We start from the raw sequence: 57,671 nt of genomic DNA on the forward strand, positions 1-57,671 counted from the left end.
CTTCGCTTGTGTCGCCCAGACCCATCATGCGCAATGGAATGCAGCAATCGAAGCCTTTGAATCATCCGATCGCGCCAATCCGCCGCCGCCGCATGCCGTGTTGTTCATTGGCAGTTCGTCCATTGAGCATTGGAAATCTGTCGTGGCGGATTTTCCGGAAGTCAACGTCATCAACCGCGGCTTCGGCGGTTCGGAGCTGGGCGATTCCACCTATTTCGCCGATCGCATCATCAAGCCTTACCAGCCGCGCGCGATCGTGTTGTATGCCGGCGACAACGATTTGTATGACGGCCACACGCCGCAGCAGGTGCGTGATGATTTCGCCGCGTTCGTGAACAAGGTGCGTTCGTTCGATCCTGGTGTAGCGATTGCTTTCGTGGCGATCAAGCCAAGTATGGCGCGCAAGGCGCTCTTGCCGAAGATCAAACAAGCGAATGGGTTAGTGCATGACTACGCGGCGACGCAGAAGAACGTCACATATATCGATGTGTTCACACCGATGCTGGCAGCGGATGGGCAGCCGCAGCCGAAGTGGTTTATCGAAGATGGGCTGCATATGAACCGCACGGGGTATGAGCTGTGGATCAGTCTGCTCAGGCCGTGGGTGGATGCGCACGGGCGGTGATGTTTGCATGACGGCTTATGCGTAGGTTGGGGTGCAAACCCCAACATCGTGGTCTATACACGCATGGCAATGTTGGGGTTTGCACCCCAACCTACGTGGCATCTTCACCGCATCAGGTATCCGCGTCCGTCGCAAACCCTTCGCGAGTTCCGCGATTGAACACGCGATCGCTATGCAGCACGTCAGCCGCCGCATGCGCAGTCTGCTGCTTCAGCTTGGCGTAGATCGGCGTGAAGTCCGGCCGCGTCGCCTCGAACAGCTGCTCGAAGCTGTCGATCACGAAATAGGTCTGCTGGTAGGTATCGATGCGGTACCGCGTATTCATCACGCGCTCCAGGCCGAAGCCGATGCGATTCGGCGCGGGTGAATCCAGGCAGTAGATCGATTCGCCCTTGGAGCTGACGATGCCCGCGCCATAAATGCGCATACCTTCGTCGGTGTTGATCAGACCGAATTCCACCGTGTACCAGTACAGGCGCGTCAGGTTCATCAGCGCCTCGGGGCCGATGCCGAACGCCTTCATGCCGCCGCGGCCATAGGCCTGCATGTAGTCGGCGAAGACCGGGTTGAGCAGCAGTGGCACGTGGCCGAACAGGTCGTGGAACAGGTCCGGCTCGCTCAGGTAGTCGAGCTGTTCGGGCTTGCGGATCCACCAGGACACCGGAAAACGGCGATTGGCGAGATGGTCGAAAAACACCTCATCCGGTAGCAGCCCTTCCACGGCGACCAGTTCCCAGCCGGTCGCCTTGCTCAGCACCTGGTTGAGATCGGCGAACTTGGGAATGCCACCGTCACCCAGACCGAAGCGCTCCACGCCCTCCATGAATTCGCGGCAAGCCCGGCCCGGCAGCAACTCGCGCTGGCGCTTGTACAGCGTGTCCCATACCTCATGGTCGGTACGGCTGTAGTTCGACCAGGGCTGTTCCACCACGCCGGTGGCGTAGACGGGGACATAACCGCGGTCAGTCTGCTGGTGTTCGACGCGGCGCGGGGGGCTGGAGGTATCCATCGACGGCTCCGGAAAGAACTTGCGGGTCAAGCAATAGGATACGTCCCATATCACGCATGTTGTTTGTTTTGTTGTGCAAAAAAGCGGCATGAGCGCAATAATCATCCGCCATGGGCTCATTGACCGGAGATATCGTGCATGGTTACCCTGGATCGCACCGACTTGCGTGTGCTGGCCGTGCTGCAGGCCGAAGGGCGCATCACCAATGCCGAGCTGGCCGAGCGAGTGAACCTGTCGCCCTCCGCCTGCCTGCGTCGCCTGCAGCGGCTGGAGGGGGAGGGCGTGCTGACCGGCTACAGCGCGCAGGTGGATCCGGAGGCGGTGGGCTTGGGCTTGCAGGCGTTTGTGCGCGTGCAGCTCACCCGCCACGAAAGCGACGTGATCGAGCGTTTCGTGGAGCGGGTGAACGGTTGGGACGAGGTAGTGGCCTGCTACGCACTCACCGGTGACATGGATTACCTGATGCACATCTACGTCGCCGACCTGCAGCACTTCTCCCGTTTCCTGCTCGACCGCCTGCTCAATGCCTCCGGCGTGGCGGATGTGAACTCAAGCTTCGTGCTGCGGACGGTGAAGCGAGCAGGGGCCTTGCCGCTGACGCAGCTGGAACGCTGATTCAGCTGTTTTCGCTCGCCAGTTGCAGCGGCATGGAGTCGTCACGACGCCGAATACGCAATGCCAGGAATGCGGCCACCACACCCGTGGCACCTGCGATCACGAACGGCGTGAGATAGCTGCCCAATTGCACACGCAACACGCCCGCCATGAATGCGGCCGTTGCTGCGCCGACCTGATGCCCTGCCACTACCCAGCCAAACACCACCGGCGCATCGCGTTCGCCGAACGCATCGGTGGTAAGGCGCAAGGTGGGCGGCACGGTGGCGATCCAATCCAGGCCGTAAAACACGCCGAACAAAGACAGGCTATACAGCGAGAAATCGGAATAGGGCAGATACATCAGCGACAAGCCGCGCAGCCCGTAGTAGACGAACAGCAGCTTGCGCGGATCGAAACGATCGGTCAGCCAGCCGGATAAGGTGGTGCCGATCAGATCGCACACACCCATCATCGCCAGCACGCCGGCTGCACGGACTTCAGGAATACCGTGATCGCCGCACATCGCGATGAAGTGCGTGCCGATCAGGCCGTTGGTGGTGAAGCCGCATACGAAGAAGGTCGCAAACAACGGCCAGAACACGCCGTGCTTGCTGGCGCGATGCAGGGTACCCAACGTCAGTGCGAACAGGTTGCCTGACGACGCACCCGCATCGACCGTTTCATTCGGCGCCGCGCCGTACCGGGTAAGACCGATATCGGCAGGGCGCTCCGGCATCAGCCACAGCACCAACGGCAGCAATAGCGCGCAAACCGCGGCGATGGTCAGCACCACCGGTTTCCAGCCCGCGTACTCGGCAATGGCGGCAAGGCCTGGCAGAAAGATCAGCGTGCCGGTAGCGGTGCTGGCAGTCAGCAAACCCATCATCAGGCCGCGATGCGTACTGAACCAGCGACCCACCACGGTCGCCCCCAGCACCACTGCCACGCAGCCGGTACCGGCGCCGGACAGCACACCCCAGGTCAGCAGCAGATGCCAGGGTCTCGTCATCAGCGCACTGGAAGCTGCCGCCACGGCCATCACGGTCAGCGCAATAAGCAGCACGCGCTTGATGCCGAAGCGCTGCATCAGCGCCGCGGCGAACGGGCCCATCAGACCGTAAAGCAAAATGCCGACGGCGGCTGCGGACGAAATATCGTCCCGGCTCCAGCCGAGCGCACGGCCCAGCGGCAGCATCAGCACACCGGGCGTGGCGCGCATGCCGGCCGACGCCAGCAGGGCCAGGAACACCACGGCAACCACCACGAAAGCATACTTTTGGCCGAATGGCCGACGGCGCTGTATAGTCATGTTACCGATCGGTACGGGGTGGAAGCGCAGAGTACGTACCGATCGGTAACATTGTCAACCCGCTCGTTTATGGCCATGCGTTCTAAATCTTCCCCCGACTCCATCCCCGAAGCCCCGCGTCGTGCGGCAGACCGCATCCGCGACACCGCCTTCGACCTGTTCTACCGCGAGGGTATCCGCGCCGTCGGCGTGGAGGAAATCGTCAGCCAGGCCGGCGTGACCAAGCCCAGCCTGTATCGCGCGTTCGAGTCGAAGGACGAACTGATCGCCGCCTACCTGCGCGATTACGACCAGCGTTTCTGCGAGCGCTTCGAGGCGCCCGGGGCGGATCATCCCGATGATCCCAAGGCGCACTTGCTGGCATACGTCGATCGGCTATCAAGGCGTGCCAGTCGCGATGGCTATCGCGGCTGCGGCCTCACCAATGCGGTGATCGAATACCCTGATCACGACCACCCTGCGCACCAGGTGGCGGTGGAGAGCAAGCAAAACCTGCGCGAACGGTTGCGCGAGATGTGCCGTGCCATGGGTGCGCGCGATCCGGACGAGTTGGCTGACGGTCTGCTGTTGCTGATCGAGGGCAGTTACGTTTCCGGCCAGACCTTCGGCGACGGTGGACCGGCACGCATGCTTGGTGTGATGGCGCGGCGATTGATCGACGCCTCGATGTAGGCGCGTTACGTCAACTTTCTTTGCGGACAAGGCAGGATGCTGCACTGCCGATAGGACGTCGTTAACGCTAAACTAACCGCACTGATGAGCATCGAAGCCGTTTCCACCCCCGACCGTGACCTGCTGCGCCCCTGGCGTTACTTGTGGCGCGTGCCGCTGCTGCTGGTGCACATAGTGCTTGGCATCATGTTGTGCGGGTTCATCCTCACCTGGCATCGCAACGGTGTGATGAAGAACGGGCGCGAGCCGTTCACCCATCGCATGATCCGTGCCTGGTCCACCGGGCTGATGCGCATCTTCGGCCTGCGCTCGGTGCGCGTCGGACAACCGCTGCGCGATCCGGTGCTGTTCGTCGCCAACCACACCTCGTGGATCGATATCGAGCTGTTGCACAGCCAGCGCGCAGCCTGCTTCGTGGCCAAGGCGGAAATCGCCAGCTGGCCGCTGGTCGGCTGGCTGGCGGCGAGTGGCGGCACCATCTTCCATCGGCGCGGCAGCAACCATTCGCTGGCGGCGGTGATGCAGGTGATGGTGGAACGGCTGCGCGCCGGCCGCTCCGTGGCGGTGTTCCCCGAAGGCGGCACCGGCCACAACGGCGTGCTGAAAGTGTTCCATGCACGCATCTTCCAGGCCGCACTCGATGCCGAGGTGCCGGTACAGCCCGTGGCGCTGCGCTTTGTGCGTGACGGCAAGCGGCAGATCGACGCCGGTTTTCGCGACCACGAAAACTTCCTGCAGAACTTCCTGCGCATGCTCGGCGGCGCGCCGATGGATGCGGAAGTGCATTTCCTCGAGCCGGTGCCGGCCAGTCCCGAAGGCCGCCGCCGCATGGCGGACTTGTCGCGCGAACGCATCGCTGCCGCGCTCGAGGACCGTCAGTGATCCTACCGCAAGGACGCGACTTCCAGCCGTCTTGGCCGCTGACCAGCGGGCATATTCAAACCATGCTCTCTTCCAGCGGCGTGCGCCGCACGCTGCTGCCACGCCGCGCTTATCGCGTGCTGGATGGTGCGCAGGAGGTCATGGTGGATGGCGGCGACGGCATTCGCCTCACCGGTTCGTTCACGGCGCAAAACGCGCAAGCCCAGTCGCGCGGCCTGGCCGTGCTGTTCCACGGTTGGGAAGGCAGCGTCGATTCCACCTACGTGCTGCAAACGGGTAGCCGCTTGCTCGACGACGGCTGGGACATCTTCCGCCTCAACTTCCGCGACCATGGTGAAAGCCACGGGCTCAACGAAGCGCTGTTTCATTCCTGCCGGATCGATGAAGTGGTGCATGCGTTGGGCGACATCGCGCGCCGCTGGCCTGCGCGCGTGATGGCGCTGGCAGGATTTTCGCTCGGCGGCAATTTCGCGCTGCGCGTGGCCATGCAGGCGCCGCGGCATGGCATTCCACTCGACTATGCGCTGGCGGTGTGCCCGATCATCGATCCCAGCGAAGGTTTGTTCTCGCTGGAAGAATCCGCGCCGTGGTTCTACCAGGCGTACTTCATGAACAAATGGCGGCGTTCGCTGCGCGCAAAGCAGAAGGCATTTCCGGAAGTTCAATATTTCGAACTGCAGGAATTGAAGCAAAACCTGCGCGGCCTCACCGAATCGCTGGTATTGCGTCACACCGATTTCGGTTCGCTGGAAGCCTATTTGGACGGCTATTCGGTAGCAGGCCGCACGCTGCAGCAGATGCAGATTCCGGCCACCATTCTTACCGCGCACGATGATCCGGTGATTCCCGTCGCCGCGTTCGAGAAGCTTGAGCTGCCCGGCAACGTCGAACTCGATATCGCGACCTATGGCGGCCACTGCGGTTTCATTCGCGGCTGGAATATGACCAGCTTCTGCGACGATTACATCGCCGCACGTTTCAACGCGATCGCCGAAGGGCAATCCCCGCATCCTTAAGTTCGGTGTGACTTTCCGCACGGATGACTTCCTGCAGGCGGAGGTTGCTGGCAGGTGCGCGTAAGCTCCCGCCCGCACCTTCGCCTAAACGTCGCCGGGAGTCGTCATGAAACGTCACACCGCCGTTCTGCCTGCCTTGTTGTCACTGACCTTGTCCGCAGCTTGCTTCGCCGCAAATCCGCCGCAGGATGGTGAGCTGGTGAAAGCTGGCAGGCATCCCGGTTGTGAAGGTATGGATGTAAAAGCCTGCGTCGAACAAGCCATCGCCGCCATGGGCGGCCGGCAGCGGCTCGAAGGCATCCACAGCATCCGTTACGACGCTATCGGACATACCGTGTTGGCGGAACAATCGTACAGGCAGCAGCCGTTTATCACGTCCTACGAACGTGACAAGGTCACCGTCGATTTCGACAAGCAGCGATCCGTGAGTGATGAGCAGCTCACCTGGCCGGAAGCCGATCCACATACCGAGACTGTCGAAGCCACGCTGATTGCAACAGCGCAGGGCGCCGTGCTTCATGGCAAGCATGGCGATTCACCCGCTTCGTTGGCGGATCAGGATACGGCCCGCGATACCCTGGCACTGGGTCCAGAACGCCTGTTGCTCAATGCGGCGGCCGCCGGCGATCTGCATTACGCCGCCTCAGAATGGCTGCGCGCCACGCCACATAGTGTGGTGGAATTCAGCTGGCAAGGCACGCCGATACGCGTGCTCCTCAATGCGCACAACCATTTGCCGGACGCATGGGAGCGCACAAGCCATTTCAACGACTTCTGGTTCGCCTGGGGCGATGTCCAGCAGCGCATCTATTTCGACAACTGGCATCTCGTGCAGGGCGTGCTCTTTCCGACCAACCGCATCGATCAACGCAACGGCGTGTGGTTCGCCTCCATGCAACTGCTCAATCCGGTGTTCAACGTCGACGTCGACGATAAGGTATTCGCGATGGATTCCGCCGTTGCCGCCAAGAGCGTGCAAGCCAAAGGCTGGAATCGCGTGTTCAGCGACAAACAGCGCGTGGAACTTGCGCCGGGTATCGAGCTTTACCAGGGTGCGTGGAACACCACCTTCATCAAGCAGGATGATGGCGTGCTGGTACTGGAAGCGCCGATCTCTCCCGCCTACGTCAAAGGTGTCTTTGCCAAGCTGCGTAGCGAATATCCAGGCGTACCGATCAAGGGTGTGCTCAGTACTTCCGATTCATGGCCGCACATTGCCGGTGTCAGAGAGGCCGTCGCCGAGGATCTGCCGGTCTACGCGCTCGACCTCAACCGGCCGCTGCTGGATCGGTTAGTCAGCGCCCCGCATCGCTTGCAGCCTGATGATTTGCAGATGCATCCCAGGTCGGCACATTGGATCACGGTGGGTGATCGTCTCGTGTTGGGCGAGGGTGCCAATCAGGTCGTGCTGTATCCGTTGCGCGGCGCATCGACTGAACGCCAGTACATGGTGTATTTCCCGCAGCACAAACTGCTGTACGCGAGCGACACGTTGGCGCTGAACCCCGACAACACGCTCTACGATCCGGATCTGATGTACGAAGTGGCACAAGCCGTTGCGCGCGAACATCTTCAGGTCGATACGGTGTATGCCATGCATGAGGGGCCTACGCCATGGACGCAGATACAGCAGCAACTCGCCCAAGCCATGTCGACGGCCAAGCCGACGGGTTAATCCGCCGGCACGCAGCGGCTCTGTGCCCATGCGCGCAACGCATCCACCTGTTCGCGCATCAGCACCGATAGCGGCTTTGTCGTCTGCAAGGCATGCAGCAGCGTCGCCTGATCGAGCGCACCGCCGTTGCCGCTGGCGTCGTAAAGCGCGCTGACGATGGACTGCTCGATTTCCGCGCCTGAAAAGCCTTCGCTGGCCTGCACCAATGCGTTCAAGTCGAACTCATTCGTATCCAGCTTGCGCCGCTTCAGATGCATGGCGAAGATCGCTGCGCGCACTTCGGGCTTGGGCAGGTCGACGAAGAAAATTTCATCGAAGCGACCCTTGCGCAGCAATTCCGCCGGCAATTCGTGTACGGCGTTGGCTGTCGCCACCACGAACACCTTGGCCTTGCGCTCCGCCATCCAGGTAAGCAAATAACCGAGTACACGCCGCGAAACGCCGCCATCTTCACCGCCGCTGGCAAGACCTTTCTCGATTTCATCGATCCACAGCACGCAAGGCGCCAGTGTTTCGCAGCTTGCCAGCGCTTCGCGCAGATTCTTTTCGGTTTCGCCCTGGTACTTGTCGTAGAGCGAGCCGAAATCCATGCGTATCAGCGGTACGCCAAAGCCGCCGGCAATCGCCTTGGAAACCAGGCTTTTGCCGCAGCCTTGCACACCCAGCAACAACACACCCTTGGGTGGATCGAGTGCGGGGTTGGGGCTGGGATCGAGAAATACGGCACGTCGCCGCTGCACCCACTCGCGTACCTGGCTCACGCCGGCCACGTCGGCGAAGCTGGCGGTGGCGTATTCGTAATGCAGCAAGCCGGAGCGGTTGAGCAGCTCGAACTTGGCCTTCATCAACTCGGGCAAATCGTTCGCATTGAGCGCGCCGTCGTTGTAAATAAGCTTGCGCACGATGCGCCGCGCGTCCGGTGCGCTTAGCCCCACCAGATTGCGCACGATGATGCGCGCCGCTTCGTTATCCACTTCCAGCTTGCGGTTGTTCTCCCGCTGCCAGGCAGCAGCTTCGCCGCGCATGATGCCGGCCAGTTCCTTGATGTCGGGCAGCGCCAGCGGCACGCGCGTGGCCAGCGATTCAAGTTCCTGCGGCAGCTCGACCTTCGCACCCACCAGCACCAGCGTATGCGCAGCAGAGCGCTGCCGTTGCACGATGTCGCGCATCTGGCGCAAGGTTACGGCGTATTGCAGCAAGGGCTGAAAATCGAACAGCAGATAGATGCTGCGCTCTTGTTCCGCGCGAATCGCGTTGAGTGTGGACGTGGCGTCGGACGCGACCTCCGGGTTGCTCGGCGCGTTGAAGTCCAGCCGTTCCAGGCCGTTGGTAAGCGTCCAGCGCCACAGCGGGTGCAGCGCCTGGGCGATGACATGGCGAAAACACTCGATCACCCGCTGTTCGTCGATTGTTTCAATCACCAGCAAGGGTGTCGCGGCACGCACCAGCGTGCTCAGGTCGTCCAATTCGCTCATGCATCCTCCGGCAAGGCTGCCTAAGGTAACAGGCTGTCACGACCGGATCATGGCCCGCGCGTTACGCTCGCTCGAGACAAGCGCTGACTTGCACCGGCACAACCCTGCCCCAAACTGACGGGTTTCCATGGCATCGGAGATTCCCCATGCAGCTACGCAGCGATAACTTCCAGCACGGCCAAGCGATTCCACCCCAACTGGCCTTCGCCAGGCTCGGCAAGCCGGTGGCTTTGTCGGACAACCTCAGTCCGCACCTGGCCTGGAAAGATGCACCGGCAGGTACGCGTTCGTTCGTGCTCACCTGCATCGACAACGATGTGCCGAGCAAACCCGATGACGTGAACAAGGAAGGCCGCACCGTTCCCGCCGATCTGCCGCGCGTGGAATTCGTGCATTGGCTGATGGCGAACATCCCCGCCGAATGTGGTGAGCTGGCCGAAGGAGCCTGCAGCGACGACATCACGCCGCACGGCAAGCAGCAGCCGTATGGCCCACCGGGCAGCGTCCAAGGCGTCAATAGCTATACCGACTGGTTCGCGGGCGACGTGCAGATGGAAGGCAGCTATCTGGGCTACGACGGTCCATGCCCGCCCTGGAACGATTCGCTGGTGCATCACTATCACTTCCGCGTCTATGCCCTGGATACACCGAGCCTGCCGTTGAGCCAGGGTTTTTTGTTGGAAGAACTGCGCGCGGCGATGGCCGGTCACGTGCTGGCCGAGGCATTGCTCACCGGCACTTACAGCCTCAATCCCGCCGTGACCGCCTGATTACATGCGTTCCTTTTCCTCCGGGAGAGGGAACCATGCTGCTCGATTCAACCGAAAGACCTTTTGCAGGTACACACCCTCATCACGACCGTCGCGGTGAGGGCAGGCATGGCATCAAGCATTGGAAGGGCTCGCATAGACCTCTCGGGTTGGGTCCTGACGATAGTCGCGGTGTTGGTGGTGCTGGGTTTTGGATTGAAGAAGCCCGACAACAACTGGGACCTCATCGGTTATGTCGCCGTCGCCCTCAGCGCGGATGGTTACCGGGGCGCCCGCCTCAACGAAGAAACCTACGCCACCCTGCAAAAAGGGGTGGATGCCGACACGTTTCAAAACCTGACGACGGGTCCATACAGGGAAACGGTTTTCAAGGATCCATCGTCCCTCGCGCAGCAATTGCCGTTCTATCGCATCCGGGTGCTGTACGTCGGGTTGATTCGGCTGGTCCATGCCATGGGGGCCGACTACCTGCGATCGGCCTATATCGTCAGCGCCACGTTTGCGGCGTTATCCGTGTTGCTGCTTGCCGTCATCAGCCGCCAGGCCGGTGCGCCGTTGATAGCGGTGCCGTTGGTGGTGTTGTTTGTGGGTTTGCTTGACGTCGCAAGACTATCTACACCGGACGCCATGGCCTGCTTCTTTTCGCTGCTCACCATGTATGGCCTGGCGAGGAAAACAGCGCTGGTTTTTGTCGTTGCCTCCTTGCTCCCCCTGATCAGGACCGACTTCCTGCTGCTTTCGCTGCTGGTGCTGGGTTACACCTTTGTTACTGGCAAGCGCATGCACTCGGTGGCAGCGCTGGTGGTGGCCGTAGTGCTCTATCTGCTCGTCACCAGGATGTGTGGGGCCTATGGATGGTTAACGTTGTTCAACATGTCGTTGATCAGCAAGACGCCTTATCCGGCTTCATTGGTACCGTCGCATGTCATCGGCGATTACCTGCGGCCTTACATCTCCACAGCCTACGGCTTCACGATGCATCCGCATTTCGTCATCTATGGATTGGCTGTCTTTTGGTTATTGACGAGGCGGCGAGTGGAACGGACAGATCCGGAATTCCATCGGATCTGCGCTTTTTTGCTCATACCCTTGGGCTTCGTCCTGCTTCACCTGCTGCTCTTTCCTGCCGACACGTATCGCTTTTTCATCTTTGCGGCATCGCTGGCCGCCATTTGGCTGCTCGGCCAAATAAGGTCTGCCGGAGCTCCGCGTAGCGGTATCACGCGGGAAGCCTAAAATCCATCTTTCCGCCGGTTGCACCGCCATGTGGGCACACGGAGGCCCCATGCCTTCACGCCAGCACAGCACGCCCTGTGGCACATGGAAAACGGGGTCGCGACAGGTGCCCTCGGATGGAGGAGGAATGCTGTCATGCTGCATTACGCCCTGGTCTTCCTGGTCATCGCGGTCATTGCTGCCCTGCTTGGTTTTACCGGGATAGCCGGTACCGCCGCGTGGATCGCCAAGGTGCTGTTCGTGCTATTTCTGATTCTCGCCGTCATCGCCTTTTTCCGCCGAGCCAGCTGAACAGTGCGAAGATGGGTTCAGCCAACAGCGCGGCAAACCGTTAGAGTGAACATCCTTGATCTCACGGAGAAACGTCATGAACAACGAAGTCCAGACGAACGAAAACAATGTCCAGGGACGCATCGACCAAGGCGCCGAGCGCATCAAGCAAGCGACTTCCGATGCCGTGGCGAGCAGCAAGGAAAAATTTGATCGGGCTGCCGATCGCGTCGAAGAACGCGTGCATCACGCTACCGACAAGGCCGCGCACGCTGCCAATCGCGCCTCCGACAAGGTCTCCGAGGCTACCGAGCGTGGGCGCGAGGCTTACGACCATGCCAGGGAACGTGCCGACGAATGGCTGGAAGAAGTGCGCGAATACGTGCGCGAAAAGCCTGTACAGGCCGTGGCGATTGCTCTCGGCGCCGGCTGGCTGCTCGGCCGCATCCTGCGTCGCTGAACTTGACTGGCAATTAGGCACGGAGGCGGGCGATGCACGATTCCGTGCGCGACAACGAAACAGCGGCAGCACCAGAACCGGGCGGCGAAGCGGCGCCGGACGGCTTGCTTGACGATCTTGGCCGGCTCGCACGCGGAGTGCGCAGCCTGTTCGGCGCGCAACTGAGCCTGCTCGCTGCGGAACTCGGGTTGGCGCGCAGTGCCGTGTCCTGGCTTCTGGCGGCAGGTCTGGGTGCCACCGTTGCAGGCGTGGGTCTAGGGCTCACTCTGCTTGGCCTGATCGGGCTGGTGCTGGCCAAATGGTTCGATTCCTGGATATGGGCCTTCGTGGTACTTGCCGTGCTGGAAGCCTTGGTGCTGTTTGGCGCCATCCTGCTGTTCCGCCGCTGCATGCACTGGATGAGCCTGCCGGGTACGCGACAGGAGTGGCGTGCAATCATGCGCGACACGCTGCAGCGGGCCGAGCGTGACATCGATGCAGGCAAGGGGGAGGTCTGACATGAGCTTGTTCAAGCAACTGGAAAAAGTGGACCAGGCGCGCCAACGCGTGGCCCTGCACCGCGAAGAAATGGCCAGGCCGGCGGCGGCATTGCTGGAACGCGGCTACCACCATCCGCTGACCACGGTGGGTGCGGCGGCTGGCGCGGGCTTCGTGCTCGGCAGCCTGGGTGTAGGTCCGCTGCGCGTACCGGGGCTGATCACTACGGTCAGCGCCGGGCTGGCGGAAATCGTGGCGTACGGCACGCGCCTGATCGCCGAAATGGGCATGGACGAAGGCGACCACGCCAGCGACAGCGACGAACCATGACCGCCATCGAACCCACGGCGCGGCCAGGTACGGCGCCCGTGGAGGAAACGCCGCACGGAACGCCGGCCGCGCGTGCACCGGCCGGTGTGGCGAAAGAAGTAAGGCAGGCAACGCGCGGCGTCTATCGGATGCACGGCCATATGCGTGCCATCCGCATGACGCTCAACGCACTGCTGATCCTCGCCCTGCTCTACACCGTCACCCTGGTCAAAGCGCTGATCATTCCGCTGGTGCTGGCCGCTTTCATCGGCTTGGCCCTGAACCCCATCGTCGCGCGCGGCACGCGCCATCACATTCCGCGCTGGCTGGGCGCGAGCGTGCTGATGGTCACGCTGATCACCGCCATCGCCAGTGGCATCGGCATGCTGACCGAGCCAGCGTTGACCTGGCTGCATACTGCGCCGTCGCAGATCCGCAGTTTCATTCCCAAGCTGCAGCATTTCACGCGTCCGCTGGAAGCGGCAGGCCGCGCCACGCAGGCATTGGTCAATGGCCATCCCACCTTGTCTGCACAGAATCCCAGTGACGTGGCCATCAGCGTGTGGGATGTGCTGGCGAACACGCCGAAGGTGCTGGCGGCCGTGCTCACCGTACTGCTGCTGGTGTATTTCTTCCTGGTCTACGGCGACCTCATCCTGCGCCGGCTGGTCGAGATTGCCCCCAACTTCGGTTACAAACGCCACGCCGTCAGCATCGTGCGCGGCATCCAGACCGAAGTGTCGCGCTACATCCTCACGACGATCGTGATCAATGTGTCTCTCGGCGTCACCACGGCCGGCATGCTCTATGTGCTGCACATGCCTGACCCACTGCTGTGGGGAACGGTGGCGATGTTCGCCAACTTCATTCCTTATGTCGGCGCGATCGTCACCACCACGACCTTGCTGTTCGTGGGGTTGATCCATTTCGAAGTGCTGACCAACGCCTTGCTGCCGGCGGTGTGCTTCGCGTGCATCACGGCGGTGGAAGGCAACTTGATTACGCCATGGATCCTCGGACGGCGCATGCGCGTGAGCCCGATCGCCATCCTGATCTGGTTGCTGATCTGGGGTTGGTTGTGGGGTGTGCCGGGTGCGCTGCTGGCGGTGCCGATGCTGACCAGTGCGAAGCTGATTGCGGAGCGGGTGCGCGGGTGGGAATGGTTTGCGCGGATGGTGCAGCGCTGACCACACTCCCCTCTCCTTTTCGAAGAGGGGCGTAGGTTGGGGTGCAAACCCCAACATCGCTATGCAGGTGAATATCCTGGTGTTGGGGTTTGCACCCCAACCTACATCACGGCGCTTGTGCGACGTTCGAGCAGCTCGCGTCATCACACGCCTGCCAACCACCGCCCAGCGCCTTGTACAACGCCACCGCACGCGTATCGATCGCACTTTCCGACTGCGCCAACGCATCTTCCGCTGACAGCTGCACGCGTTCGGCATCCAGCAATTCCAGATAACCGGTCGCGCCTTCCTGATAACGCACGCGTGCCAGCTCGGCCGCACGCCGGCTCTGATCTGCCTGTGCCATCAGCTGCTCGACGCGCCCATGCTCGGCGTTGTAGTTGGTCACCGCGTTGTCGACATCCTCCACGGCTTCCAGCACCGTGCGCTGGTAATTCGCCTCGGCGGCATCGGCACGTGCTTCACTGGCATGCAGATTCGAGCGCACGCGTTCCACGTTCAACCCGTTCCAGGTGATGCTGGGCATGTACGACCATGCGCGCGAGGCAGGCCCGCCGAAATCATTGCTTTGTCCAGCCAGGAAACCCACAAAGCCGCCTAGCGTTATATGCGGAAAGAAATCCGCCTTCGCCACGCCAATGCGCGCGGTCGCAGCGGCGTACTGCCGTTCTGCGATGCGCACGTCAGGACGGCGTGCAAGCACATCGCCGTTTTCGCCAATCGGCAGTACGGTGGCGATGGGCTTGAAGGTGGTGGGCGATACATCAACGTCCAGTTCACCTGGCCGTTCGCCGAGCAACACTGCCAGCCGGTACTCGTAGGAACGAATCTGCGCATCGAGCACCGGCAATTGCGCCTTCGCCGCGCTGAGCTGTGCGCTGGCACTCGCGACGTCCTGATCCGAAGCAGTACCGATCTGCGCGCGTGCATTGATCAGCTTCAACGAATCCGCTTGATTGGCGATATTGCGTTGGGCAATGGCGAGGCGCTGCTGGGTGCCGCGCAATTCAAAATAATTGCGCGCCACTTCGGCGAACAAGGTCACCTGTGCATCATGCATCGAGGCTTCGCTGGCACCGAGATCGTCACGCGCCGCTTCCACCGAACGTCGAATGCCGCCGAACAGATCGAGTTCCCATGAAGCGTCGAACCCGGCCTGATACGTATCAGCCGATATGCGCTGCGTGGTAAAGCCAGGCTGTTGCTCACGCGAACGCTGGAAATCGACCGTGGTGTCGATGGTCGGAATCTGATCCGACTTCGCCGTGCCAAGCAACGCGCGCGACTCGGCCAGCCGCGCCCGCGCGATGCGCAGATCGAGGCTGCCCTTGGCCGCGCGCTGGATCAGCGTATCTAGCACCGGATCGTTGAACTGCTTCCACCACGTGGCCTGGAATTGCGCGTTGTTTTCACGCGCCGCATCGACGTTCTGCACCTTGGCCGGTGGCGTGTTGGGGGTCTTGTAATCCGGCCCCACGCTGGCGCATCCGGCCAGCGCGAGTGCCGCAAACAAGGTGGTGTTGCGAAGAACATTAGCGATAAAAGAAGGTGTCATCTCAATGCCCCTCCAAGGCGGGCAAGTTGGATGCGTGCTGCTTCTTGCGCGCTTCGCGGCGTTCCACCACGGCGCGGATCAGCACATAGAACAGTGGCGTATAGATCAGGCCGAAGATGGTCACGCCGAGCATGCCGGAGAACACCGCCACGCCCATCGCGTGACGCATTTCCGCACCGGCACCGTGCGAGGTCACCAGCGGCACCACGCCCATGATGAAGGCGATTGACGTCATCAGGATCGGGCGCAGACGCAGGCGAGCCGCTTCCAGCACCGCGTCGTAGCGCGTCATGCCTTCATGCTGACGTTCGCGTGCGAATTCCACGATCAGGATCGCGTTCTTGCACGCCAGGCCCACCAGCACGATCAAACCGATCTGGGTGAAGATGTTGTTGTCACCACCCGACAGCCATACACCGGCAATCGCGGACAGCAGCACCATCGGCACGATCAGGATCACCGCCAGCGGCAGCGACCAGCTCTCGTACAACGAGGACAGCACCAGGAACACCAACAGCACGCACAACGGGAACACCAGGATGGCGGTGTTGCCGGCCAGAATCTGCTGATAGGTGAGCTCGGTCCACTCGTAGCTCATGCCGTTCGGCAAATTGTCTTGCGCCAGCTTTTCCATCGCGGCCTGCGCTTGACCGGAACTGAAGCCCGGCGCCGGACCACCGTTGATCTCCGCGGTGATGTAGCCGTTGTAATGCTGCACGCGTTCCAGTCCTGCAGTACGGCGCACCGTGAGGAACGAACCCAGCGGCACCATCTCACCCTTGTCGTTGCGCGTCTTCAGCTGCAGGATGTTATCCGGCTCGTGCCGGAACGCAGGCTCGGCGGACACGTTCACCTGGTACACGCGACCGAAGCGATTGAAGTCGTTCACGTACAGCGAACCCATATAGGCCTGCAACGCTTCGTTGGCATCGTTGAGATCGATACCTTCGGCCTTGGCTTTCTCGCGATCCACGTCCGCGTCGATCTGCGGCACGCTCACCTGATAGCTGGAGAACAATCCCGCCAGCGCCGGTACCTTTTGGCTTTGCGCGATCAGATTCTGCGTCTGCTTGTACAACTCATCGAAACCGAGCTGGCCGCGATCTTCGATCTGGATACGGAAACCGCCGATGGTGCCGAGGCCTTGCACAGGAGGCGGCGGGAAGGTGGCGATGTAGGCATCCTGGATCGTTGCGAACTTCTGGTTCAAAGCGGCTGCAATGGCACCCGCAGACAGCGAAGGATCACGGCGCTCCTCAAACGGCTTCAGCGTCTCGAACACGATGCCCGCGTTCGTGGCATTGGTGAATCCGTTGATCGACAAACCCGGGAATGCCACGGCACTCTGCACGCCAGGCTGCTTCAACGCGATCTCCGACATGCGGCGGATCACGTCTTCCGTACGATCCAGCGATGAAGCATCCGGCAGCTGCGCGAACGACACCAGGTACTGCTTGTCCTGTTGCGGCACGAAGCCGGCCGGCACGTGATGGAAACCGAAGCCCGCCAACGCGATCAGGCCCGCATACACCACCAGCGCCACCGGTCCCAGGCCGACGATGCGGCGCACGCCGCCCACGTAGCGATCGGCGCTGCGATGGAAGAAGCGATTGAACGGACGGAAGAACCAGCCGAGCGCCTTGTCCATCAGGATGGCCACGCGATCCTTTGGCGCATCGTGACCCCGCAGCAGCACGGCAGCGAGCGCAGGGCTGAGGCTGAGCGAATTGAACGCCGAGATCACCGTTGAAATCGCAATGGTCAGCGCGAACTGGCGATAGAACTGGCCGGTAAGTCCGCTGATGAAGGCGGTCGGGATAAACACGGCGCACAACACCAGTGCCGTGGCGATGATCGGCCCTGTTACTTCGTTCATCGCGCGTCGCGTCGCTTCACGCGGTGTATGGCCCAGCTCGATATTGCGCTCGACGTTCTCCACCACCACGATCGCGTCGTCCACCACGATGCCGATCGCCAGCACCAGGCCGAACAGCGATAGTGCGTTGAGCGAGAAACCCGCGAGATACATCACCGCGAAGGTACCGATCAGCGACACCGGCACGGCGACCAGCGGAATGACCGATGCCCGCCAGGTCTGCAGGAACAGGATCACCACCAGCACGACCAGGAAGATCGCTTCGACCAGCGTATGCGCCACCGCTTCGATCGAACCACGCACGAAGACCGTCGGGTCGTAGACGATGTGGTACTCGATACCTTGCGGAAAGTCCTTGCTCAGCTCCTTCATCGTTGCGCGCACTTCATCGGAGATCTGGATCGCATTGGAGCCAGGCCGCGCGAAGATCGGAATCGCCACCGCCGGCTGGTTGTCCAGCATGCTGCGCAGCGCGTATTGATTGGAGCCCAGCTCGATGCGCGCCACATCACGCAGATGCACCACGCTGCCGTCCGGATCGGTGCGCACGATGATGTCGCCGAATTCCCCGGTGGTGCTAAGACGGCCCTGCGTGTGGATGTTGAGCTGGAAATCCGTATTGCCCGGCACCGGCGGTGCATTCAACGCACCGGCCGCCACGGCAACGTTCTGCTCCTGAATGGCACGCACGACGTCGCCGGTGGTCATGTTGCGCTGGGCCAGCTTGTTGGGATCAAGCCACACGCGCATGCTGTATTCGCCGGCACCAAACAGCTGCACGTCACCCACGCCGTCGAGACGGGCGAGTATGTCCTTGATGTGCAGACGCGCATAGTTCGACAGATACAGCATGTCGTAGCGCTTATCCGGCGACGTCAGATGTACCACCATGGTGAGGTCGGGCGAACTCTTCTGCGTGGTCACGCCCAGGCGCTGTACTTCTTCCGGCAGACGCGGCAAGGCTTGCGACACGCGGTTCTGCACTTCCACCTGTGCATTGTTGAGATCAGTACCCAGCGCGAAGGTGACAGTCAGCGTCATCTGGCCGTCGCTGGTCGCCTGCGAGGAGGAATACAGCATGCCTTCCACGCCGTTGATCTGCTCTTCCAACGGCGTGGCGACGGTTTCGCCGATCACTTCCGGGCTGGCGCCTGGATAGTTGGCGCGCACCACCACGGTGGGCGGCACCACTTCGGGGTATTCGCTGATCGGCAGCTTGAATACCGCAATGCTGCCCGCGATCACGAAGATCAGCGAGAGCACGGCGGCCATGATCGGCCGGTCGACGAAAAACTGTGCAATGTTTTTCATGTCAATTCTCGAAATTCATTGGAATGACGCATGTGCCGAATAGTTGGCCGATGCGTAATCTCTTTGCTCCCTCCCCTACGTGCAGTAGGGGAGGGTTGGGGTGGGGTGAAGCCAATCTCGCGTTGAACTCAAGCTGTGCGGCAAGCGCATGCAACCCCACCCCAGCCCTCCCCTGCCGTCGCAGGGGAGGGAGCAACTTCAGCCCTGCGAACGCTTCTGCGTGTTCCTGCTATCCGCCTGCGCCGTCTGCGAATCCTTGTTGTCCGGATTCGTCTCGGCGGCATCGACCAGCGTTTTCTCCTGCGCGTCCAGCCGGTAATCCATCGCCACCTGCTGCGGATTTACTTCCACACCCGGACGCACGTGCTGCAGACCGTTCACCACCACCACGTCGCCGGCGTTGAGGCCTTCATCGATCACACGCAGGCCATGGAACAATGGACCGATGTCGACCTTGCGGTACTGCACCTTGTGCTGCCCATCCACCACGTACACGAATTGATTGCTCAGATCCGTGCCGACGGCGCGATCGTCGATCAGCACGCGCGGATGCGGCTGACCGGCTTGCAGATGCACGCGTGCATACAAACCAGGCGTGAGCAGGCCGTTTTCCTCATCGAACACCGCGCGCAAACGCATCGTGCCGGAGCCCGGACGCACCTGGTTGTCGACGAAGTCGATGCGGCCTTCATGCGGGTAGCCTTGTTCGTCGGACAAACCCATGGTGGCTTCGATGCGTGGTGCACGGCCGTTCTTGATCGCATCGCGACGCAGACGATCAAGCTTCAGCCAGGTGTGCTCATCCACATCGAAATAGACGTAGATCGGGTTCACCGACACCACGCTGGTGAGCACGTCCGAGCTGGATACCAAGTTGCCCGCCTGGATGTGTGCGTTGCTGACACGGCCGTCGATCGGTGCGCGTACTTGCGTCCAATCAAGATTGAGTTTGGCCGTGGCCAGCGCGGCGGTGGATGCTTCAAGCGTCGCCTTCGCACTTTGCTCGCTGGTGTTCTGGCTATCGGCGTCTTCCTGCGAAATCGCATGCTGGGCAAGCAGGCGGCGTGCGCGGTCCGCATTCGACTGCGCCAGCGCGAGCTGTGCCTTCGCTTGCGCGAGGTTGGCATTCAGTCGATCGACTTCGGCCTGGAACGGACGCGGATCGATCACGAACAGCACGTCGCCCTTGTGCACTTCGGTACCTTCCTTGAACAGCACGGTATTCACATAACCGCTGACGCGCGGACGCACGTCGACGGAGTCGACCGCCTGCAACTGCCCGGTGAAGTTGGCGCTATCGCTGACCGGCCGCACCATGACCGGGGCCACGGTCACTTCAGGCGGGCCACCCTGTGCATTGGCGCCTTGGGCATGAGCGCCGCCACCATGACCGCCCAGCAGTGCCCAACTGCCGGCAATGGCTGCCACGACCAGACCGGCCAGGATTGTTTTCTTCAACATCACTCGCTCCCATTTTTTGTCATAGGCAGGGAAAGGGCGCTCCTGCGCTTTCCGCTGCATCGAGCCGCGCGGATGCCCGGGCTCGGTTACGCTGAAATCAAGCGGTTGCCATGCTTGATTCGCGACAGGTCATCCCAAACCTGCGCTGACAGGGCGATAGCAATTGCCGTGTCAGGCTTCTCTTGCGGCAGTGCAGCAAGATAGCGACGGAACGAATAATGGGTACACCGTACAGTTTAGAAAATCCGTTTCTTGCGCAAGCTACTCGTGACTCTCAGTCAAGAATGGGCGCATAATCGCCACCAGTCTTTATTCTGGAACACGCTATGGAAGACTTTTCCTCTATCTCCGCTTTTGTTCGGGTCGTGGAAGCGAAGAGTTTTGCGTCAGCCGCCGCCCAGCTCGGCATGACCCCCTCCGGTGTCAGCCGCGCCGTTTCCAGGCTGGAGGAACACCTGGGCGTCCGGCTGCTGTTCCGCTCCACCCGAACCTTGCGCCTGACCGACGATGGCGCCTCGTTCTATACACGTTGCAAGGAGATCCTCACCGATCTCGCCGAGGCGACCGAGTCGCTGGGTTACGCCCACCGCAAGCCCCAAGGCAAGTTGCGGGTCGGCATGTCTGCCTCGATTGGCCGCACCACGATCGTGCCCAAGCTGAGTGAATTCCAGCATCGCTACCCGGAGATCCGGCTGGAATTGATGATGTGCGACTACCCGTACGATCTGAACGAGGAAGGCGTGGACTGCGCCATCCGCATGGGCGAGCTGGAAGATTCCAGCCTGATCGCGCGCAAGATCGGCCACTTGCGCAACGTACTGCTGGCCTCGCCGGAATACCTGGAACGCTACGGCACCCCGGCAAGCATTGAAGAGCTGAGAAACCACCGCTGCATCAACTACGTCTACCAGAACGGCAAGCCACGGCAGTGGTCGTTTGATACGCGCGATGGCCGCATCGAAGTGGACGTCAACGCGCATTTGCTGATCAACGATGGCGAATCCGTGATTCAGGCGGCCATGGCGGGCTTGGGCATCATCCAGGCGCCACACGTGATGGCGACATGCGCGCTGGAAGTGGGCAAGCTCGAACCGATCCTCACCGACACTGTGTCCACCGGCAAGAACGTGTGGATCGTGTATCCGCAAAAAAAACATCTCTCTGCGCGCGTGCAGGCCTTCATCGAATGGGCGCGCGAGTTGTTCGAGCGGCCCTTCGAATCGGTGTGTCCGATTGCGCCGGTAGTGGAGGCGTTCCGGCCGCCGTTGCCGGCAGTGCAGAAGGAAAAGCCTGTGCGCGCACAGTAGGTTGGGGTGCAAACCCCAACGTTGTGATCGCAATCGGCATGGCGATGTTGGGGTTTGCACCCCAACCTACGAGTCAGGCGCCGGCAGGCATCAACAGCAACAACGCCGCCCCCAGCGCAATGCGATACACCGCAAACCACGTAAAACGATGCGTGCGGATGTAGCCCAGCAGCCACTTCACCGCCACGAACGCCACGATCAGCGACACCACGAAGCCGACGATCAATGCGCCCCAGTCTTCGTGCGCCGCACCGCCGCCTTTGAGCACTTTCAGCAACTCATAGCCGGTCGCTGCATACATGGTCGGAATGCCGACCAGAAACGAAAATTCCGTTGCGGCGGGCCGATTGCTGGTGCCCGCAAGCATGGCCGTGAAAATCGTTGCGCCCGAGCGCGAGGTGCCCGGAAAAATACCCGCCACCATCTGCGCCATGCCAACCAGGATCGCTACTCGCCACGTCACGTCGCGGCGGTCGACCTGCCGCGCAGCAATCGCTTCTGCGCCCAGGATCCAGAAGCCGCCGATCAACAAGGCCCAGGCAATCGGCGTCACTGTTTCGGGCAGCTTGAAGCCATAGTGCGTCACCACCAGGCCGAGCACGCAGGTAATCAGGAATGCCACCAGCAGCTTGAGCAGATAGGCGCGGTTGGCCGGTTCCTGCCACTGGGTGAGCAATTCCCAGATGCGTTTCCAGTAGATCAGCGTGATGGCCAGGATCGCACCGGCCTGAATACCGACATTGAACAGATCGGAACGAGCACCAAGCCCGAAGCTCTCGGCAATCAGCAGATGCCCAGTACTGGAGATCGGCAAGAATTCGGTAATACCCTCGATGATGCCGAGCAGAATCACATTGACGAGATCGTGCACGTGAAAGACTCCTTGGGGGATGGGCAGTGACGTGGTTGGCCGACGCCCAAAACGATATAGCTTAGGCTTAAGTCCTGCTTCGCCGGATGGTTAACCGCCGTAAGTGTTTTCCGATACGACGTGAAAAGATCATGCAGATGACCAGCAAAACCACCGATGCCCAAACGCATTTGCGCGAGCTTGCGAAGCTGCGCCGGGTGCGCGACCGGATCGACCGGGAATACGCGCAACCGCTGGACGTGGAGGCGCTCGCCCGCGGCGTGAACATGTCGGCCGGGCACCTCAGCCGCCAGTTCCGGCTCGCCTATGGTGAATCGCCCTATTCCTATCTGATGACGCGGCGCATTGAACGCGCGATGGCGCTGCTGCGCCGTGGTGATCTCAGCGTCACCGATGTCTGTTTCGAGGTGGGTTGTTCCTCGCTGGGCACCTTCAGCACGCGCTTCACCGAGCTGGTCGGCATGTCGCCCAGCGCCTATCGGCGTCAGCAGGCGCAGGCAACCGAAGGCATGCCCTCGTGCGTGTCCAAACAAATCACCCGTCCGATCAGGAATCGAGAAGCGCCGGTCCCCGAGCCGTCATTAGAGTGATCGCACCTTCTACTTGGGAACGATCACCATGGACATCAGCATTCACTCCACCTTCCTTCCGCAGACCGACCCCGAAGCATCGCTGGCGTTCTATCGCGACATCCTGGGCTTCGAGGTCCGCAACGACGTTGCCTATGGCGGAATGCGATGGATCACCGTCGGCCCCGTTGGCCAGCCCGGCACCTCGATCGTCCTGACCCCGCCGGCCATCACGCCCGGTCTCACTGATGACGAGCGCCGCACCATTACCGAAATGATGGCCAAGGGCACCTACGCCATGATCATCCTGGCCACCAAGGACCTCGACAGTACCTTCGAGCGGATCCAGGCCACCGGCGCCGAAGTGATCCAGGAACCGACCGCCCAGCCTTATGGCGTACGCGATTGCGCCTTCCGTGATCCTGCCGGTAACCACGTCCGCATCAACGAGGTGCGCTAAACCGTTCGGCAACTCCAGCCCCGGCAGCCACAAGCGGCTGGGGTTTTTCGATGAAATTCGTGATAGCACCATATATGTGCAAATCATGCACTTATATGGTGCTAAAAAGACGTGCGCCTATGACCCATTTTTGTGCAATCATTTGAAGTTCTGGATATTTTTACAGTGTTTTTACGTTGGTACAGTGCTTGCTCTAGAAGCACGCGCGATCCCCAATTCACGAATCATCGAGGTTTTACATGTCCGCCAAGAAAGTGCTCGACCTGATCCAGGAGAAAGAGGTCGAGTTCGTCGACCTGCGTTTCGCCGACATGCTCGGCAAGCACCACCACGTCACCTTCCCGGCTCACGCTATCGACGAGTCCACGTTCGAAGACGGCAAGATGTTCGATGGTTCCTCGATCTCCGGCTGGAAGGGCATCAACGAATCGGACATGGTGCTGCTGCCCGACGCGGACACGGCCTACCTCGATCCGTTCAGCGCGCACACCCAGCTCGTCCTGCATTGCGACGTGCTGGAACCGAGCACCATGCAGGCCTACGGCCGCGATCCGCGCTCCATCGCCAAGCGCGCCGAGGCTTACCTGAAATCCACCGGCATCGCCGACACCGCTTTCTTCGGTCCGGAGCCGGAATTCTTCATCTTCGATGCCGTGCGCTGGCAGAACGACATGGGCCGCGTGTTCTATGAAATCGAATCGCAGGAAGCCGCGTGGAGCTCGCGCTTCAAGTACGACGAAGGCAACAGCGGCCATCGTCCGGGCGTGAAGGGCGGCTACTTCCCGGTCAGCCCGGTCGACTCGCTGGGTGACCTGCGCGCCGACATGTGCAAGGTGCTGGAATCCCTCGGCCAGGTGGTGGAAGTGCATCACCACGAAGTGGCCAACGCGGGCCAGTGCGAGATCGGCGTCAAGTTCAACACGCTGGTGACCAAGGCCGACGAGCTGATCACGCTCAAGTACGTGATCAAGAACGTGGCTCACCAGAACGGCAAGACCGTCACCTTCATGCCCAAGCCGATCGTCGGCGACAACGGCAGCGGCATGCACGTACACCAGTCGCTCAGCAAGGACGGCAAGAACCTGTTCTCCGGTGATCTGTACGGCGGCCTGTCGCAGCTCGCGCTGTGGTACATCGGCGGCATCTTCAAGCACGCCAAGGCCATCAACGCGTTCGCCAACTCCACCACCAACAGCTACAAGCGCCTGGTGCCGGGCTTCGAAGCACCGGTGATGCTGGCCTACTCCGCGCGCAACCGTTCGGCGAGCTGCCGCATTCCGTTCGTGTCGAACCCGAAGGGCCGCCGCATCGAAGTGCGCTTCCCCGACCCGATCCAGTCCGGCTACCTCACCTTCACCGCGCTGATGATGGCGGGTCTCGACGGCATCTTGAACAAGATCGATCCGGGTGCGCCGGCCGACAAGGATCTCTACGACCTGCCGCCGGAAGAAGAGAAGAACATCCCGCAGGTCTGCTCCAGCCTCGACGCCGCACTGGAAGCGCTGGACAAGGACCGCGACTTCCTCAAGGCCGGCGGCGTGTTCACCGACGACTTCATCGATGCCTACATCGAACTGAAGATGCAGGAAGTGACGCGCTACCGCGCTAGCACGCATCCGCTGGAATTCCAGATGTACTACGCGATCTGATTGCGGTTGCAAGGTTGTAAAGACAACGGGTGCTTCGGCACCCGTTGTTGTTTGTGTGCCGAACAGAGCGACGTAGGCTGGGATGAAATCCCAGCACCTGGGGGGTAAAAGCTGGGATTTCATCCCAGCCTACAAAAGCTCCAGCTTGCGGCTTTATCCCTAACAAACCGCGTTTCATGGCAGGCTCGATCCATGCATCCATTTTCAATGGCGGAGCGAAGGCAGCATGGCGACACGGGTAACGGGCAAGCGAATCGCACTAGGGCTCATCGCATCCATAGCGTGCTGTGCACATAGCCTGTATGCCGCACCGACGTCCTCCGCGACAACCGCCATAAGCCGTCCCTTCGATCAACCGCAGCCGTTATCCGGCCCTGGCCCCAGCGCACAAACCATCAAAGCCTGGCAAGACCGCAAGTTCGGCATGTTCATCCACTTCGGCCTGTATTCCATTGCCGGCGGCATGTGGAACGGCAAGCGGGTGGACAACGGCTATAGCGAACAGATTTTTGCGAATGGGCCGATTCTTGCGAAGGACTACGAAGCACTCGCCAAACAATTCGATCCGGAGAAATTCGATCCTGATGCGATCGTCGCGCTGGCCAAGGCCGCCGGCATGAAGTTCATCGTGATCACCGCCAAGCATCACGATGGCTTCAACCTGTTCCAGACGGCACAGACCTCGTACAACGCCGTGGATGGCACGCCGTATCACCGGGATATCGTGAAAGAACTCGCCGATGCGTGCGCGCGCGGTGGTCTCAAGTTCGGCGTGTATTACTCGACGATCGATTGGCATCACCCGGGCGGCAACACGTACATCGAAGGCAACAGCAATCCGATCACCTCAGAGCAGGAAGCTTTCAACGTCGCGCAGCTGAAGGAGCTGTTGGGCCATTACGGCCCCATCTCCGAAATCTGGTTCGACATGGGCAAGCCTACGCCTGCGCAAAGCGCAGACTTTGCGCACACCGTGCATGCGCTGCAGCCGCAGACGATGATCTCCGGCCGCGTGTGGAACTACTACGGTGATTTCGCAGTGATGGGCGACAACGCCGAGCCCGATGTGGCGATGGAGCTGCCGTGGCAAGCGCCGGCCTCCATGTTTCCGGAGACATGGGGTTATCGCTCGTGGCAAGAGAGAAAGGATTTGCCGGGCAAGATCCGCGAGAACATCACGCGACTGGTGCGCGTCGTCAGCGGGGGCGGCAATTACATTCTCAACATCGGGCCGAAAGGCGACGGCTCCGTCGTGCCGTACGAGGCACAGGTGCTGCAGGGCATCGGCACATGGCTGAAACAGAGCAGCGAGGCGATTTACGGTACGCGTAAGCAACCGTTCGCTGCGTTGGATTTTGGCTATGCCACGGTCGGCCCGCACGCGCTCTACCTGTTTGTGGCAAAACTGCCGCCGGATCACCAGCTGCATGTACCAGGATTGGCGGATACCGCGTTCGGCCCCGCTTATCGATTGGGTGCGCCTGAATCGACGGTAGACGTGCAGCGCGATGGGCATGACGTAAGCATCGCGTTGGATCATCTCGCCCATTGGCCAACGGCAGATGCCGGCGGCAACATCGACAACTTCATGCCAGTGGTTGTGCTGCCGCTCAAAGGCCCGCTGCGCGTTCGTCCGCAGATGATCGCTGCCTCCGCCGACGGCAACTTCCATCTGCAACCATCCCAGGCCGAGCACTACCTCAACTACAACGGCGAGGGCTATGAAGCACCCGCCACGCTGTACAAGCTGAGCTGGCAGCTCGATGCAAAGGCGGCCGACTACATGCTCACCCTGCACTACACGCCAGCAGCCGCCGAGGCGAAGGTGGATGTGTGGATTGACGGCCAGCGTTATCCGCTCAGGCTGTCTGGAACGGATGGCGCCAGCCCATCACTGCGCATTCGCCGCAACCCTGTCGCGCATCCTTACGCCATGCACGTCGAGCTGACCCCTTCCGCACCCTTCGAACAGGGCACGGCGCTTCCGGTGACCGTGCAATCGGTGGAGCTGTCGCCGATCCCATAGACCGTCTCGCCAAGGTCATAAGTTGACCCGTCGCGTCCAGGCATCTGCCGTAGCGCAGTGCCTGGCATGCGGACAGGCGCGGCCAAGCGCGTGGCATAAACATTGCTGTCCCTGCCGTTTGGTGACGCAGTTCACAAAATGGACGACTGCATCACCGCTTCTGGGCTCACGACCAGTTGTACAGGGGAGATATGCGGCTGTCCGATTCTCGCGTCAATCATGGAAGCATGCCGGCTTCGCTGCTTGGCTTGCTCGCCTGCGGCCATGGCATGGCCTTTATCGATCGCTATCTACCTGCTGTCGCAGCCCCGTTGCTAAGGGCGAACCTGGGCCTGTCGGATACGCAGATGGGGCTGCTCGACGGGCCCGCGTTTGTACTGCTTTATGGCGTGGGCATGCTGGCCAGCTGGCCGCTGGCGCGCTCGCCCTATCGTCTTCGCTTGCTGGCCGGATGCATCGCCACATGGATGCTTGGCATGGCCGTGTTCGCGCTGGGCAACTCCTTCGGCGTGCTGATCGTGGCGCGTGCCCTGGTTGGCCTTGGACAAGCGGCCTTCGTGCCGCTTGCTCTGGGATTGATCGTGGACTGCTCGGCCCCGCGATGGCGAGCCCGTTCCATGGCCCTGTTCACCGCGGCATCGTCTGCCGGGCACAGTCTTTCGATGCTTCTGGGCGGTGCGACGCTGGCACTGCTCGCGAAGTGGACGTCCGTGCCGGCCGCCGCTCACTGGCGCTGGCTGTTCCTGGTCATGGCGGCGCCCAACGCCGTGTTGATCCTCTTGCTGCTGCGCCGGGCGGAGCGCCCGTATGCACCATCGCTGCCGCCTGGTCGCGTTTTCAGCCAGATGCGGGCTGCGTTTCGCGAATCTCCATGGGTGATGAGCATGTATCTGTGCGGTGCTGGCGCCAGCATGCTGGTCATCCAGAGCATTGGTGCATGGGCGCCGTCAGTGCTGCATCGAGAGCAAGGGCTGACGCCCGCGACCGCCGCCCTGGTCTTCGGCGCATCGCTGCTCGTGGCGGCGCCGTTGGCGAATTTCATCGCCGGCACGCTGGTCGACAAGCGCGGCGAGAAGTTGCCGCCCATGACGATCATGGCGGTGCTGCTGCTGATGGCCGTTCCCGTGTTCTGGTTTATTCCCTGGTCGACGTCGGCGGTGGCGGCGTGCGTTCTGTTGACGGCAGCCTGGCTGATTGGCGCGATCGCCGCCGTCACCCTGCTGGTGGGATTGCCATCCATGCTGAGTGCCCCGCTGCATGACATGGGCCTGCGCGTGTTCCTGACCTTCGTCACCGTGGTGGGCGTCGCGCTTGGCCCGCTCATCGCGGGCGTCGTGAGCGATGGCATGCACTTGGGCACGCATGGTCTGTCCTGGGGCCTGAGCGAGGTATGCCTGGGCGCGGCGATCGTGGGCATCGTGGCGGCGTTGCTGTCACGCAGCATTGGACAGCGGGTCGCGATCGAGGCAGCCCGGTGAGCGGCATCTTCGCCTTCGACAGCGCAGCCTACGATACGGATGACGCTTTTGCGCGCTATTGCGAGCTCTATGCGCGCGGTGCGGACGTGGAGCGCACCGGCACGCCGTTCTTCGCCCGGGTGCGCAGCTGGCGATTGGAGCGCACGCTATTGTTTGCACGCGAATACGGCGGCATTCGCCATCGTCGTGGCGCGCGTGTGGCAGACGATGGCTTCGATCACTTCGTGCTAAACCATGTCGTCAGCGGCGAACTGGTGGGTGGCCCGATGGGTCGCGCCGTGCCGGTTGCGCCAGGCGAAACCTTGTTGACCGACACGTGTCAGCCGATGGAAACCGCCGCAGAGCGCGTCTGCCTGATCACCGTGAGCCTGGCGCGCGATGCCACTAGAGCGGCGGCTGGCGATTTGAGCAACCTCCATGGCTACTGCATTGGCGCGCATGAGGGCGCCTTGCTGGCCGCCATGCTGCGGGCACTGGTCGAGCAGGCGCCGCGGCTTTCGCATGGGGCGCATGCGGCCATCACACGCACGCTGGTCGATCTTTTGTCCGTGGCGATCAATCCCTTCGGCTCGAGCGCCCGCTCGGAGTTTTATCGGCTCGAACACGTGCGCCGCGAAACGGTTGGTCGATTGATCGAAGCGAATCTCGGCACGCCGGATTTTTCCATCCAGGACATCATCAACGCCACCGGTATTTCCCGCGCGGCGCTTTATCGTCTGTTCGAATCCTGCGGCGGCGTTGTGCGCTTTCTTCAGCTGCGCCGGCTGCAGCAACTGCGTGATCGCCTGGACGACCGGGCGTTCGATCATCGATCGCTTGCCGAGTTGGCCCCGATGCTGGGTTTCTCCAGCGAAAGCCATGCAAGCCGTCTGTTCAAGCAGGCCTTTGGCATAGCGCCTGGCGCTTACCGTGCCGCCAGCATCCGCGGCACCCCGCATCCCACGGTCGAGCTGATGGCCCGCCGCTGGAATAGCAGCCTGAGCGAGCTGCGCTGATCCCGGTACGCGCCCCTTCTTGCACGCCTGTTTCAACCCTGAGACGTACAGGCATGTTCCTTCATCTGTCAGATCGCTAGCATTGATTGCGATAAAAAACTGAGATTCAAATCACGTTTTTGACAGTCACTGCGGCATGGAACGGCCGTGCGTGAAACAGGGGACAACTGATGGAACGCCGATTTCACTTCATCTCGGGCCTGCCAAGGTCCGGGTCGACCTTGCTTGCGGCCATTTTGAGCCAGAACCCGCGCTTCCATGCGGGCATGAGCGGCCCGATGGGTGGCGCCTTCGGCACCATGCTGGGCGAGCTGAGCGGCCGCAACGAGTACTCGGTGTTCGTCACCGATGAGCAGCGCCGCCGCATGCTCAAGGGGATGTTCGATCACTACTACGGACCCGAATATGGCGCCGAGGTGGTGTTCGATACCAATCGCGTCTGGTGCACGCGCATGCACCAGCTGAAAGAGTTGTTTCCGCAAGGCAAAGTCATCGCCTGCGTGCGGCACGTGTCGTGGATCATCGACAGCATCGAACAGCTCGTGCGCAAGAACACGTTCCAACCCTCCTCCATTTTCAACTACCAGACCGGCGGCACGGTGTATTCGCGTGCCGAAGGCTTGGCCAACGGCGAGGGCATGGTCGGCTTTGCGTATAACGCTTTGAAAGAAGCGTTCTACGGCCATGACACCGCCAACTTGATGCTGCTGCGTTACGAAACGCTGGTCAGCAACCCGGCGCACGCCATCGCCGCGGTCTACGACTTCATCGGCGAAACGCCTTGCGCCCACGACTTCGAAAACATCAGCTACCAGGCCGATGAATTCGACCTGCGCGCGGGCACGCCGGGGCTGCACACGGTGCGCAAGAAAGTCGAGGCGCGCGAACGCAGCAGCGTGCTGCCGCCGGACGTATTCCGCCGCTTCGAGAACGACATGTTCTGGCTCGATCCCGCGCTGAATCCGCGCGGCGTACGGGTGGTTTGAGCGTGGCGCATCCGCGCTGCGCAGATCTTCTTCTTCGATCGGACAAGGCACGCCACGCGCGCAGGTACGCGGCGATGCCCGACAACAACACACAGGCCAACAGGGGGCCATTGCCGTGAATCGCATCTACCGCATTGTTTTCAATCGCACGCTCGGTGTCATGCAGGTCGCATCGGAACTGACGAACGCGCCCGGCGGCGCCATCGTGGGCGGGACGGACGCGGCGACCGCGCAAGCGCCGAAATCGCGCAGGCTGGCGCTGGCAGTGAGCATGGCGCTGGCCCTGGCGACCTCGCCAGCATGGGCACAAACCTGCGTGCCGAGCGCGAGCACGATCTGCGGTACCTCTGGCGGCAACGGCGGCAGCGGCGTGCAAGGCAGCACGATCGGCCAAGGTGGTGCTGGTGCGGTGAGCTCTGGTGCCTATGCCAATGGGGGCGGTAATGGTGGACCTGCTGCCGGCACCGGTTCGGCAGGCCAAGGCTTCGCCGGCAGCGGAGGCGCTGGCGGCAGGATGGGCGTCAGCGGCGGCGCAGGTGCGGGTGGCGGATTGAACACCCACGGCTATGGCGGCGGCGGCGGTGGTGGTGGCGGCTTCCCGAGCGAGACCGGTGGCGGCGGTGGTGGCGGTGGTGGCGTGGGGCAAACGGTCGGCAGCACGTCCTTTACCAATTCGGGTTCGGTGACCGGCGGCAGCGGCGGCCACGGCGGCGATGCCGGTCATGGCGGGAGCGGCAGCAGCTCGGCTTATGGTGGTGGCGGCGGCGGCGGTGGCGGCGGCATTTTTACCAGCGCCGGCACCATCGGTAATACCGGCACCATCAATGGTGGCAGCGGCGGCAACGGCGGCGGTGGCTATCATGCAGCCAACGGCGGTGGCGGTGGTGCGGGCCTGAGCGGCACCAGTTTCTCGCTGAACAATTCCGGCTCCATCACTGGCGGCGCGGGTGGCGCGGGCGGCGGTGCAGTCAGCGACGGCGGCACGGGTGGCAGTGGCGGGAATGGCGGCGATGGCGTGGAAGCGTCGGGCGCGGTCATCACCAACACCGGGCAAATCCAGGGTGGTACCGGTGGCAGCATCACCGAAGCCGGCGGCAGCGTCGGGAATGGCGGTGTGGGCATCGTATCCACCGGGGGAACCACGGTCTTCAATGCCGGCTCCATCGCCGGCGGCGTGAACGGCTCCGGCGTACAGGCCAATGCCATTACCTTCAGCGGCGGTGGCAACAAGCTGGTGATCGAGTCCGGCTCCAGCATCAGCGGGAACGTGGTCAGCAGCAGCGGCAGCAGCAACGGTGGCGATACGCTTGGCCTGGGCGGCGCCAACGCCGGCAGCTTCAACGTGGCGCAGATCGGCGCGCAATACACGGGTTTTACGCAGTACGAAAAGCAAGACGCCAGCACCTGGACCCTGACCGGCACCACGACGCAGACCACTGCCTGGACTCTCAACGGTGGCACGCTGGCGATTTCCAGCGACAGCAACTTGGGTGCAACGGCCGGCTCGCTCACCTTCAATGGCGGCACCCTCAAGGCCACGGCAACGATCACCACCAACCGCGCCATGGCACTGACCGGCGCTGGCGGTATTGACGTCGACACCGGCATGACGCTGACCGCCAACGGCGTGATTTCAGGCGTCGGCGCGCTGACCAAGACCGGTGCAGGCACGTTGTTGTTGACCGGCGCGGAGACTTACACCGGCACTACCACCATCAGCGCCGGCGCGCTGGCGCTCAGCGGCAGTGGCAGCATCGCCCAGTCGGCTGGCGTGATCGACAACAGCACGTTCGACATCAGCAATACGAGCGGAGCTTCCATCCAATCGCTGGGAGGAAATGGCAACGTCAACCTTGGTGCGCGCACGCTGACGCTAACCAATGCCAGCGATACCTTCAGTGGTTCCATCAGCGGCAGCGGTGGATTGACACTGAATGCCGGGAACGAAACGCTTACCGGCGCCAACAACTATTCGGGTACGACGACGGTCAACGGCGGCACGTTGTCGGTGACGTCCGGCGGCACCCTTTCCAACACGAAGACGTTGATTGACAACGGTACCGTGGTGGTCGATGGATCGGGCTCGAACATTACCGCCACCCTTCCTCCCGGTGGTACGCCCATCATGGTGGGCGATAACGGCACCGGTACGCTGACCGTCAGCAACGGTGCGACCGTCAACAGTAACGGCCAATTGAACATCGGCCAGAACGCAGCCGACACCGGCACGGTGACCGTCACCAGCGGTGCGCAACTGTCCAGCAGCACCTTCATCAATGTCGGCCAACTTGGCACCGGTACGCTCACCGTGTCCGATGGCGGCCAGGTCAGCGCCAGCAGCTTCTTCTCCATCGCCGACGGCGGTGGATCCAACGGTACCGTCCTGGTTACCGACAGCGGTTCAAGCCTCAGCTCGCCGAACATCGCGGTGGGCAATCACGACGGCACGGGTAGCCTCACCGTCGCTAACGGCGGCACCGTCACCGCTACCAGCAGCTTCGTGATCGCCGCGGATAGCGGCTCTGTCGGCATCGTGAACATCGGCGCCGCGGCGGGCGATGCTCCCGCAGCGGCGGGTACGTTGAACACCAGCACCGTCGCCTTCGGCAATGGTTCGGGCACGCTGGTGTTCAACCACACCGACACCGGCTACGTGTTTTCACCAGTGATCACAGGAGCCGGCACGGTCGACCAGCTGGCGGGCACCACCATCTTTACCGCGGACAATAGCTACAGCGGTGCGACCAACATCAGCGGTGGCACGTTGGAGTTGTCGGGCAGCGGCAGCATTGCCTCGTCCAGCGGTGTAACCGTCAACAACGGCACCTTCGACATTTCCGCGCTGACCAATGGTGGCACCACCATCGGCGACCTTTCCGGTGCGGGCACGGTTGCGCTGGGTGGCAATACGCTCACACTCGGTACCGCCAACAGCACCGAGTTCGATGGCGTGATCGCTGACGGCGGCATTGCGGGTGGCAGCGGCGGTTCGTTGGTCAAGCAGGGCAGCGGCACGCTCGATCTGACCGGCACGGAGACTTACACCGGTAGCACCACGGTCAACAGCGGTACGCTGCAATTGTCGGGCTCCGGCACCATTGCCGCATCGAGCGGCATCAACGTCAGAAGCGGTAGCAGCCTCGACATGTCCGGTTTGACTAATGGTGGCACCACCGTTGGTGATCTTTCCGGTGCAGGCACCGTCGCCCTGGGCGGTAACACGCTCATGCTCGGTACCGCGAACAGCAGCGAGTTCGATGGCGTGATTGCTGACGGCGGTATTGCGGGCGGTAGCGGCGGTTCACTGGTCAAGCAAGGCAACGGCACGCTCGATCTGACCGGCACGAACACCTACACCGGTAGCACCACGATCAATGGCGGCACGCTGCAGTTGTCAGGCTCCGGCAGCATTGCCGCATCGAGTGGCGTCAACGTCAGCGGCGGCAGCAGCTTCGACATTTCCGGCGTGACCACGCTCGATGCCACGATCGGCGACCTTTCCGGCACCGGCACCGTCACGCTTGGCGGCAACACGCTCACGCTCGGTGCCGCGAACAACAGCGAGTTCGACGGCGTGATCGCCGATGGCGCGCTTGGTATCGGTGGTGCCGTCGTCAAGCAGGGGAGCGGCACGCTCGATCTCACCGGCGACAATGCCTATACCGGCAGCACCACCATCAACGGCGGCACGCTGCAGTTGTCGGGAGCCGGCAGCATTGCTGCATCGAGGGGCGTCAACGTCAGCAGTGGCAGCAGCTTCGACATTTCCGGTTTGACTAATGCTGGCACCGCCATCGGCGATCTTTCCGGCGTGGGCACAGTCGCCTTGGGCGGTAATACGCTCACGCTCGGTACTGCGAACAACACAGAGTTCGACGGGGTGATCGCCGGCACCGGTGGTTCGCTGGTCAAGCAGGGCAGCGGCACGCTCGATTTGACTGGCACGAACACCTATACCGGTAGCACCACAGTACAGGCGGGTACCTTGCAGCTGGCTTCTGGCGGGTCAATCGCGGGCGCCGTCAATGTGCAGAACGGGGCCACGCTGAGTGGCTCCGGTTCGGTGGGTGGCCAGGTTGACTTGGCCTCCGGTGCAAGCCTCAGCTCCACCGGCACCTTGACCCTGGGCAGCCTGGTCGCCGAACAGGGCAGCCAGCTCAACGTTTCGTTGGGTGCGCCCGGTCCGAACTTCACCACGCTCGGCAGCGGCACCAACGTTACCGTCACCGGCAACCTGGAGCTGGATGGCGCCACGGTGAACATCGGCAACAACGGCAGCATGGGACCGGGTTTGTACAACCTGTTCAGCTACGGCGGCAGCCTGGTGCAGAACAACGGCGGCCTCAACCTGGGCAGCACGCCAGCCGGCAGCAGCTTCTCGATCCAGTACCTGTCTGCCGACAAGCAGATCAACTTGCTCAATACGGCTGGCCTCACGCTGAGCTTCTGGAACGCGAACGGCCAGGCCAGCGCCAGCCAGCTCGGCGGCGGCAGCGGCACCTGGTCGGTGACCTCGCCCAATTGGACCGATGCGAGTGGCGATGCCACGGCGCCGATGCAGCCGCACCCTGGCTTCGCCATTTTTGGCGGCGCGGCCGGCACGGTGACGGTGGACAACAGCGCGGGCGCCGTGCAGGCCACGGGCCTGCAGTTCGCCAGCAACGGTTACGTCTTGAATGGCGGCTCGCTGACCCTGGTGAGCGGCAACGGCAACGCTCCGGTGATCGCGGTTGGCGATGGCAGCAGCGGTAGTGCGAGCTGGGTCGCCACGATCAACAACGCGCTGGTTTCCAGCGCAGGCTTGGCCAAGACCAATGCCGGCACCCTGGTGCTGGCCGGCGACACCACCATTAGCGGAGGTGTGTCGGTGCAGGGCGGCGAGCTGGACTTGGCCGGGTCCGGCAGCAGCGTCAGCGGCGGCGTCAGCATGGCATCGGGTACCACCCTGGCGGTGGGCGTGACCGGCGCGAGCGTGACCGTGACCGGCGCCAACGGCGTTGCCAACAGCAGCAGCGGCAGCAATGGTTCTTCCGGCGCGTCGGCCACGGCCGGTGGCGCGGGTGGTGCAGGTTACGCCGGCGGTGCCGCGGTCAGCGGTACCGGTTTTGTGCTGAATAACCAGGGTCAGCTGGTCGGCGGCGCGGGCGGCGCAGGTAGCAGCGGTGGTCAGGGCGGTTTTGGCGCCATGCACGGTCCCAAGTACTCGGGAGCGCCGACAGCCGGTGCTAATGGCGGCATGGGCGGCAGCGGTGGCATCGGCGGCGCGGGCGTGAGCGGCTCGGGGCTTACCTTCACCAATACCGGCAGCATCGTCGGTGGCCAGGGTGGTGCAGGTGGCGTGGGTGGGCGTGGCGGTTATGGCGGCAAGTATTGGGGTGCCACACCACTTCCTTCTGGCAGTGCCGGTAGCAGCAGCGCTATAGCCGGTGACGGTGGCCTCGGCGGTGCGGGCGGCGTGGGTGGTCAGGGCGGCGCCGGCGTCTATGCGGCTGGTCAGAGCGGTCTGACCAACAGCGACTCGATCACGGGTGGCGTCGGCGGCGCGGGCGGTCAGGGCGGTTTGGGCGCCACCGGCGGCTCGACCGATTTCCTTGTCAGCGGCACCACCGCTGATGGCGGCGCGGGTGGCGCTGGTGGCACGGGCGGCTACGGCGGTGCCGGTGGCGCGGGCGTGAGAGGCAGCAACTTCAGCCTCACCAATAACAGCAACGCATCGATCGTCGGTGGCCAGGGTGGCAACGGCGGCGCGGGCGGCAACGGCGGTCAAGGCGGCTATGGGAACAGCAACGGCGTCACGGGCGGCAATGGGGGCCTCGGCGGCGATGGCGGTGCTGGTGGCGTGGGTGGCACCGGCGGCAATGGCGTGCAGGGAACGCAGTTCACCCTGACCAATGCTGGTTCGGTGGTCGGCGGCATGGGCGGCACCGGCGGCTCTGGTGGAAACGCCGGCTCGGGCGGCGGCTCGCATAGCGGTACCGCAGGCGTTGGTGGCAATGGTGGCAACGGCGGTGCGGGCGGGGCCGGTGGCAGTGGCGTGCAGGGCACGCAGTTCACCTTGACCAACAGCGGCTCGGTGGTTGGCGGTGCCGGCGGCCAGGGCGGTGCTGGCACGGGTGCCGGCGCACAGTCCGGCATGAATGGCAACGGCGGCGCGGGTGTGAGCGGCTCCGATTTCACTCTCACCAACACCGGCACCATCGCTGGCGGCACGGGTGCCCAGGGTGGCGTCGGCGTGGTGTCGAGCGGCAACTCGACCATCGTCAATGCCGGCACTATCAGCGGAGGCCTGAGCGCCAGCGGTGTGCAAGCCGATGCCGTCGATCTGAGCGGCGGCGGCAACACGCTGGTGCTGGAAGCCGGCTATGTGTTCAACGGCAACGTGGTGAGCACCAGCGGCAGCAGCAACGGTGGCGACACCCTCGAACTCGGCGGCAACAGCAACGCCAGCTTCAACCTGGGACAACTGGGTGCGGTGGGCAGCAACGCGGCGATCCAGGGCTTCGCCCAGTTCACCAAGAGCGGCACCAGTACCTGGACGCTCACCGGTACCGGCAATGCCAGCCAGGCATGGACGATCACCAACGGCAGCCTGGTCGGCAACACCACCAGCCTCGTCGGCAACGTGACGTTTGCACCGGTGAGTGGTGGCAGCGCGAACCTGACCTTCAACCAACCCGCCAACGGCAGCTTCAGTGGCACGATCAGTGGCGACGGTTCGTTGATCAAGACCGGCACCGGCACGCTGACCCTGACTGGCGCCAATACGTATACCGGCGGCACCACGATCGCCAACGGCACGCTGGTGGGTAACACCACCAGCCTCACCGGCACTATGACGTTCGCACCGGTGAGCGGCGGCAGCGCCAATCTGACTTTCAACCAGTCGAGCAACGGCACTTTTGCCGGCGCGATCAGCGGCAACGGAGCGGTGACCAAGACGGGCAGCGGCACGCTGGTGCTGACCGGCGCCAACACGTACACCGGCGGCACCACGATCGCCAACGGCAGCCTGGTCGGCAACACCGCCAGCCTCACCGGCAACGTGACGTTCGCGCCGGTGAGCGGTGGCAGTGCCAACCTCACCTTCAACCAGTCGACCACCGGCACCTTCAGCGGCACGATCAGCGGCACCGGCACGCTGACCAAGACCGGCAGCGGCACGCTGACCTTGACCGGCGCCAACACGTACACCGGCGGCACCATGATCAGCAACGGCACGCTGGTCGGCACCAGCAGCAGCATTGCCGGCAATGTGACGTTCGCACCGGTCAGCGGCGGCAGTGCCGACCTGACGTTCAACCAGTCGACCAACGGCAGCTTCAGCGGTTCGATCAGCGGCGACGGCTCGTTGACCAAGACGGGCAGCGGGACCTTGGTGCTGACCGGCGACAACACCTATACCGGCACCACCACCGTCAATGGCGGCCTGTTGCAGGTGGCCAACAACACCACCAGCGGCATGATCAACGGCAATGTCACCAGCACCGGCACGGTGGCGTTCGATCGTTCCGACACGGTGATCTACAGCGCGGTGATCAGCGGCACCGGCAACGTGGCGCAGATCGGCAGCGGCACCTTGATCCTCAACGGCGTGAACACCTACACCGGTGGTACCACCGTGCAAGCGGGCACGCTGGAAGTGGGTGACAGCACGCACACCAGCGCGTCGATCCAGAACGACGTCACGGTGGATGCCGGCGCCACCCTGCGCGGCCACGGCACCATCGACGGCAACGTGACCAGCGACGGTACGGTGTGGCCAGGTGGTTCGGTCGGCGTGCTGACCATCAACGGCAACTACACGCAGAACGCCGATGCCAGCCTGCAGATCGACATCACCCCGGCGCAGGCCTCGGAATTGCTGGTGAACGGCAATGCCAGCCTGGCCGGCAAGCTGAACCTGATCTACGCGCCAGGCAGCTACCCGGGCGGCAGCTATACGCTGGTGCAGGCGAACGCGTTGAGCGGCCAGTTCAGCACGGTCACCGCCAGCGGGTCAGTGCCGACGACGAATGATCCGCAGGTCACCTACAGCAGCACGCAGGTGGACCTGGTGATGGCCCCGGTAATGGTCGCGCCCCACGACGGCGCCCTGTACGCCAACCTGATGCGCAGCGCCAACCTGACCGGCCAGCAATCGCTGACCACCGTGCTCGGCGCCACGCTGCGTTCCGGCGATACCGCGTGCAACGGCGACAACGCCGCGCACGCCAACACGGTGGCGTCCGCGTGCCACAGCGATCTGTGGGTGCAATACAGCGGTGGCAGTGATTCGTTGTCCGGCGCCAACGGCTTGAACAGCTCGCTGTTCGGCCTGCAGGGTGGCTTCGATCATGCAGTGGCCGAGACCGTGCACCTGGGCGTGGAAGCCGGCTTCAACCGCATCAACGGCAGCGACCACCAGGACGGCAACGGCAGCATCGACAGCGTGCACGGTGGCGTGTACGCCTATGCCAACGCGGGACCGGTAGTGCTGTCGGGCGTGCTCGACGCCACGCAGACCAACTATCGCGTGAATCGCCAGACCGGCATCGGCCACAGCGTGGCGACACCCGATGGCGACATCACCGCTATCGCGCTGCAAGCCGCATGGCCGATGGCGGCGGCGCAGTGGCAGGTGACGCCGGCGGTCGGCGCGTTGTACCAGCACCAGACGCTGAGTGGCTTCGGCGAAACCATGGCCAGCAGCAACCCGTTGGCACCGGCCTACCTGTTGCAGGACGGCCATGGCTCGTACAACACCATGCAGCCGTATGCACGCGTGCTGTTCTCGCGCCCGTTCGTGGCCCAGGGCATCAGCTACGTGCCGCAATTCGATGTGGGTTATCGCTACGACACGCGCGGCAGCAACCCGGTGGTGCAAGCCACCAGCTTCGACGGCACGGTGTTCGCCATGCCGGGCGAGACGACGGGCCGCGGCATGGCGACGGTGGGGGCGCGCATCACTGCGCAGGCCGGTGCGTCGTGGAGCCTGTACCTGGATTACCAGGGACAGTTCTCCAGCCATGTGAATGACAACGCCTTGAGCGTGGGCTTTACCAAGAAGTTCTAAGGAAGCCGGGTGGGTACCTCGACACGACGTGTCGGGGTGCCCGCGACCTTGCACGGGAGTCCTGGGAAAATGCGATCGACAGGACGCCATGCGGTTGCTTGGCCGTGACGTCAAAACTCCCCTGGACATTCAACACTCCCAGATCCGTCGTCCCGGCGAAAGCCGGGACCCAGCGACTTGCAGATCGTCAAAGACACTGGGCCCCGGCGTTCGCCGGGGCGACGAATCGCTAGCGTTGAATGGGCTGGCAAACATAGAGGCTTCGGTTGAGTGGCAGATGCTTGTCTAGAGCGCGGCGAATTTTCCCGGACAGCAACTATGTGACGAGATGGCGCTGCATGACCAACTCACCATTCGGCGCCACGCCGACATGCACGAAGCCCAGCCGGGCAAGAATGCGCTGCCCCGCCCGTCGCTCGAGCTTGCGGTTCTCCATCGTCGCCACCAGGCGCTGCGGGCCGCCCGGCTCACGCGCGAGCGCGGTGAAGCCTTCGATCATCTTTTCCATCAGCCGCACATTCATCCCAACCATCCGACTGTCCGGCCGGATAAAGATGCGCACGAATCCGTAAGAACGCTGATGATCGTCCAGCCGGATCGCGACCGTGCAAACGCCCGCAATGCTTCGCGTCTGCTCATGCTGAAGCACGCACGCGACTTCGAACGAGCGGCGCCAGGCTTCATCAGGGTTCGGCAGGGCGCCTTCCTTCAGCCAGAAGGCCACCAGTTCGCGACGCAAGGGTTCATCGATATTTCCGAACACCCAGCGGACGTTGAGCTGCGGACGTGCGCCGGTCATCGGGCCGCTTGTTTCGGACATGAAAAATCCCCCTTTTTTCGGCGCAGGCTAGTATGCGCGAACCCGATCCACGACGCGCTTGAACACGTTACGCGCACGATCGACCACTCTTGGTATGAAGAGATGTTGCAACATTTCTGTCATTCCCGCCCCGTAGGGTTGTTGGATGACCTCAGGTAACCGATGCTCGCGGCGGGTTCCATGCCGCCGTCAGGCGGAACGCGCATGACGATCACGCGGCGTGACTTTCTGCGTGGTGCTGGCGCGTTCGTTGGCGCGTATGCGTTAGGTGATACATGGCGCATGGCAAGGGCTTCCACCATGCCGATGGCGATGCCAGCGCGTACCAGCGCAGCGATGTTGGCCGCGCCCAAGGTGCCGCTGATCAATCCCACGTCGCTGGCGAGATTTGTCGACCCATTGCCCATTCCATCCGTGGCGCGTGCTGCGGAACAGCGCGCAGATCCGGCCAATCCAGGCCACACACTGCCCTGTTATCGGATCGAGATGCGCGCATGCAAAGTGCGCCTGCATCGCGATATTCCGACGACACCGGTGTGGGGCTACAACGGTCAATTTCCCGGTCCGAGCATCGAAGCACGGCGCGGCGAACCGCTTTTAGTCGAATGGGTGAACGCACTGCCCTCGCAGCATTTCCTGCCGATCGACCACACGCTGCACGGCGCGGAAAGAGACAAACCCGACGTGCGCGCCATCACCCACGTGCACGGTGCGCGCGTGCCGGCCAAGGCGGATGGCTTTCCGGATGATTGGTATACGCCCGGGCATTCCGTGTTGTATCGCTATCCCAATGGGCAGGATGCAGCCACGCTGTGGTATCACGATCACGCGATGGGCATCACGCGGCTCAACATCTACGCTGGCTTGTTCGGTGCCTACATCGTGCGTGATGCGGAAGAACAAGCGCTCCATCTGCCTTCCGGCGACTACGACATGCCGCTGATACTGTGCGATCGGCTCGTTGCCCAGGATGGACAGCTCTACTATCCCGTGTCGGATGACCCCCATGCGCCGTGGGTGATGCAATGCCTCGGCAATCTCGTGCTGTGCAACGGCAAGGTTTTCCCTTATCTGGACGTCGAGCCACGGCGCTATCGTTTCCGCCTGATCAACGTCGCCAACACGCGCTTCTTCGATCTGTCGCTATCGCACGATCAAGCCATGCAGCAGATCGCCAGCGATCAAGGTTTGCTGCCTGCGCCATTGGAACGCGCACGCATCGAGCTCTATCCCGCCGAGCGTGCGGACGTGGTCATCGACTTTGCCGGCTTTGCCGGCAAATCCGTGCAATTGCGCCATGAATCGCAAGGCATCGTGGAGTTTCGCGTTCGTGCGCAAAGTAGCCGCGATATGTCCGCGTTGCCTGCAACGCTGCGCCCGGTCACACGCATCGATCCGGCCGCGGCCGCGCGCGAGCGCATTCTCACGCTCAACGAAATCGACGATGCCAACGGCAATGCCATGCAGATGCTGCTCGATGGCAAGCGCTGGTCCGATCCCATCACCGAAAATCCGCGCCAGAACAGCATCGAAACCTGGAGCTTCGTCAACCTTACCGGTGATGCACACCCCATCCATGTGCATCTGGTGCGCTTCCAGGTGATCGATCGCCGGCCGTTCGATCTGTTTGCGTGGAATGCCCACCGCAAGCTGGAGTTCACGGGACCCGCCGTGCCGCCGGAGCCGCAAGAACTTGGCTGGAAAGATACGGTGCGTGCAGATTCCGGCATGGTGACGCGCATCGCCATGCGTTTCGACGGGGAGCCCGGCCGTTACGTGTGGCATTGCCACTTCCTCGAACATGAGGACAACGAAATGATGCGACCCTTTCAGGTATTGCCGGCGCATTCGTAAAGGCAGCGTCAATACAGCGTGCACTTTGTAACGTTTGTCGCACCATTGTCATCGCTCTATGACGCGATGTCGCGCTCTTGCCAACGTTGCGTCACATGAGCGGCGCAGACTTCCCGGCGGTCTGTGGGGATAAGCCAAATCGCAGACCGTAATCAGGGGGATTACTCGATTGCAGGCTTTCGCAGCATGCCAGCAGGAGACACCAGTTATGCCCACGAAGTTTGGCCGTACCCGGTTGAAACCCTTTGCACTCTGTGCACTCATCACCAGCCTTGTCGGCGTGGCGAACGCGCAGAATGCCGATCAATCCAATGACGCAAGATTTCGCGCCAACGTACCTGCTACCGCGATCAAGCCCGTAAGCGGCCAACCCGGTGGTGCCGTCACGCTCTACAGCCCTGATTCTACCGATGCGAGCAATCGCACGCGCACGCCGATCAAGCACGTGATCCTGCTGATCGGTGAAAACCGCACCTTCGATCACGTGTTCGCCACCTACACGCCGCCGAAGGGACAAACGGTCGAGAACCTGCTGTCCGAAGGCATCGTCAATGCCAATGGCACGCCTGGCCCGAACGTGGCCAAGGCGGAGCAGTGGCAGGCGAGCCAGACCGGCGACTATACGAATTCGCCCACACACACCAGCGCCTATACCAACCTGCCGTCGATGAACACCGGTGGCGCGCCCACCCAGGCGTATCTCTCTTCGGTGGCGCAAGCAGAAGCGATCGAACCGGCCTTGCCGACCGCCTACTACCCCTACCTCGCCGAAGGCGGCACGGGGTTGCCGAACGATGTCGTCGACACGCGCTTCCCGGCCACGCTGGCGAATGCACCGGTCGATATGCACGCTTCGATCAGCTACAACGACTACGCCAACAGCCCGGTGCACCGCTTCTTCCAGATGTGGCAGCAGCTGGATTGCAGCACCAGCCATGCCACCTGGAAAAATCCCAGCGGTTGCCGCGCGGACCTGTTCCCGTGGGTGGAAGTGACCATGGGTGCCGGCAACAACGGCAACACCCAGCCGGCCAATTTCACGGATGAAAGCACCGGTGAAGGTTCCACCTCCATGCAGTTCCTCAACATGGCGCAGGGCGACGCACCGTACTTCAAGCAGCTGGCCGAGCAGTATGCGCTCAGCGACAACTTCCACCAGTCGGTGATGGGCGGCACGGGTGCCAACCACATCATGCTGGGCTTCGGCGATGCGATCTATTACGCCGACGCCAACGGCAATCCCGCCGTGCCGCCGACCAACCAGATCGAAAACCCGAACACGCAGTCGGGCACCAACAACTGGTGGGTGCAGGACGGCTACAGCGGCGGTTCCTATGTGAACTGCTCCGATGACACCCAGCCGGGTGTCGGCGCCGTGCGCAAGTACCTCAAGAGCCTGCCGTACGACACCTTCCGCCACGGCGATTGCAAGAAGGGTGCGTACTACCTGGTGAACAACTACAACCCCGGCTACCTGGGCACCGGTACGCCCGCACCGCTGGGCGCGGACCAGTTCACCATTCCGCCGACCAAGCAACAGAACCTTGGCTTGTTGCTGTCGCGTCGTCACGTCAGCTGGAAGTACTACGGTGAAGGCTGGGATGGTGGCAAGGAAGACGGCGAAGCCGGCACCTTCTGCAACATCTGCGATCCGTTCCTGTACTCCACGCAGATCATGACCAACCCGACCCTGCGCGCGAACAACCAGGACATCAACAACCTCTACAGCGACATCCAGAACGGCACCCTGCCGGCGGTGGCCATCGCCAAGCCGGATGGACTGCTGGACGGCCATCCGGCCTCAAGCAAGCTGGAGCTGTTTGAAGGCTACGTGCAGAAGATCGTGGATGCGGTGAAGGCCAATCCGAAGCTGTGGGACAACACGGCCGTCATGATCACCTTCGATGAAGGCGGCGGCTACTATGACTCCGGCTATGTGCAGCCGATCGACTTCTTCGGCGACGGCACGCGTATTCCGCTGCTGGTGGTGTCGAAGTATTCGAAGGGCGGCCGCGTGGTGCATTCCTACTACGATCACGTGTCCTTCGACAAATTCGTGGAAGCGAACTGGGATCTGGATGAAACCATCTCCAGCCGCAGCCGCGACAACCTGCCGAACCCGATCTCGTTGCCCAACAATCCGTATGTGCCGCTCAACTCGCCGGCCATCGGTGACTTGATGGATATGTTCGACTTCCACCGTCATTGGGACGGCGACAGCACCGCGCAAAACTGAGTAAGCTCCAGCACATACCCTGCCTGCCAAGCAGGCAGGGTATGTTTTTTTCCACCTTTTCGTGATGTGAACGATGAGCCTGCTAGCCCGTTCTACCGGTTATCTCAGCCGCTGGTCCAATCCGGTGGCCGCGTTGGTGTTGATGAGCGCATCCGCTGCCATCAGCAACGGTGCACATGCCGATCCCGCTGATTTCCAGGCCATGCCAGGCCTGTGGAAGATCACCTTGCACACGCTCAAGGACGGCAAGGACCAGGTGAAGTGGAAATGCCTTTACGACGGTGGTGATCCCTGGACAACATTTGTGGACTCGATGGCACCTGCCACCAATTGCCAGCGTAGCAACGAACATCGAACCAGCACGGCACTGGCCTGGAAAGTGAACTGCAGCGAGCACGCCGGCAATGGGCATATCACCTTGGATGCGCCCGATCACTACACCGGCAGCGTAAAGCTGGAAGGCCATGATGTGCTGCAGATCGAAGGCAAGCGCTATGCCGCCTGCACCAGTCCGAGCGATTGATATCGGTTGGGATAGGGAAGCAAAGCGGTAAAGCTGAAGTCCACGCGATGCTGTTTCAGCGCGAGTCGTCATTCCGGTGAAGGCACATTGCTGCCCGGCGAAGATTTTGTCGAAGCTCAGAAAATTGCCGCTGTATAGGCACTTTTTGCAAAGCAATGCAGCGAGGAATTTGTTGTCACCATAGTCTTCAATCTTGCCTTATCGTCATTCCGGCGAAGGCCGGAATCCATGCTTCGTACTGGCGATGGATTCCGGCCTTCGCCGGAATGACGTCGAGGCTAGAACAGGCTTTTCTGCTTCGAACAACGCTTCAGAGAAAAAAAAGGGGATACCTGAGTCCGTGTAGGCTGGGATGAAATCCCAGCACCCGGAACCGCAAGAGAGCTGGGATTTCATCCCAGCCTGCGCATTGATGAGGAAGCAAAGCGGTAAAGTCGAAGTTCACGCGATGCTGCTTCAGCGCGAGTCGTCATTCCGGCGAAGGCCGGAATCCATGCTTCGCACTGGCCATAGATTGACCAGCTTCGCTGTTGAAAAGCGCCTCGGCCTTCGCCGGAATGACGTCGAGTCTAGAACGTGCTTTTCTGCTTCTACTGCCACGTAGGGCTTGAATCGCCAAGCCAATTCTCATTACCTACACCGTCAAGCACATCATCCAGCTGTATGTTGACAGCCTGAAAGATAAAGAAAAGCTCCGCGCGTCCCATCGTTATCATGGCGTCGCCATTCGCCGTGTGTTCGTCGTTGTAGGTAATGTGCGCCATCAAATCCAGCATGGCTTGAATACGTTTTATGGTTTCGTAGCCCTCTCGTGACAATAGATAAAGTTGCGGCCCGCAGCGGCCGCTGTGCATGTCTTCCATGGTGTTCTCCACTCGCTTAGGTCACGCCGCGTATTGCGCGCGGCGTGAAGGGCTTCAGGAAAAATCCTGCTCGTTTTGTCGGAATCAGCTGCTTCCGTTTCGACGAGTGCCCACTTCGGCTCGACGTCGCGCGGTCCGCGCGGCGGAGAAGTAGGGGAAATGCACCAGGGTGGGAGCACGAAGATGTGCAGGTGCCTTATGATGATCGATAACCATAGTCAACTCGCTAGTTAGTTGGTGGTGGCCAGCGGATCGTTTGGGTTGCCTCCCAGGCGATCCGCGCTACTTCTCTCATGTCGGGCGTGTCGTAAGTCATCATCATTTGGGATGGGCACGCCCGACAGCCGAACCTTCGCATGAAATGCATCTCGCCATCTGTCGGGCTCGAATGATTCGCTGTGTTAGCGAATGCCTACTTGATACAAAGATTGGATGACGTCGATAAGCGCAGATGGTTATTCGTTTCGCCGCTGAGAACGGGGTGAGGTCGCGGCCATGTCAGCGGTCTATCAGCCCATCGGCGAATCCTGGTTCGAGCACGATTTCAGAAACTAAGGTCAGATTGCACTTCTATCGGGTAACCTGGACTTTCTTGGCCTTCCGATCCGAGCAGTTCACTGATCTCAGTGCTATGCAACCCGCGCCAGACCCAGCGATTTTTTTCGCTGAAAAATTTCCTTCCCTTGCTCGATCGCGCACTCTTTACCTTCTTCCCGCCACGTAACAGCGATCAGTTGTCCGCAAGGCAGATCCTCTTGATCTAACCTTAACAGTCGGCCGCGTAGATTGCTGGCCCCAAAGGACAGGGCGCAGGGGCTTGGTGGGGGATGGACGGCCGCAAAATCTTGCAGGATCCGGCTGCCGCCGAAAGTATGACGGCAAGCCTTGGTGTTTGCGTTTCGCATGACGAGCTCGCGTTACGCGCCGCCACCGATGCAGACATGGATTTTCTTCGCGATGTGTTTTCGTCCACGCGAATGCAGGAATTCATGAGTGCGGGCATGCCGCTCGAACAAGCCGAGACGCTGCTCGCAAGCCAGTTTTCCATCCAGCACGACTATTACCGCCGGCATTATCCACAGGGTCGTTTCGACATCATCATGCAAGGTGAGAGCAACGTCGGCCGGCTTTACCACGATTGGCATGGTGACGTTGTCCAGTTGATCGATATCGCGCTGTTGCCGGCGTATCGCGGTGCAGGCATTGGTACGCGCTTGATGCGCGCGATCGTGGCCGAAGCGGCGCAAAAACAGATGCCCATGCAGCTGTTTGTGGAATTCAACAATCCGGTTCGCACGCTGTATCGCCGGCTTGGATTCGTGCCGACCGGCGAAAACGGTATCTACGAACTGATGCATCGGCGTGCCATGCCCTTGGACGATGAAGGGGCGCGGACGTCAGTAAGAGGTTTGAGTCATCACTTTCAGTAGTCGACGTTTGCATGACGTTGGCGGCACGGCCGCGAACGCAACAAGGGGGGCAAATGCAGGCTGTTCCAACTCATGAAGCACTCATGGCATCGCTACACCGATTGTTCGTGCTGGAAACAGCCGATGGCAGTCGCATCGAGGCGCGCCTGGCCGCTGCGCCAGTCGGCGTCGCGATGGATGAAACGTATGTCAGTTATTCGGCGATTTTCGAGCTGCCTGTCGGCATCTGGCTTCCCCAGGATACCTATCGCATTACGGCGCCCGATGGCGCGTGCTGGGATTTGCTTGCCACGCCGACGCGGCCCAGCGCCAACGGTCAGGCCAACTTGACTGCAGTCATGCATTACCTGCGTTCCAACGACACCGCATAGCACGGCACAGAACTGTCGTGCCGGGTAGCGACGTCATCATTCGATCCTTCACTTTCTAGCAGGGGAACATCATGAGCGATCCGTTTCTTGGAGAAATTCGTTTTGTTGGTTTCACTTTCGCGCCGATCGGTTGGGCTCTGTGCAACGGAGCCCTGATGTCGATCAGCCAGAACAATGCGCTGTTCGCCTTGTTGGGTACAACCTATGGCGGCAACGGCCAAAGCACGTTCGGCCTGCCTGATCTGCAAGGACGCACGCCGGTCGGTACGGGCACCGGCCTGGGGCTTAGTCCGGTAGTGCCTGGCCAGAAAGCCGGCATCGAATCCGTCACGCTCACCATCAACAACATGCCTGCGCACACGCATACAGCGCAAAGCAGCGGCAGTCTGTCGGTAAGCGGCAGTGTTTCGGTCCCGGCTTGCTCGTCGCCGACTTCCGGCACCGTTACGGCAACCCCCGGACCGACCGCGGTGTTGGGATCGATCAGCGCCGGTGGCCGGCCAGGTGAGCTGTACACCACGACGGCGCCCAACACCAATCTCCTGCCGTTTACGCTGCAGTCGACCGGTACGCTCCCTGCGATCACCGTCGGTACCACGGGCGGCAGTACGCCGGTTTCGGTGCAATCGCCCTACCTCGGTCTCACGGCCATCATCGCGTTGCAGGGCATTTACCCGACCCGTTCCTGAGGCTTGATCGCGGCCATGCATGGCCTGCGTTCCAAAGATATCGACCCGTGCGGCGCAGCGCCGCCGCACCGGGTGGTGACGTAACCACTCGATCCTTCACTTTCAAGCAGGGGGAACATCATGAGCGATCCGTATATCGGCGAAATTCGTTTTGTTGGCTTTACGTTCGCGCCCGTCGGCTGGGCCCAATGCGTTGGCAATTTGATATCGATCGTCCAAAACCAGGCGCTGTTCGCCTTGTTGGGGACGGTCTATGGCGGCAATGGCCAAAGCACGTTCGGCCTGCCTGATCTACGCGGACGCTCGCCGGTTGGCACGGGCACGGGTATGGGGCTTGCCACGGTAGATCCCGGCGAGATGGGCGGCAGTGAATCGATCCAGCTCACCCTCAGCAACCTGCCTGCGCATACGCATACGGCGCAAAGCAGCGGCAGCCTGTCGGTAAGCGGCAGTGTTTCGGTCCCGGCTTGCTCGTCGCCGACCTCCGGCACCGTTGCGGCAAACCCCGGAGCGACCACAGTGTTGGGATCGATCAGCGCCGGCGGCCGGCCAGGTGAGCTGTACACCACGACCGCGGCCAATACCAACCTGAAGCCTTTTACCCTGCAGTCGACCGGTACGCTCCCTGCGATCACCGTGGGTACTACGGGCGGCAGCCAGCCGGTTTCGGTGCAGTCTCCCTACCTCGGTCTCACGGCCATCATTTCGATGCAGGGCATTTTCCCAACGCGGGGTTGAGCCGATGGATGTCCAGTCTTCGCGCCTCGCCGTCCGCCTTTCACGTGGCGGCAGGCGTCGGGACTCGAATTGGATCGTGCAAAATTCCCGTAGGCTTCTTCGCGCATGTGACACGCCTGGTCAGTTTCCGGGTGCGCTGGATGTCATTTCCGCGAAGAGATGCAGGTTCTACGCCGCGCAAGCTTTGAAGTCCGCCTTGGCGTGTGCCTTTACGGGCGAAGGGAAATTTAGCGTGGCATAAATCTTGATTGCGCTGTCTGCGGTGGTTGGGTAAATTTCCGGCCTGCAAGCTTCACGCAAGCTCGTCCGGGGAGCGGTAAGCTGTGTCAGAGCACCGTTGCGCACCGGGGTGTGGAGCGCGTAGGTTCAGGTGGGTGTTCACAAATGGATGTGCCGGATGGGTAGAGGCCGGCAAGGGGAGCAGCAGGGTATGGCATTGCGTTAGGCGTCCGGCCGTGAACCGGAGTCGGCGCATAAGGCTGCAACACAGACCACAGCGACATCAGGGGGAGATGTGGCGCGCGTTCTTACTTATGCAGTACTGGCCGTCGGCACAGGCCAAATGATTTTTTCGAAAACATCGAATGGCCGGTGCGGTGAGTCGGTCCATGCCGCGTGCCGGACCCCTACTGCGTTGTCCCGCCGTGTTCTACGCCACCCTGTATTCGCTAGCGAACAGCCGCTCACAAAAGCTGCTGCGTCGCATGTGCGCCCCGTGCGGTGCGCCGCTATTGGAGAGTTGTCGTTATGAAGAAGGCTCTGGAATTTCTCAAGCGGCTCGGTATGCGCGACCAGCGCAGCACTTCAACGGCGGTTGCGCCGGCGCCCTTGCTGATGGTGCTTGAGCCTCGCATTGTTTATGACGCATCGGTCGCCGCGGCCGGCATGGCGCAGCACCATGTCGAAGTCAACGCGCACATCGCTGGCATTCGGCCCCAGATCGTGCACGCGACCGAACTGGCCGCGGCAGTGGGGAGCGACGGCGCAACCCAAGCGCACGCCAGCACGCCTGCACGTAGCCTGGCCCAGGCGAACCGCGATATGACCAGTAGCCCCCAGGCCGGCCAAGTGGTTTTCATCAACTCCAACGTGGCCAACTATCAACAGTTGATCACGGGACTGCCGGCAGGCACACGCTATGTGGTACTGAACGCCGATACCGATGGTCTTCAGCAGATCGCCCAGTACCTGCAACAGCACCACGACGTGAGCGCAATCCACCTCATCTCGCACGGGGCGGACGGCGAATTTCAGGTCGGCGACACGTGGCTCACCGAAGGTGACCTGTCGGCGCATAGCGCCGAGCTTGCGCAGATCGGCGCGGCCATGAAGCCCGGCGGTGATTTTCTGATTTACGGTTGTGACGTCGCCGAAAACGCGGACGGCAAGGCGTTCGTGCAGCAGATCGCCTCGATTTCCGGATTGAACGTGGCGGCGTCGACCGATGCGACAGGTGCGGCGGCGCTGGGCGGCGATTGGGTGCTCGAATACGATGCGGGCGCCGTACATACGCAGGTGATCTTTTCAACTGCGGCCGAGCAGCAATATGGCGCATTGTTGGCGGTGACGGATGAAACGTATGACAGCCAACTGGGCTACGTTACGCCAGGCGGCGCAACGGGAGTTACGTCGTTTTCGCTCGATGGCTTCACGTACACGATGGATCAGCCTGTCGAGTTTGCCGTTGACAGTACAACTGTCAATCAAGGCGGCACGCCGCCGTTGAGCACGGGTCCGACCGATGGGGTGCTGTTCGGCAATGTGCAGGGTACGCAATTGACGTCGATGACGATGACGTTGACAAACGGCGACAAGATGGCTGTCCAGAGTTTCGATGTCGACACATTCGGTGGAGCGGTGACGATCGAGGGACTCAATGCGTCCGGTAGCGTCGTCGCATCAGTTGCCATCAACGGTTCCACGAGTCATGTGGACCTTTCGAGCAACGCAGGGTTTTCCGGCATTACCAGTCTGAAATTTGTCGAGACGGACGGATTTTTCCTGTCGCCGACATTCAACAACTTCGCCTATGTCGATCTGTCGTCGCCGCCGACCATGACGGCCAGCGGCGGCAGCACGTCCTTTGTCGAAGCTGACAACGTCGCCTCCACGCCCGTTGTGATCGACAGCGGAATCACCTTGAGCGATGGCGATGCGACCACTGCGAAGCAGGGCACGGTCAGTATCACCAGCAATTTCGCGAGCGGCCAGGACTCGCTGGCGTTCGTAAATACCAATTCCGCGATCTACGGCGATATCAGCGCCTCTTACAGCAGCGGGACCGGTGTGTTGACCCTGACGTCGACGAGCGGCACCGCCACTATCGCTCAATGGCAGAACGCGTTCCGTGCAGTGACCTACACGGATACGACAGTGTCGCCGAATACGGCAACGCGCACGATCAGCTTTGAGTTGACGAGCGATGCCTATTTCTCGTCCAGTAATACGGTGACGAAAAACGTGACTGTTACGGCGACGGATCAAACGCCGATCGTCACGACGACGGGGCATACGGCGACGTACTACACGGGCGGATCGAGCGTGACGATCGATAGCGGCGTCACCGTCAGCGATCTCGACAATACAACGCAATCGTCGGGGACGGTATCGGTCACCGGGGGGTTCCATAGCGGCGACACGCTGAACTTCACGAACGACGGCTCGACGATGGGCAACATCTCGGGCTCGTACAACGCGGCGACGGGGGTGCTGACGCTGACCTCTTCCGGCGCCACGGCCACCGATGCGCAGTGGCAACACGCCCTGGATGCCGTCGCGTTTTCGAGCACGAGCACGACGCTCGGCAATCGCACGATTTCGTTCACGACGAACGACGGCACGAAAACGAGCGCGGCGGCGACCGACATGGTCAATGTCGCGAATCCCATTCAGATCACGATGGATTCGGGCTCGGCCGCGTTCGTGGCGGGAGACAACGCGACCTCCACCCCTGTTGCGGTCGACTCGGGCCTGACATTGATCGATGCTGCAACCGGTACGCTCTCGTCGGCGACAGTCGCGATCACGGGCGGCTTTGCGAGCGGACAAGACCGGCTCGCGTTCACGAACACGAACGCTGCGACGTTCGGCAATATCGCCGCGTCGTACAGCTCCGCGACAGGCGTGCTGACACTGACGTCGGCCGGTTCGACCGCGACGGTCGCGCAATGGCAAAGCGCGCTGCAAGCGGTGACTTACACCGACACGGCGGTTACCCCGAACAACGCGACGCGTACGGTCAGCTTCGCGGCGACGGACAGTCTGGGCAATACGAGTGCCACGACTACGCGCACGGTGACCGTGACAGACACGGATCAAACGCCGATCGTGACGACAACGGGCGGCACGACGAGTTATGTGGGCGCAACATCGGCCGTGACGATCGATAGCGGTATCGTGGTCAGCGATCTGGACAATACGACGCAGGCATCGGGGACGGTATCGATCACCGGAGGGTTCCATAGCGGCGATACGCTGAACTTCACGAACGACGGCGCGACGATGGGCAACATCTCGGGCTCGTACAACGCGGCCACAGGGGTGCTGACACTGGCGTCATCCGGTGCGACGGCAACCCTTGCGCAGTGGGATAGCGCGCTTCGCTCGGTGATGTTCTCAAGCACGAGCACGACGTACGGCAATCGCACGATTTCGTTCGCGACGAGCGACGGCACGAAGACGAGCGTGGCGGCGACTGACACGGTCACGATCACCGCGCCGCCGGTGATCACGACCGATTCGGGTTCGGCTGCATTCGTGGCGGGCGATAACACGGCGTCGACGCCGGTAGTGATCGATTCGGGCATGACGGTGACCGATGGCAGCGCAACGACGCTGGGCACGACGACCGTTGCGATCACGGGTAACTTCCATAGCGGCGAGGATGTGCTCGCCTTCACGAACGACGGTTCGACGATGGGCAACATCGCCGTCCAGTCGTATAACGCCGCGACGGGCGTGTTGACACTGACTTCTTCCGGCGCGACGGCGACGCTGGCGCAATGGCAGAGCGCGCTGCAATCGGTGACGTACACCGACACGGCCGTCACGCCGAACAATGCGACGCGCACGATCAGCTTCACCTCGGTCGATGGGGCAGGCAACACGAGCGCCACGGCCACGCGCACGGTGACGGTCACCGACACCGATCAAACGCCGATCGTAACGACGACAGGCGGCACGACGAGCTACGTGGGTGCGTCATCTCCGGTGACGATCGACGGCGGCATCTCGGTCAGCGATCTGGACAATACGACGCAATCGTCGGGCACGGTATCGATCAGCGGAGGGTTTCATAGCGGCGATACGCTCAGTTTCACCAACAATGGCTCGACGATGGGTAACATCGCGGCCTCGTACAACGCGGCCACGGGCGTGCTGACGCTGACATCATCAGGAGCGACGGCGACCGACGCGCAGTGGGCCAGCGCGTTGTCATCGGTGACGTTCTCCAGCACGAGCACCACCTACGGCAACCGCACGATTTCCTTCGCGACAAGCGACGGCACGAAGACGAGCACCGCTGTGACCGACGCGGTCAATATCACGGCGCCGCCGACGATCACGACCGATTCGGGTTCGGCCGCGTTCGTGGCGGGCGACAACACGGCGTCGACGCCCGTGGTAATCGACGGGGGTGTGACGGTGACCGACGGCAGTGCGGCGACACTGGGCACGACAACGGTCGCGATCACGGGCAACTTCCATAGTGGCGAGGACGTGCTCGCCTTCACGAACGACGGTTCGACGATGGGCAACATCGCCGTCCAGTCGTATAACGCCGCGACGGGCGTGTTGACACTGACTTCTTCCGGCGCGACGGCGACGCTGGCGCAATGGCAGAGCGCGCTGCAATCGGTGACGTACACCGACACGGCCGTCACGCCGAACAATGCGACGCGCACGATCAGCTTCACCTCGGTCGATGGGGCAGGCAACACGAGCGCCACGGCCACGCGCACGGTGACGGTCACCGACACCGATCAAACGCCGATCGTAACGACGACAGGTGATACGACGAATTACGTAGGGGGCACTTCCGCTGCGACGATCGATGGCAACATTTTGGTCAGCGATCTCGACAATACGACGCAATCGACCGGGACGGTCTCGATCTCGTCCGGTTTCCACAGCGGCGACACGCTGACGTTCGTCAACACGAGCTCAATGACGTTCGGTAACATCGTTGCTTCATACGATGCGGGAACGGGGGTATTGACGCTGACCTCCTCCGGTGCCACGGCTACCGACGCGCAATGGTCCCAGGCCTTGAGTGCGGTGACATTCTCGGCCAGCTCGAGCGCGACGCCGGGCAATCGCACGATTTCGTTCACTGTCAACGATGGCATCAAAAACAGCGCGGTGGGGACGGATACGGTGGCATTGCTTGGTCCGCCTACCATCGTGACCGATTCGGGTTCGGCTGCGTTCGTGGCGGGCGACAATGTGACGTCCATGCCCGTCGTCATCGATTCGGGATTGAGCCTGACGGACGGCACGTCGCCGACATTGGCTTCGGCTACCGTTGCGATCACCGGCAACTTCCGGAGTGGCGAGGACGTGCTCGCGTTCACGAACACGAGTTCGGCGACGTTCGGCAACATTGCGGCGTCCTACAACGCGGCAACAGGCGTGCTGTTGCTGACGTCTTCCGGCACATCGGCGACGCTTGCGCAGTGGCAGGCGGCGCTCGATGCGGTGACGTACACCGACACGGCCATCACGCCCAACAACGCTACGCGCACCATCAGCTTCCAAGCTATCGACACCGGCGCCTTTCTGAGCAACACGGCTACGCGCACGGTCACGGTCACTGATACCGACCAGACGCCAATCGTGACGACCACGGGTGGAACCACAAACTACGTAGGCGGTACGTCGGCCACGACGATCGACAGCGGTATCTCGGTCAGTGACAGCGATAACAGCACGCAATCAGTGGGCAACGTCTCGATTACCTCGGGCTTCCACAATGGCGATACGCTTAGCTTCACGAATACCAGCTCGGCCACCTTCGGCAATATCATCGGTTCGTACAACTCGGCGACTGGCGTGTTGACGCTGACCTCGTCGGGTGCCGTGGCCTCTGATGTGCAGTGGGCTAATGCACTTTCCGCCGTAACGTTCTCAGCGAGCACGACGGCGACGCCTGGCGACAGGACGATCGCTTTCACGACCAATGACGGCATCAAGACGAGCGCCGCGGCCACCGATACAGTGGATGTGCTCGCGCCACCGGTGGTTACGACAGATGCCGGTTCCGCCTCATTCGTGGCCGGCGACAACACGACCTCGACGCCGGTAGCAATCGATTCGGGCCTGATCATTACGGACGGTGGGGCATCGACGCTGGCCACCGCCACCGTCGCGGTTACGGGCAACTTCCACGCCAGTGAGGACGTGCTGGCGTTCATCAATGACGGCACGACGATGGGCAACATCAGTGCTTCGTACAATGCAGCCACGGGCGTGCTGACACTGACCTCGGCGGGTGCCACAGCCACGCTCACGCAATGGCAAAGCGCACTCGACTCGGTCACCTACACGGATACTGCCATCACGCCGAATACGGCGACGCGCACGATCAGCTTCACCGTGGTAGATGCAGGCGCTGTAACGAGCAATACAGCCACGCGCACGGTTACAGTGGCCGATACGGACCAGACGCCGATCGTAGCGACTTCGGGTGGCTCGGCGGCATTTGTGGCGGGTGACAATACCGTGTCGACACCCGTGGTGATCGATGGCGGCATCACCGTGTCCGATCGCGACAACACCACGCTGGCGTCGGCCACCGTGGCCATCACCGGCAATTTCCACAGCGGCGAAGACGTGCTGGCGTTCACCAATGACAGCGCGACGATGGGCAACATCACCGCGTCGTACGATCCGGCGACTGGCGTGCTCACGCTTACCTCGTCCGGCGCGACGGCAACGGTCGCGCAGTGGCAAGCAGCGCTGGCTTCGATTACCTATACCGATACGGCCATCACGCCGAACAATGCTGCGCGCACGATCAGTTTTACTGTCAACGATGGTGTGGAGAACAGTGCCGCGTCGACGCGCGCGGTCACTGTCACCGATACGGACCAGACGCCCATCATCACGACTTCGGTTGGAAGCGTTTCGTTTGTAGCCGGCGATAACACGGTCTCGACACCAGTGTTGATCGATACCGGCATCACGCTGTCGGACCGCGACAACACCACGCTGGCGTCGGCCACCGTGGCCATTACCGGCAATTTCCACAGCGGCGAGGACGTACTCGCATTTACCAACGACGGCGCGACGATGGGCAACATCAGCGCGTCGTACGACGCGGCGACCGGGGTACTCACGCTTACTTCCTCCGGTGCTACGGCGACACTGTCGCAGTGGCAGTCGGCGCTGGATTCGATCACCTATACCGATACCGCCATCACGCCGAACAACGCCACGCGGACGATCAGCTTTGCTGTCAATGATGGTGTGAAGAGCAGTGCCGCGGCGATACGGTCGGTCACGGTTACCGATACCGATCAAACACCCATCATTACGACGTCGGGCGGAAGCGCCTCATTCACCGCTGGCGACAACACCGTATCGACACCAGTGCAGATCGATACCGGCATCACGCTGTCGGACCGGGACAACACCACGCTGGCTTCAGCTACGGTGGCTATTACCGGCAACTTCCACGCCGGTGAAGACGTACTCGCATTCGCTAACGACGGCGCCACGATGGGCAACATCACCGCGTCGTACGATGCGGCGAGCGGCGTGCTCACGCTTACATCCTCGGGTGCTACGGCGACATTGGCGCAATGGCAGGCAGCGCTGAAGTCGATCACCTATACCGATACCGCCATCACGCCGAACAACGCCACGCGCACGATCAGCTTCACCATCAACGATGGCGTCAAGACCAGCCTTGCAGCGATGCGCTCGGTGACGGTCACCGACGTCGACCAGACACCTGTCGTCACGACTTCCAGCGGCACTGCGGTCTTCGGCGGCATCGGGCATACCGCGCCGGTGTTGATTGATCCTGGCATTACCGTCTCCGACCGTGACAACGCCACGCTTGCAAGCGCCACCGTATCCATCGTCTCCGGTTTCCACCGCGGTGAGGACCGCTTGTTGTTCGTCAACAACAGCACGTCCACGGGCAACATCATCGGCTCATACGATGTGTCGACGGGTATATTGACGCTCACGTCTGCTGGCGATACGGCCACGCTGGCGCAATGGCAAGCTGCGCTGGCCTCGGTAGCGTATACGGATACGTCGCTCACGGCTGCTGCTGGCAACCGGACCATCGCCTTTGTGGTAAACGACGGCACGGTAGATAGTGCTGCCGCGACGCGCGCAATCACTGTCAACGCGGGCTTCAAGGGCGTGACCTCTGTGCCGGCTGAGCCGCCTGTGCTACCCGTTGCACCGACGACAGCAGAGACGGTGGATGTTTTGGCGAGCGAACCTGTCGTGCTGGATGCACTCGCACCAGAACTCGTACCAGGTCAACCCACGCTGCTTTTCCATACGGCAACTTTCACTGCCCCAAGCGCGCAACAAAACAGCCGTCCTGACGTGCTGGGCGAGAC

General features: G+C 61.9%; 39 protein-coding genes (2 of these 39 running past the window's edge). 30 read left to right on the forward strand and 9 right to left on the reverse strand.

Going from position 1 to position 57,671, the window contains the following annotated elements; translation table 11 throughout:
- Positions 1 to 625, forward strand: the 3' portion of a protein-coding gene (locus tag IEX75_RS10125) for an SGNH/GDSL hydrolase family protein (protein WP_188794078.1). 41 nt of this gene lie to the left of the window's left edge; the window shows 625 of its 666 coding nt (coding positions 42-666); its start codon lies beyond the left edge, outside the window; it ends in the stop codon at positions 623 to 625.
- 112 nt (positions 626 to 737) lie between these two features.
- On the opposite strand, the gene phhA is transcribed toward IEX75_RS10125, so the two are convergent.
- Entirely contained in the window at positions 738 to 1,634 is an 897-nt protein-coding gene (gene phhA / locus IEX75_RS10130; protein ID WP_188794079.1) for a phenylalanine 4-monooxygenase, read from the reverse strand.
- A 138-nt stretch (positions 1,635 to 1,772) separates the two neighbouring features.
- Here phhA and IEX75_RS10135 point away from each other — a divergent pair, with 138 nt between their 5' ends.
- Positions 1,773 to 2,249: an Lrp/AsnC family transcriptional regulator gene (locus tag IEX75_RS10135; protein ID WP_188794080.1), complete on the forward strand. Its 477-nt coding sequence runs from the start codon at positions 1,773 to 1,775 to the stop codon at positions 2,247 to 2,249.
- Between the two features lies 1 nt (position 2,250).
- On the opposite strand, the gene IEX75_RS10140 is transcribed toward IEX75_RS10135, so the two are convergent.
- Complete coding sequence (locus IEX75_RS10140) at positions 2,251 to 3,540, reverse strand: MFS transporter (RefSeq protein WP_188794081.1); 1,290 nt, start codon at positions 3,538 to 3,540, stop codon at positions 2,251 to 2,253.
- A 75-nt stretch (positions 3,541 to 3,615) separates the two neighbouring features.
- Here IEX75_RS10140 and IEX75_RS10145 point away from each other — a divergent pair, with 75 nt between their 5' ends.
- The 4 genes from IEX75_RS10145 to IEX75_RS10160 all read left to right on the forward strand — a co-directional run bounded on the left by IEX75_RS10145 (position 3,616) and on the right by IEX75_RS10160 (position 7,785).
- The gene (locus IEX75_RS10145) at positions 3,616 to 4,212 is read left to right on the forward strand and encodes a TetR/AcrR family transcriptional regulator (RefSeq protein WP_188794082.1); all 597 of its coding nucleotides are present in this window, start codon (positions 3,616 to 3,618) and stop codon (positions 4,210 to 4,212) included.
- Between the two features lie 84 nt (positions 4,213 to 4,296).
- Entirely contained in the window at positions 4,297 to 5,094 is a 798-nt protein-coding gene (locus tag IEX75_RS10150) for a lysophospholipid acyltransferase family protein (protein WP_188794083.1), read from the forward strand.
- A gap of 62 nt (positions 5,095 to 5,156) precedes the next feature.
- Positions 5,157 to 6,110 (forward strand): YheT family hydrolase, encoded by a 954-nt coding sequence (locus IEX75_RS10155; RefSeq protein WP_423373302.1) that lies wholly within the window; start codon positions 5,157 to 5,159, stop codon positions 6,108 to 6,110.
- Positions 6,111 to 6,216: 106 nt separating this feature from the next.
- Entirely contained in the window at positions 6,217 to 7,785 is a 1,569-nt protein-coding gene (locus IEX75_RS10160; RefSeq protein ID WP_188794085.1) for an MBL fold metallo-hydrolase, read from the forward strand.
- On the opposite strand, the gene IEX75_RS10165 is transcribed toward IEX75_RS10160, so the two are convergent.
- Positions 7,782 to 9,260: an AAA family ATPase gene (locus tag IEX75_RS10165; RefSeq protein WP_188794086.1), complete on the reverse strand. Its 1,479-nt coding sequence runs from the start codon at positions 9,258 to 9,260 to the stop codon at positions 7,782 to 7,784. The genes IEX75_RS10160 and IEX75_RS10165 overlap by 4 nt on opposite strands.
- Before the next feature lie 146 nt (positions 9,261 to 9,406).
- Between IEX75_RS10165 and IEX75_RS10170 the strand changes: the two genes are divergently transcribed.
- The 7 genes from IEX75_RS10170 to IEX75_RS10200 all read left to right on the forward strand — a co-directional run bounded on the left by IEX75_RS10170 (position 9,407) and on the right by IEX75_RS10200 (position 13,969).
- The gene (locus IEX75_RS10170; protein WP_188794087.1) at positions 9,407 to 10,030 is read left to right on the forward strand and encodes a YbhB/YbcL family Raf kinase inhibitor-like protein; all 624 of its coding nucleotides are present in this window, start codon (positions 9,407 to 9,409) and stop codon (positions 10,028 to 10,030) included.
- Positions 10,031 to 10,138: 108 nt separating this feature from the next.
- Positions 10,139 to 11,266, forward strand: a complete 1,128-nt coding sequence (locus IEX75_RS10175) for a hypothetical protein (protein ID WP_188794088.1) — start codon at positions 10,139 to 10,141, stop codon at positions 11,264 to 11,266.
- Between the two features lie 135 nt (positions 11,267 to 11,401).
- The gene (locus IEX75_RS10180; RefSeq protein ID WP_188794089.1) at positions 11,402 to 11,557 is read left to right on the forward strand and encodes a DUF1328 domain-containing protein; all 156 of its coding nucleotides are present in this window, start codon (positions 11,402 to 11,404) and stop codon (positions 11,555 to 11,557) included.
- A 76-nt stretch (positions 11,558 to 11,633) separates the two neighbouring features.
- Entirely contained in the window at positions 11,634 to 11,996 is a 363-nt protein-coding gene (locus IEX75_RS10185) for an ElaB/YgaM/YqjD family protein (RefSeq protein ID WP_188794090.1), read from the forward strand.
- Between the two features lie 32 nt (positions 11,997 to 12,028).
- Entirely contained in the window at positions 12,029 to 12,493 is a 465-nt protein-coding gene (locus IEX75_RS10190) for an ABC transporter ATP-binding protein (RefSeq protein ID WP_188794091.1), read from the forward strand.
- Between the two features lies 1 nt (position 12,494).
- Positions 12,495 to 12,803, forward strand: coding sequence for a hypothetical protein (locus IEX75_RS10195; RefSeq protein WP_188794092.1), 309 nt, complete (start codon positions 12,495 to 12,497; stop codon positions 12,801 to 12,803).
- Complete coding sequence (locus IEX75_RS10200) at positions 12,800 to 13,969, forward strand: AI-2E family transporter (RefSeq protein ID WP_188794093.1); 1,170 nt, start codon at positions 12,800 to 12,802, stop codon at positions 13,967 to 13,969. Before IEX75_RS10195 ends, IEX75_RS10200 begins: the two co-directional genes overlap by 4 nt.
- A 106-nt stretch (positions 13,970 to 14,075) precedes the next feature.
- Here IEX75_RS10200 and IEX75_RS10205 read toward each other — a convergent pair whose 3' ends face one another.
- From IEX75_RS10205 to IEX75_RS10215, 3 genes are all read right to left on the reverse strand, one after another.
- Positions 14,076 to 15,524: an efflux transporter outer membrane subunit gene (locus IEX75_RS10205; protein WP_229720730.1), complete on the reverse strand. Its 1,449-nt coding sequence runs from the start codon at positions 15,522 to 15,524 to the stop codon at positions 14,076 to 14,078.
- A 1-nt stretch (position 15,525) separates the two neighbouring features.
- Complete coding sequence (locus IEX75_RS10210; RefSeq protein ID WP_188794094.1) at positions 15,526 to 18,711, reverse strand: efflux RND transporter permease subunit; 3,186 nt, start codon at positions 18,709 to 18,711, stop codon at positions 15,526 to 15,528.
- Positions 18,712 to 18,909: 198 nt separating this feature from the next.
- Positions 18,910 to 20,172, reverse strand: coding sequence for an efflux RND transporter periplasmic adaptor subunit (locus IEX75_RS10215; protein ID WP_188794095.1), 1,263 nt, complete (start codon positions 20,170 to 20,172; stop codon positions 18,910 to 18,912).
- A 326-nt stretch (positions 20,173 to 20,498) separates the two neighbouring features.
- Here IEX75_RS10215 and IEX75_RS10220 point away from each other — a divergent pair, with 326 nt between their 5' ends.
- Positions 20,499 to 21,479: a LysR family transcriptional regulator gene (locus tag IEX75_RS10220; RefSeq protein ID WP_188794096.1), complete on the forward strand. Its 981-nt coding sequence runs from the start codon at positions 20,499 to 20,501 to the stop codon at positions 21,477 to 21,479.
- Positions 21,480 to 21,552: 73 nt separating this feature from the next.
- Here IEX75_RS10220 and IEX75_RS10225 read toward each other — a convergent pair whose 3' ends face one another.
- Positions 21,553 to 22,350: an undecaprenyl-diphosphate phosphatase gene (locus tag IEX75_RS10225; protein WP_188794097.1), complete on the reverse strand. Its 798-nt coding sequence runs from the start codon at positions 22,348 to 22,350 to the stop codon at positions 21,553 to 21,555.
- A gap of 137 nt (positions 22,351 to 22,487) precedes the next feature.
- Here IEX75_RS10225 and IEX75_RS10230 point away from each other — a divergent pair, with 137 nt between their 5' ends.
- From IEX75_RS10230 to IEX75_RS24305, 8 genes are all read left to right on the forward strand, one after another.
- The gene (locus IEX75_RS10230; protein WP_188794098.1) at positions 22,488 to 22,940 is read left to right on the forward strand and encodes a helix-turn-helix transcriptional regulator; all 453 of its coding nucleotides are present in this window, start codon (positions 22,488 to 22,490) and stop codon (positions 22,938 to 22,940) included.
- A gap of 28 nt (positions 22,941 to 22,968) precedes the next feature.
- Complete coding sequence (locus tag IEX75_RS10235; RefSeq protein ID WP_188794099.1) at positions 22,969 to 23,379, forward strand: VOC family protein; 411 nt, start codon at positions 22,969 to 22,971, stop codon at positions 23,377 to 23,379.
- A 239-nt stretch (positions 23,380 to 23,618) separates the two neighbouring features.
- Positions 23,619 to 25,028 (forward strand): type I glutamate--ammonia ligase, encoded by a 1,410-nt coding sequence (gene glnA / locus IEX75_RS10240; RefSeq protein ID WP_188794100.1) that lies wholly within the window; start codon positions 23,619 to 23,621, stop codon positions 25,026 to 25,028.
- A gap of 226 nt (positions 25,029 to 25,254) precedes the next feature.
- Positions 25,255 to 27,054, forward strand: coding sequence for an alpha-L-fucosidase (locus IEX75_RS10245; protein WP_188794101.1), 1,800 nt, complete (start codon positions 25,255 to 25,257; stop codon positions 27,052 to 27,054).
- A gap of 191 nt (positions 27,055 to 27,245) precedes the next feature.
- Entirely contained in the window at positions 27,246 to 28,532 is a 1,287-nt protein-coding gene (locus IEX75_RS10250) for an MFS transporter (RefSeq protein ID WP_188794102.1), read from the forward strand.
- Positions 28,529 to 29,527 carry a helix-turn-helix domain-containing protein gene (locus tag IEX75_RS10255; RefSeq protein WP_188794103.1) on the forward strand — a complete coding sequence of 333 codons (999 nt, stop codon included), beginning with the start codon at positions 28,529 to 28,531 and terminating at the stop codon, positions 29,525 to 29,527. The genes IEX75_RS10250 and IEX75_RS10255 overlap by 4 nt, the downstream gene beginning before the upstream one ends.
- A 170-nt stretch (positions 29,528 to 29,697) precedes the next feature.
- Entirely contained in the window at positions 29,698 to 30,513 is an 816-nt protein-coding gene (locus tag IEX75_RS10260; RefSeq protein ID WP_188794104.1) for a sulfotransferase family protein, read from the forward strand.
- Positions 30,514 to 30,628: 115 nt separating this feature from the next.
- A complete protein-coding gene (locus IEX75_RS24305) occupies positions 30,629 to 39,565 on the forward strand; it encodes an autotransporter-associated beta strand repeat-containing protein (RefSeq protein WP_188794105.1) in 8,937 nt (2,978 codons plus the stop codon).
- A gap of 316 nt (positions 39,566 to 39,881) precedes the next feature.
- Here the strand turns inward: IEX75_RS24305 and IEX75_RS10270 are convergent, their stop codons facing one another.
- On the reverse strand, positions 39,882 to 40,364 hold the full coding sequence (locus IEX75_RS10270) for a hypothetical protein (protein ID WP_188794106.1): 483 nt from the start codon (positions 40,362 to 40,364) through the stop codon (positions 39,882 to 39,884).
- A gap of 225 nt (positions 40,365 to 40,589) precedes the next feature.
- On the opposite strand from IEX75_RS10270, the gene IEX75_RS10275 reads away from it, so the two are divergent.
- The 3 genes from IEX75_RS10275 (at position 40,590) to IEX75_RS10285 (ending at position 44,998) form a co-directional block, all read left to right on the forward strand.
- Positions 40,590 to 42,239: a multicopper oxidase family protein gene (locus IEX75_RS10275; protein ID WP_188794107.1), complete on the forward strand. Its 1,650-nt coding sequence runs from the start codon at positions 40,590 to 40,592 to the stop codon at positions 42,237 to 42,239.
- Between the two features lie 208 nt (positions 42,240 to 42,447).
- Entirely contained in the window at positions 42,448 to 44,475 is a 2,028-nt protein-coding gene (locus IEX75_RS10280) for an alkaline phosphatase family protein (protein WP_188794108.1), read from the forward strand.
- 73 nt (positions 44,476 to 44,548) lie between these two features.
- On the forward strand, positions 44,549 to 44,998 hold the full coding sequence (locus IEX75_RS10285) for a DUF3617 domain-containing protein (protein WP_188794109.1): 450 nt from the start codon (positions 44,549 to 44,551) through the stop codon (positions 44,996 to 44,998).
- A gap of 590 nt (positions 44,999 to 45,588) precedes the next feature.
- On the opposite strand, the gene IEX75_RS10290 is transcribed toward IEX75_RS10285, so the two are convergent.
- Complete coding sequence (locus IEX75_RS10290; protein ID WP_188794110.1) at positions 45,589 to 45,861, reverse strand: XAC0095 family protein; 273 nt, start codon at positions 45,859 to 45,861, stop codon at positions 45,589 to 45,591.
- 827 nt (positions 45,862 to 46,688) lie between these two features.
- Between IEX75_RS10290 and IEX75_RS10295 the strand changes: the two genes are divergently transcribed.
- From IEX75_RS10295 to IEX75_RS10315, 5 genes are all read left to right on the forward strand, one after another.
- Positions 46,689 to 47,291 carry a GNAT family N-acetyltransferase gene (locus IEX75_RS10295; RefSeq protein ID WP_188794111.1) on the forward strand — a complete coding sequence of 201 codons (603 nt, stop codon included), beginning with the start codon at positions 46,689 to 46,691 and terminating at the stop codon, positions 47,289 to 47,291.
- 53 nt (positions 47,292 to 47,344) lie between these two features.
- Positions 47,345 to 47,662, forward strand: coding sequence for a DUF6916 family protein (locus IEX75_RS10300; protein WP_425490520.1), 318 nt, complete (start codon positions 47,345 to 47,347; stop codon positions 47,660 to 47,662).
- Positions 47,663 to 47,733: 71 nt separating this feature from the next.
- Positions 47,734 to 48,351: a phage tail protein gene (locus IEX75_RS10305; RefSeq protein WP_188794113.1), complete on the forward strand. Its 618-nt coding sequence runs from the start codon at positions 47,734 to 47,736 to the stop codon at positions 48,349 to 48,351.
- A gap of 120 nt (positions 48,352 to 48,471) precedes the next feature.
- Positions 48,472 to 49,089 carry a phage tail protein gene (locus IEX75_RS10310; protein ID WP_188794114.1) on the forward strand — a complete coding sequence of 206 codons (618 nt, stop codon included), beginning with the start codon at positions 48,472 to 48,474 and terminating at the stop codon, positions 49,087 to 49,089.
- A 747-nt stretch (positions 49,090 to 49,836) separates the two neighbouring features.
- A protein-coding gene (locus IEX75_RS10315; RefSeq protein ID WP_188794115.1) for a DUF4347 domain-containing protein crosses the window boundary here: on the forward strand, positions 49,837 to 57,671 show its 5' portion. Its footprint extends 517 nt past the window's final position; 7,835 of the gene's 8,352 nt are visible here — the first part of the coding sequence; it begins with the start codon at positions 49,837 to 49,839; the stop codon falls past the right edge of the window.

Origin of the sequence: Dyella nitratireducens (assembly GCF_014642835.1) — a bacterium.
Classification (GTDB): Bacteria; Pseudomonadota; Gammaproteobacteria; order Xanthomonadales; family Rhodanobacteraceae; genus Dyella_B; species Dyella_B nitratireducens.

Coding starts and splice junctions, on each gene's coding strand:
- IEX75_RS10305 (WP_188794113.1), top strand. CDS start 47,734: ATGAGCGATCCGTTTCTTGGAGAAATTCGTTTTGTTGGTTTCACTTTC.
- IEX75_RS10155 (WP_423373302.1), top strand. CDS start 5,157: ATGCTCTCTTCCAGCGGCGTGCGCCGCACGCTGCTGCCACGCCGCGCT.
- IEX75_RS10170 (WP_188794087.1), top strand. CDS start 9,407: ATGCAGCTACGCAGCGATAACTTCCAGCACGGCCAAGCGATTCCACCC.
- IEX75_RS10220 (WP_188794096.1), top strand. CDS start 20,499: ATGGAAGACTTTTCCTCTATCTCCGCTTTTGTTCGGGTCGTGGAAGCG.
- IEX75_RS10290 (WP_188794110.1), bottom strand. CDS start 45,861: ATGGAAGACATGCACAGCGGCCGCTGCGGGCCGCAACTTTATCTATTG.
- IEX75_RS10200 (WP_188794093.1), top strand. CDS start 12,800: ATGACCGCCATCGAACCCACGGCGCGGCCAGGTACGGCGCCCGTGGAG.
- IEX75_RS10195 (WP_188794092.1), top strand. CDS start 12,495: ATGAGCTTGTTCAAGCAACTGGAAAAAGTGGACCAGGCGCGCCAACGC.
- IEX75_RS10245 (WP_188794101.1), top strand. CDS start 25,255: ATGGCGACACGGGTAACGGGCAAGCGAATCGCACTAGGGCTCATCGCA.
- IEX75_RS10215 (WP_188794095.1), bottom strand. CDS start 20,172: ATGTTGAAGAAAACAATCCTGGCCGGTCTGGTCGTGGCAGCCATTGCC.
- IEX75_RS10300 (WP_425490520.1), top strand. CDS start 47,345: ATGCAGGCTGTTCCAACTCATGAAGCACTCATGGCATCGCTACACCGA.
- IEX75_RS10310 (WP_188794114.1), top strand. CDS start 48,472: ATGAGCGATCCGTATATCGGCGAAATTCGTTTTGTTGGCTTTACGTTC.
- IEX75_RS10250 (WP_188794102.1), top strand. CDS start 27,246: ATGCGGCTGTCCGATTCTCGCGTCAATCATGGAAGCATGCCGGCTTCG.
- IEX75_RS10140 (WP_188794081.1), bottom strand. CDS start 3,540: ATGACTATACAGCGCCGTCGGCCATTCGGCCAAAAGTATGCTTTCGTG.
- IEX75_RS10275 (WP_188794107.1), top strand. CDS start 40,590: ATGACGATCACGCGGCGTGACTTTCTGCGTGGTGCTGGCGCGTTCGTT.
- IEX75_RS10135 (WP_188794080.1), top strand. CDS start 1,773: ATGGTTACCCTGGATCGCACCGACTTGCGTGTGCTGGCCGTGCTGCAG.
- IEX75_RS10235 (WP_188794099.1), top strand. CDS start 22,969: ATGGACATCAGCATTCACTCCACCTTCCTTCCGCAGACCGACCCCGAA.
- IEX75_RS10260 (WP_188794104.1), top strand. CDS start 29,698: ATGGAACGCCGATTTCACTTCATCTCGGGCCTGCCAAGGTCCGGGTCG.
- IEX75_RS10190 (WP_188794091.1), top strand. CDS start 12,029: ATGCACGATTCCGTGCGCGACAACGAAACAGCGGCAGCACCAGAACCG.
- IEX75_RS10180 (WP_188794089.1), top strand. CDS start 11,402: ATGCTGCATTACGCCCTGGTCTTCCTGGTCATCGCGGTCATTGCTGCC.
- IEX75_RS10185 (WP_188794090.1), top strand. CDS start 11,634: ATGAACAACGAAGTCCAGACGAACGAAAACAATGTCCAGGGACGCATC.
- IEX75_RS10150 (WP_188794083.1), top strand. CDS start 4,297: ATGAGCATCGAAGCCGTTTCCACCCCCGACCGTGACCTGCTGCGCCCC.
- IEX75_RS10295 (WP_188794111.1), top strand. CDS start 46,689: ATGGACGGCCGCAAAATCTTGCAGGATCCGGCTGCCGCCGAAAGTATG.
- IEX75_RS10165 (WP_188794086.1), bottom strand. CDS start 9,260: ATGAGCGAATTGGACGACCTGAGCACGCTGGTGCGTGCCGCGACACCC.
- IEX75_RS10160 (WP_188794085.1), top strand. CDS start 6,217: ATGAAACGTCACACCGCCGTTCTGCCTGCCTTGTTGTCACTGACCTTG.
- IEX75_RS10145 (WP_188794082.1), top strand. CDS start 3,616: ATGCGTTCTAAATCTTCCCCCGACTCCATCCCCGAAGCCCCGCGTCGT.
- IEX75_RS10210 (WP_188794094.1), bottom strand. CDS start 18,711: ATGAAAAACATTGCACAGTTTTTCGTCGACCGGCCGATCATGGCCGCC.
- IEX75_RS10230 (WP_188794098.1), top strand. CDS start 22,488: ATGACCAGCAAAACCACCGATGCCCAAACGCATTTGCGCGAGCTTGCG.
- IEX75_RS10270 (WP_188794106.1), bottom strand. CDS start 40,364: ATGACCGGCGCACGTCCGCAGCTCAACGTCCGCTGGGTGTTCGGAAAT.
- IEX75_RS10205 (WP_229720730.1), bottom strand. CDS start 15,524: ATGACACCTTCTTTTATCGCTAATGTTCTTCGCAACACCACCTTGTTT.
- phhA (WP_188794079.1), bottom strand. CDS start 1,634: ATGGATACCTCCAGCCCCCCGCGCCGCGTCGAACACCAGCAGACTGAC.
- IEX75_RS10280 (WP_188794108.1), top strand. CDS start 42,448: ATGCCCACGAAGTTTGGCCGTACCCGGTTGAAACCCTTTGCACTCTGT.
- IEX75_RS10285 (WP_188794109.1), top strand. CDS start 44,549: ATGAGCCTGCTAGCCCGTTCTACCGGTTATCTCAGCCGCTGGTCCAAT.
- IEX75_RS10175 (WP_188794088.1), top strand. CDS start 10,139: ATGGCATCAAGCATTGGAAGGGCTCGCATAGACCTCTCGGGTTGGGTC.
- glnA (WP_188794100.1), top strand. CDS start 23,619: ATGTCCGCCAAGAAAGTGCTCGACCTGATCCAGGAGAAAGAGGTCGAG.